The sequence below is a fragment of the Janthinobacterium aestuarii genome, from assembly GCF_046113285.1.
In the GTDB taxonomy this organism is placed as follows: Bacteria; Pseudomonadota; Gammaproteobacteria; order Burkholderiales; family Burkholderiaceae_D; genus Janthinobacterium.
In genome coordinates, this window is record NZ_CP142524.1 from 5382923 (window position 1) to 5439646 (window position 56724).

At 63.0% G+C, this 56724-nt stretch carries 52 protein-coding genes and 1 riboswitch (2 of these 53 only partly in view); of the genes, 17 read left to right on the forward strand and 35 right to left on the reverse strand.

The window, feature by feature from the left end:
* The 3 genes from OX462_RS24185 to OX462_RS24195 form a co-directional block, all read left to right on the forward strand.
* Positions 1 to 167 carry the end of a PilT/PilU family type 4a pilus ATPase gene (locus OX462_RS24185; RefSeq protein WP_409027241.1) on the forward strand. It extends 973 nt beyond the left edge of the window, so only the last 167 of its 1140 coding nucleotides appear in the window; its start codon lies beyond the left edge, outside the window; the stop codon is at positions 165 to 167.
* Between the two features lies 1 nt (position 168).
* The gene (locus tag OX462_RS24190) at positions 169 to 654 is read left to right on the forward strand and encodes a glutathione peroxidase (RefSeq protein ID WP_070222603.1); all 486 of its coding nucleotides are present in this window, start codon (positions 169 to 171) and stop codon (positions 652 to 654) included.
* Between the two features lie 184 nt (positions 655 to 838).
* On the forward strand, positions 839 to 2947 hold the full coding sequence (locus OX462_RS24195) for a putative bifunctional diguanylate cyclase/phosphodiesterase (protein ID WP_409027242.1): 2109 nt from the start codon (positions 839 to 841) through the stop codon (positions 2945 to 2947).
* On the opposite strand, the gene glcF is transcribed toward OX462_RS24195, so the two are convergent.
* The 3 genes from glcF to OX462_RS24210 are packed head-to-tail and all read right to left on the reverse strand — an operon-like array spanning position 2940 to position 6759.
* Positions 2940 to 4175, reverse strand: a complete 1236-nt coding sequence (glcF, locus tag OX462_RS24200; RefSeq protein WP_409027243.1) for a glycolate oxidase subunit GlcF — start codon at positions 4173 to 4175, stop codon at positions 2940 to 2942. The genes OX462_RS24195 and glcF overlap by 8 nt on opposite strands.
* A gap of 6 nt (positions 4176 to 4181) precedes the next feature.
* Positions 4182 to 5252, reverse strand: coding sequence for a glycolate oxidase subunit GlcE (gene glcE / locus OX462_RS24205; RefSeq protein WP_409027244.1), 1071 nt, complete (start codon positions 5250 to 5252; stop codon positions 4182 to 4184).
* A 16-nt stretch (positions 5253 to 5268) separates the two neighbouring features.
* Positions 5269 to 6759 (reverse strand): FAD-linked oxidase C-terminal domain-containing protein, encoded by a 1491-nt coding sequence (locus tag OX462_RS24210; RefSeq protein WP_409028779.1) that lies wholly within the window; start codon positions 6757 to 6759, stop codon positions 5269 to 5271.
* Between the two features lie 150 nt (positions 6760 to 6909).
* Here OX462_RS24210 and OX462_RS24215 point away from each other — a divergent pair, with 150 nt between their 5' ends.
* Positions 6910 to 7464: a cob(I)yrinic acid a,c-diamide adenosyltransferase gene (locus OX462_RS24215; protein WP_099409798.1), complete on the forward strand. Its 555-nt coding sequence runs from the start codon at positions 6910 to 6912 to the stop codon at positions 7462 to 7464.
* Between the two features lie 62 nt (positions 7465 to 7526).
* Here the strand turns inward: OX462_RS24215 and OX462_RS24220 are convergent, their stop codons facing one another.
* The 9 genes from OX462_RS24220 to OX462_RS24260 all read right to left on the reverse strand — a co-directional run bounded on the left by OX462_RS24220 (position 7527) and on the right by OX462_RS24260 (position 14516).
* Positions 7527 to 7715, reverse strand: coding sequence for a hypothetical protein (locus tag OX462_RS24220; RefSeq protein WP_070222614.1), 189 nt, complete (start codon positions 7713 to 7715; stop codon positions 7527 to 7529).
* 94 nt (positions 7716 to 7809) lie between these two features.
* Positions 7810 to 8010, reverse strand: a complete 201-nt coding sequence (locus OX462_RS24225; protein WP_070222616.1) for a hypothetical protein — start codon at positions 8008 to 8010, stop codon at positions 7810 to 7812.
* Positions 8011 to 8094: 84 nt separating this feature from the next.
* Complete coding sequence (locus OX462_RS24230) at positions 8095 to 8286, reverse strand: hypothetical protein (RefSeq protein WP_070290063.1); 192 nt, start codon at positions 8284 to 8286, stop codon at positions 8095 to 8097.
* Positions 8287 to 8317: 31 nt separating this feature from the next.
* The gene (locus OX462_RS24235; RefSeq protein ID WP_409027245.1) at positions 8318 to 8683 is read right to left on the reverse strand and encodes a glutaredoxin family protein; all 366 of its coding nucleotides are present in this window, start codon (positions 8681 to 8683) and stop codon (positions 8318 to 8320) included.
* Positions 8684 to 8773: 90 nt separating this feature from the next.
* Positions 8774 to 8959: a hypothetical protein gene (locus OX462_RS24240; RefSeq protein WP_070222622.1), complete on the reverse strand. Its 186-nt coding sequence runs from the start codon at positions 8957 to 8959 to the stop codon at positions 8774 to 8776.
* Positions 8960 to 9228: 269 nt separating this feature from the next.
* Positions 9229 to 11322, reverse strand: coding sequence for an FUSC family protein (locus OX462_RS24245; RefSeq protein ID WP_409027246.1), 2094 nt, complete (start codon positions 11320 to 11322; stop codon positions 9229 to 9231).
* Between the two features lie 165 nt (positions 11323 to 11487).
* Positions 11488 to 13356 carry a 1-deoxy-D-xylulose-5-phosphate synthase gene (dxs, locus tag OX462_RS24250; protein ID WP_099409795.1) on the reverse strand — a complete coding sequence of 623 codons (1869 nt, stop codon included), beginning with the start codon at positions 13354 to 13356 and terminating at the stop codon, positions 11488 to 11490.
* Positions 13357 to 14268 carry a polyprenyl synthetase family protein gene (locus OX462_RS24255; protein WP_227742098.1) on the reverse strand — a complete coding sequence of 304 codons (912 nt, stop codon included), beginning with the start codon at positions 14266 to 14268 and terminating at the stop codon, positions 13357 to 13359.
* Positions 14265 to 14516, reverse strand: coding sequence for an exodeoxyribonuclease VII small subunit (locus OX462_RS24260; RefSeq protein WP_046683420.1), 252 nt, complete (start codon positions 14514 to 14516; stop codon positions 14265 to 14267). Before OX462_RS24260 ends, OX462_RS24255 begins: the two co-directional genes overlap by 4 nt.
* A 405-nt stretch (positions 14517 to 14921) precedes the next feature.
* Here OX462_RS24260 and OX462_RS24265 point away from each other — a divergent pair, with 405 nt between their 5' ends.
* Genes OX462_RS24265 through OX462_RS24275 form a run of 3 tightly spaced genes read left to right on the forward strand, consistent with a single transcriptional unit; the run spans position 14922 to position 17866 of the window.
* Positions 14922 to 16022 (forward strand): putrescine 2-hydroxylase Put2H, encoded by a 1101-nt coding sequence (locus tag OX462_RS24265; protein ID WP_070222628.1) that lies wholly within the window; start codon positions 14922 to 14924, stop codon positions 16020 to 16022.
* Between the two features lie 55 nt (positions 16023 to 16077).
* A complete protein-coding gene (locus OX462_RS24270) occupies positions 16078 to 17001 on the forward strand; it encodes a DMT family transporter (RefSeq protein ID WP_070290053.1) in 924 nt (307 codons plus the stop codon).
* Positions 17002 to 17014: 13 nt separating this feature from the next.
* On the forward strand, positions 17015 to 17866 hold the full coding sequence (locus tag OX462_RS24275) for a sulfurtransferase (RefSeq protein ID WP_409027247.1): 852 nt from the start codon (positions 17015 to 17017) through the stop codon (positions 17864 to 17866).
* Between the two features lie 45 nt (positions 17867 to 17911).
* Here the strand turns inward: OX462_RS24275 and OX462_RS24280 are convergent, their stop codons facing one another.
* On the reverse strand, positions 17912 to 19654 hold the full coding sequence (locus OX462_RS24280; RefSeq protein ID WP_409027248.1) for an ABC-F family ATP-binding cassette domain-containing protein: 1743 nt from the start codon (positions 19652 to 19654) through the stop codon (positions 17912 to 17914).
* A 276-nt stretch (positions 19655 to 19930) separates the two neighbouring features.
* A complete protein-coding gene (locus OX462_RS24285; RefSeq protein WP_052140365.1) occupies positions 19931 to 20689 on the reverse strand; it encodes a ZIP family metal transporter in 759 nt (252 codons plus the stop codon).
* Between OX462_RS24285 and OX462_RS24290 the strand changes: the two genes are divergently transcribed.
* Positions 20577 to 20858 carry a hypothetical protein gene (locus tag OX462_RS24290; RefSeq protein ID WP_162995517.1) on the forward strand — a complete coding sequence of 94 codons (282 nt, stop codon included), beginning with the start codon at positions 20577 to 20579 and terminating at the stop codon, positions 20856 to 20858. The two genes, OX462_RS24285 and OX462_RS24290, sit on opposite strands and share 113 nt — an antisense overlap.
* Positions 20859 to 20956: 98 nt before the next feature.
* Here the strand turns inward: OX462_RS24290 and OX462_RS24295 are convergent, their stop codons facing one another.
* Together OX462_RS24295 and polA are read right to left on the reverse strand one after the other, a co-directional pair.
* On the reverse strand, positions 20957 to 21841 hold the full coding sequence (locus OX462_RS24295) for a dienelactone hydrolase family protein (protein ID WP_409027249.1): 885 nt from the start codon (positions 21839 to 21841) through the stop codon (positions 20957 to 20959).
* Positions 21842 to 22165: 324 nt separating this feature from the next.
* The gene (gene polA, locus OX462_RS24300; RefSeq protein ID WP_409027250.1) at positions 22166 to 24928 is read right to left on the reverse strand and encodes a DNA polymerase I; all 2763 of its coding nucleotides are present in this window, start codon (positions 24926 to 24928) and stop codon (positions 22166 to 22168) included.
* 291 nt (positions 24929 to 25219) lie between these two features.
* Here polA and OX462_RS24305 point away from each other — a divergent pair, with 291 nt between their 5' ends.
* The 3 genes from OX462_RS24305 (at position 25220) to OX462_RS24315 (ending at position 27450) form a co-directional block, all read left to right on the forward strand.
* Complete coding sequence (locus tag OX462_RS24305; protein ID WP_070222654.1) at positions 25220 to 25615, forward strand: hypothetical protein; 396 nt, start codon at positions 25220 to 25222, stop codon at positions 25613 to 25615.
* Between the two features lie 84 nt (positions 25616 to 25699).
* A complete protein-coding gene (locus tag OX462_RS24310) occupies positions 25700 to 26656 on the forward strand; it encodes a homoserine kinase (RefSeq protein WP_409027251.1) in 957 nt (318 codons plus the stop codon).
* A gap of 2 nt (positions 26657 to 26658) precedes the next feature.
* Entirely contained in the window at positions 26659 to 27450 is a 792-nt protein-coding gene (locus tag OX462_RS24315; RefSeq protein ID WP_070290041.1) for a BPSS1780 family membrane protein, read from the forward strand.
* Between the two features lie 318 nt (positions 27451 to 27768).
* On the opposite strand, the gene OX462_RS24320 is transcribed toward OX462_RS24315, so the two are convergent.
* The gene (locus tag OX462_RS24320) at positions 27769 to 30078 is read right to left on the reverse strand and encodes a UvrD-helicase domain-containing protein (RefSeq protein ID WP_070222661.1); all 2310 of its coding nucleotides are present in this window, start codon (positions 30076 to 30078) and stop codon (positions 27769 to 27771) included.
* A gap of 109 nt (positions 30079 to 30187) precedes the next feature.
* Between OX462_RS24320 and OX462_RS24325 the strand changes: the two genes are divergently transcribed.
* A complete protein-coding gene (locus OX462_RS24325; RefSeq protein WP_409027252.1) occupies positions 30188 to 30463 on the forward strand; it encodes a hypothetical protein in 276 nt (91 codons plus the stop codon).
* Here OX462_RS24325 and OX462_RS24330 read toward each other — a convergent pair.
* From OX462_RS24330 to OX462_RS24385, 12 genes are all read right to left on the reverse strand, one after another.
* Positions 30460 to 31314, reverse strand: a complete 855-nt coding sequence (locus tag OX462_RS24330; RefSeq protein ID WP_409027253.1) for a hypothetical protein — start codon at positions 31312 to 31314, stop codon at positions 30460 to 30462. The two genes, OX462_RS24325 and OX462_RS24330, sit on opposite strands and share 4 nt — an antisense overlap.
* A gap of 185 nt (positions 31315 to 31499) precedes the next feature.
* A complete protein-coding gene (locus tag OX462_RS24335; protein WP_035824628.1) occupies positions 31500 to 32606 on the reverse strand; it encodes an S-(hydroxymethyl)glutathione dehydrogenase/class III alcohol dehydrogenase in 1107 nt (368 codons plus the stop codon).
* A 90-nt stretch (positions 32607 to 32696) separates the two neighbouring features.
* Entirely contained in the window at positions 32697 to 33329 is a 633-nt protein-coding gene (locus OX462_RS24340) for an ANTAR domain-containing response regulator (RefSeq protein WP_409027254.1), read from the reverse strand.
* 78 nt (positions 33330 to 33407) lie between these two features.
* Positions 33408 to 34031: a thiamine phosphate synthase gene (gene thiE / locus OX462_RS24345; protein WP_409027255.1), complete on the reverse strand. Its 624-nt coding sequence runs from the start codon at positions 34029 to 34031 to the stop codon at positions 33408 to 33410.
* A 10-nt stretch (positions 34032 to 34041) separates the two neighbouring features.
* Entirely contained in the window at positions 34042 to 34806 is a 765-nt protein-coding gene (locus tag OX462_RS24350) for a bifunctional hydroxymethylpyrimidine kinase/phosphomethylpyrimidine kinase (RefSeq protein WP_409028780.1), read from the reverse strand.
* Complete coding sequence (locus tag OX462_RS24355; RefSeq protein WP_070222677.1) at positions 34806 to 35597, reverse strand: thiazole synthase; 792 nt, start codon at positions 35595 to 35597, stop codon at positions 34806 to 34808. The genes OX462_RS24350 and OX462_RS24355 overlap by 1 nt, the downstream gene beginning before the upstream one ends.
* A 15-nt stretch (positions 35598 to 35612) precedes the next feature.
* Positions 35613 to 35816: a sulfur carrier protein ThiS gene (thiS, locus tag OX462_RS24360; RefSeq protein ID WP_070222852.1), complete on the reverse strand. Its 204-nt coding sequence runs from the start codon at positions 35814 to 35816 to the stop codon at positions 35613 to 35615.
* Positions 35817 to 35836: 20 nt separating this feature from the next.
* The gene (gene thiC, locus OX462_RS24365; protein WP_070222679.1) at positions 35837 to 37750 is read right to left on the reverse strand and encodes a phosphomethylpyrimidine synthase ThiC; all 1914 of its coding nucleotides are present in this window, start codon (positions 37748 to 37750) and stop codon (positions 35837 to 35839) included.
* Positions 37751 to 37829: 79 nt separating this feature from the next.
* A riboswitch (TPP riboswitch) is annotated at positions 37830 to 37945 on the reverse strand.
* A 108-nt stretch (positions 37946 to 38053) separates the two neighbouring features.
* Positions 38054 to 38311 carry a hypothetical protein gene (locus OX462_RS24370; protein WP_070222681.1) on the reverse strand — a complete coding sequence of 86 codons (258 nt, stop codon included), beginning with the start codon at positions 38309 to 38311 and terminating at the stop codon, positions 38054 to 38056.
* Positions 38312 to 38350: 39 nt separating this feature from the next.
* Entirely contained in the window at positions 38351 to 39157 is an 807-nt protein-coding gene (locus tag OX462_RS24375) for a response regulator (RefSeq protein WP_070222683.1), read from the reverse strand.
* A 28-nt stretch (positions 39158 to 39185) separates the two neighbouring features.
* Positions 39186 to 41093: a hybrid sensor histidine kinase/response regulator gene (locus tag OX462_RS24380; RefSeq protein WP_409027256.1), complete on the reverse strand. Its 1908-nt coding sequence runs from the start codon at positions 41091 to 41093 to the stop codon at positions 39186 to 39188.
* Between the two features lie 46 nt (positions 41094 to 41139).
* On the reverse strand, positions 41140 to 41880 hold the full coding sequence (locus OX462_RS24385; RefSeq protein ID WP_409027257.1) for a Crp/Fnr family transcriptional regulator: 741 nt from the start codon (positions 41878 to 41880) through the stop codon (positions 41140 to 41142).
* Positions 41881 to 42118: 238 nt separating this feature from the next.
* Between OX462_RS24385 and OX462_RS24390 the strand changes: the two genes are divergently transcribed.
* Complete coding sequence (locus OX462_RS24390) at positions 42119 to 44215, forward strand: putative bifunctional diguanylate cyclase/phosphodiesterase (RefSeq protein WP_409027258.1); 2097 nt, start codon at positions 42119 to 42121, stop codon at positions 44213 to 44215.
* Positions 44216 to 44222: 7 nt separating this feature from the next.
* Here the strand turns inward: OX462_RS24390 and OX462_RS24395 are convergent, their stop codons facing one another.
* Positions 44223 to 45263 carry a porin gene (locus OX462_RS24395; protein ID WP_409027259.1) on the reverse strand — a complete coding sequence of 347 codons (1041 nt, stop codon included), beginning with the start codon at positions 45261 to 45263 and terminating at the stop codon, positions 44223 to 44225.
* A gap of 675 nt (positions 45264 to 45938) precedes the next feature.
* Between OX462_RS24395 and OX462_RS24400 the strand changes: the two genes are divergently transcribed.
* From OX462_RS24400 to OX462_RS24415, 4 genes are all read left to right on the forward strand, one after another.
* The gene (locus OX462_RS24400) at positions 45939 to 48746 is read left to right on the forward strand and encodes a valine--tRNA ligase (protein ID WP_409027260.1); all 2808 of its coding nucleotides are present in this window, start codon (positions 45939 to 45941) and stop codon (positions 48744 to 48746) included.
* A 115-nt stretch (positions 48747 to 48861) separates the two neighbouring features.
* Positions 48862 to 49329 (forward strand): DUF2147 domain-containing protein, encoded by a 468-nt coding sequence (locus OX462_RS24405; protein ID WP_070222691.1) that lies wholly within the window; start codon positions 48862 to 48864, stop codon positions 49327 to 49329.
* Positions 49330 to 49604: 275 nt separating this feature from the next.
* Positions 49605 to 51122, forward strand: coding sequence for an ice-binding family protein (locus OX462_RS24410; protein ID WP_409027261.1), 1518 nt, complete (start codon positions 49605 to 49607; stop codon positions 51120 to 51122).
* A 13-nt stretch (positions 51123 to 51135) separates the two neighbouring features.
* Positions 51136 to 52275: an OmpA family protein gene (locus OX462_RS24415; protein WP_070312432.1), complete on the forward strand. Its 1140-nt coding sequence runs from the start codon at positions 51136 to 51138 to the stop codon at positions 52273 to 52275.
* Between the two features lie 40 nt (positions 52276 to 52315).
* Here the strand turns inward: OX462_RS24415 and OX462_RS24420 are convergent, their stop codons facing one another.
* The 5 genes from OX462_RS24420 to purH form a co-directional block, all read right to left on the reverse strand.
* Positions 52316 to 52786 carry a YaiI/YqxD family protein gene (locus tag OX462_RS24420; protein WP_070312433.1) on the reverse strand — a complete coding sequence of 157 codons (471 nt, stop codon included), beginning with the start codon at positions 52784 to 52786 and terminating at the stop codon, positions 52316 to 52318.
* Positions 52787 to 52818: 32 nt separating this feature from the next.
* Entirely contained in the window at positions 52819 to 53874 is a 1056-nt protein-coding gene (ruvB, locus tag OX462_RS24425) for a Holliday junction branch migration DNA helicase RuvB (RefSeq protein WP_034749202.1), read from the reverse strand.
* A 6-nt stretch (positions 53875 to 53880) separates the two neighbouring features.
* A complete protein-coding gene (gene ruvA / locus OX462_RS24430) occupies positions 53881 to 54459 on the reverse strand; it encodes a Holliday junction branch migration protein RuvA (RefSeq protein WP_070222695.1) in 579 nt (192 codons plus the stop codon).
* A gap of 35 nt (positions 54460 to 54494) precedes the next feature.
* Positions 54495 to 55034: a crossover junction endodeoxyribonuclease RuvC gene (gene ruvC / locus OX462_RS24435; protein ID WP_058050917.1), complete on the reverse strand. Its 540-nt coding sequence runs from the start codon at positions 55032 to 55034 to the stop codon at positions 54495 to 54497.
* A 180-nt stretch (positions 55035 to 55214) separates the two neighbouring features.
* Positions 55215 to 56724 carry the 3' portion of a bifunctional phosphoribosylaminoimidazolecarboxamide formyltransferase/IMP cyclohydrolase gene (purH, locus tag OX462_RS24440; RefSeq protein WP_070290015.1) on the reverse strand. 77 nt of this gene lie beyond the right edge of the window, so the window shows 1510 of its 1587 coding nt (coding positions 78-1587); its start codon lies off the right edge, out of view; its stop codon occupies positions 55215 to 55217.

A 56724-nucleotide genomic window follows, 5' to 3' on the forward strand; every position in this document is an offset into this window, starting at 1 on the left:
TCGACCAGGCCCTGTTCGACCTGCACGAAGCGGGCGCCATCAGCTACGAAGACGCGCTGCGCAATGCGGACTCCGTCAACGACCTGCGCCTGGCGATCAAACTCAAGGGCGCCACGGCGCCGGAACCCGCCCCGCAAACGGGCGCCACCAAACTGGGACTCCTCTGACATGACCAGCATCCACGATTTCCAGGCCGAGGCGCTGGACGGCACGCCGATCGACCTGGCCCGCTACAAGGGCAAGGTACTGCTGATCGTCAACACGGCCAGCGCCTGCGGCTTCACGCCGCAATACCAGGGGCTCGAAGCGCTGTACCGCGAATTCCACGAGCAGGGCCTGGTCGTGCTGGGCTTTCCCTGCAATCAATTCCGCCAGCAGGAACCGGGCTCGAATGGGGAAATCAAAGCCTTTTGCGAAAAGAACTTCGGCGTCACCTTTCCCCTGTTTGCCAAGATCGATGTGAATGGCCCGCATACGCACCCTGTCTTTGCGCAATTAAAACAGGCGGCGCCCGGCATATTGGGCACGCAGTCGATCAAATGGAATTTCACCAAGTTTTTGGTGCGCAAGGATGGCAGCGTATTTCGCCGCTACGCGACGGCCAGCAAACCGGCCAGCCTGGCGGACGACATTCGGCAATTGCTACAGGAATAGCCATTCGACGGTTTGATTAAAAACAATAATTGCTCAAATCAATGAATCCGTGTTTATTTCATGCTTGATATCAATATTGTGTTTCCAATAGCAAATTTCAGTGATAATGTTTGCATAATTATTCGCAGATATCGATCAAAAAACGATGCCAGTCTTTGGGAAAATATTATCTTCATGGATGCGGATGGGAATTTATTCCCGCCTCTTTCTTCCTATTTTCTTCCTGATACTCGCCGTTTCCGCCGTTCGCTATCACGCCCTGCTCGGCACGGAAACGGCGCTGGCCAATGCGCGCTACCAGAGCGATGCGCGGCAACTCGACCTGTTCCTCGCCAATAGCGTGCTGCCGCTGGCCGTGCACGCGGACAGTCACGCGATGCACGACAGCGTGCGCCAGGTACTGCGCAGCGCCCTGCCGCTGAACCGCAGCCTCGTTTCTGCCCGCTGGGACACGGCTGGCGGGCATGTCGAGGTGCTGGCCGACAGCAAGCTTGCCGACACGCTGGCCACGGTGCCGGCGTGGTTCGCGCGCTTGGCCGGCATCACGGCCATCCGCAGCCGCCTGACGGTGGCGCTGCCGGACGGCGGCGACGGCATCCTCGACCTGCACTACACGCCCGGCCTGCCCCTGGCGCAAGTGTGGCAGCGGGTGCGCGAGCAGGCCATCCTCAGCAGTATCAATATCGTGCTCGTCTTCCTGCTGCTGGGCTTGATCCTGGCCACGCACCGCAAGCTGCTGGCGCGCTTCGTGCAGGCGACCGACCGCTTCCGCGAAGGCAACTTCGCCGTGCGCCTGGCGGCCGGCGCCACGCCCGAGGCGCAAGCCGTGTCGCAGTCGTTCAATGGCATGGCCGGCGATATCGAAGAACTGTTGACCTCACTCAAGACCAGCCAGCGCCAGCTGGGCGAACAGCTGAATGAAACCGTGCACATGCAACAGGCGCTGCAAAAGCTGTCCTGGCAAAACTACAATGATGTGCTGACGGGCCTGCCCAACCGTGCCGCGCTGGCCGCCCGCTTCGAACAGGAACTGTTCCTCGCGCGCGAACGCCAGCGCCTGCTGGCCGTCTGCCTGTTCGACCTCGATCACTTTCAGGCCATCAACGACCGCTACGGCGCCGAGGCGGGCGATGAAATCCTCAAGCAGGTAGCGGGCCGCCTGCACGGCTTTACGGGCCAGGTCCACTATGCGGCGCGCCTGGGCGGCGATGAATTCGTCATGCTGCTGTGCGGCCAGGCCAGCATCGCCAGCATCGAACAGAACGTCACGCAACTGATGACTGAGCTGAGCCGTCCCTACCAGTGCGACCAGCAGGCGCTGCACATGACGGCCAGCGCCGGCATCGCCGTCTACGCGGGCAAGGACCTGAATACGGAAAGCCTGCTGCGCCACGCCGACCACGCCGTCTACCAGGCGAAATTGACGGGGCGCAACCAGTACCACTTCTTCGACACCAACCTCGACGAGGAAGTACGCACCCACCACAACCAGCGCACGGAAGTGCGCCACGCCCTGATCAACGGCGAACTGCGGCTGTACTACCAGCCCAAGGTGAATATGCGCGCCGGCACGGTGGTGGGCATGGAAGCGCTGCTGCGCTGGCAGCATCCACGCCGCGGCGTGCTGGCGCCAGCGCAATTCCTGCCACTGGTGGAACAGACGGATTTGATCATCGATATCGGCGAATGGGTGCTGCGCCAGGCCCTGTGGCAGATGCAGCGCTGGAGCGCAACCGGCAAGCACTGGGTGGTCAGCGTGAACATCGCGGCGCGCCACTTCCAGCAACCGGACTTCGTCTCGCGCCTGGAAACCATCCTCGGCGAATTTCCCGGCGTGCGCGCCAGCATGCTGGAACTGGAAATCCTCGAATCGTCGGCCCTGCACGACATCGAGGACGTGCGCCGCATCATCCGCGCCTGCCAGGCGCTGGGCATCACGTTCGCGCTCGACGATTTCGGCACCGGCTATTCGTCGATGTCCTACCTGAAACGCCTGCCGGCCAATATCGTCAAGATCGACCAGAGCTTCGTGCGCAATATGCTCAACGACCGCGACGACCTGCACCTGGTGCGCGCCGTCATCGGCCTGGCCCGTTCCTTCAGCTTGACGGTGATCGCCGAAGGCGTGGAAAGCGTCGAGCATGGCGCGCGCCTGATCCAGCTCGGCTGCGACCTGGCGCAAGGCTACGGCATCGCCCGCCCCATGCCGGCCGACGCCGTGCTGGAGTGGGCGAACACGTTCATCCCCGCCCCGCAATGGCGCATCGCGCAGTACAGCGAAATACCTATTTAGGCGTCAAGGCCGAGTCGATCAGCTCGATCCAGTGCCGCACGGGCGTCTGCGTGCCGGACTGCAAATGGCTCAGGCAGCCGATATTGGCCGACACGATCATCTCCGGCTCGCACGCTTCCAGGTTCGCCACCTTGTTGTCGCGCAGCTGCTGCGACAGTTCCGGCTGCAGGATCGAATACGTGCCGGCCGAGCCGCAGCATAAATGGCTGTCCGCGCACAGGTGCACGTCAACGCCGACGGTGCGCAGCACCTGTTCCACCTTGCCGCGGATCTGCTGGCCGTGCTGCAGGGTACACGGCGGGTGGTACGCCACCTTTTTCACTATGCGCCCCTTCAGCAGCACCGCCAGTTCGTTCTCAAAGGCCGGCATGATCTCGGACAGATCGCGCGTCAGTTCAGCGATGCGCCGCGCCTTCTGCGCATACTGCGCATCGTGCGCCAGCAGATGGCCGTATTCCTTCACCGTGGCGCCGCAGCCGGACGCCGTCATGACGATGGCTTCGGCGCTGTCCATGCCGTTGACATAGGGCCACCAGGCGTCGATATTGCGGCGCATGTCGTCCAGCGCCGCGTCCTGGTCGTTCAGGTGATGGCGCAGCGCGCCGCAGCAGCCCGCCTTCGGCGCGACGATCAATTGCACGCCCAGCGCGTCGAGCACGCGCGCCGTGGCCGCATTGATGTTCGGCGACATGGCCGGCTGCACGCAGCCGTCGAGCAGCAACATGGTGCGCGCGTGCCGGCGCACCGGCCATGCACCGGCTGCGGCGCCTGGCCGCAATTTGTCCTGCAAGCTTTTCGAGAGCAGCGGGCGCAGCGCCTGCCCCGCCTTGTACACGGGCGTAAACAGCCAGCGGCGCGGCAAGGCTTCCTTCAGGGCGAAGCGCAGCGCGCGTTCGCGCAAGGGCCGCTGCACGCGCTGCTCGACGACGTTGCGGCCGATGTCGACCAGGCGCCCGTACTGCACGCCCGACGGACAGGTCGACTCGCAGTTGCGGCAGGTCAGGCAGCGGTCCAGGTGCGTCTGCGTCTTGGCCGTGACGGGCGCGCCTTCCAAGACCTGCTTGATCAGGTAGATGCGCCCGCGCGGGCCATCGAGTTCGTCGCCCAGCAGCTGGTAGGTGGGACAGGTGGCCGTGCAAAAGCCGCAATGCACGCAGGCGCGCAGGATGGCTTCGGCTTCGTCGCCTGCCGGCGTGTTCTTGATGAAATCGGCGAGATTGGTTTGCATGCGCGCTCAATACATTCTGTGCGGGTTGAAGATGCCAGCCGGGTCGAAAGCCTGCCGCAGGCGCTGGTGGATTTTTTCAACGGCCGGCGCCAGCGGATGGAATACGCCCACGGCCTTGTCGCCGCCGCGGAACAGGGTGGCGTGGCCGCCAAGCGCGGCCACTGCCCGGCGGATGTCTAGCGCCCCGGCCGCATCGGCGTCGGCGTCGAGCTTGAGCCAGCGCTGCGCCCCGCCCCACTCGATCAGCTGGCGCCCCTTGACGATCACGGCGCTGGCGTGCGGCGGCAGCGACAGCCGCCACAAGCTGCCCGCGCCCGCAAAGAAGGCGTGCGTCTGCTCGCGCACGGACAGCCAGAAGGCGGCCGCGTCATCGGGCGCCAGCACCTCGCCGCCCAGCGCGTGCAACGCCGCCGAGACGGCCGCCTCGGCGCCGGACAGGCGTACGCTCAAGACGCCATCGTGCCAGCAGCTGGCCGATATCGGCAGCGGTTGACCGGCCCATTCATTGAGCATGCGCAAGGCGGCAATTTCCGCACACGCCACGCGCAAGGTCGCTTCGCGCAGCGGCAGGGGCAGCACCTTCAGCGACACTTCCAGGATCAGGCCCAGCGTGCCCATGGACCCCGCCAGCAGGCGCGAGACATCGTAGCCGGCCACGTTTTTCATGACCTGCCCGCCAAAGGCCAGGCGTTCGCCATGGCCATCCATCAGCACGGCGCCCAGCACGAAGTCACGCAAGGCGCCCGCGCTGGCCCGGCGCGGCCCGGACAAGGCGCTGGCGACGACGCCACCCAGCGTGGCGCCAGCGCCGAAATGGGGCGGCTCGAAAGCCAGCATCTGGTTGCGCGCGGCCAGCGCCGCCTCGATCTCGGCGAGCGGCGTGCCGCAGCGGGCCGTGATCACCAGCTCCGTCGGTTCATAATCGATGATGCCCGCATACGCGCGCGTGTCGAGCACCTCGCCATCGAGCTGCTGGCCATACCAGTCTTTCGTGCCGCCGCCGCGCAGGCGCAAGGGCTTGCCCGCCGCGCTGGACGCCAGAATCTGCTGCCTGAATTGTTCCGCTATCGCTTGCAATGGGGTCTCCGGAAAATTAAAAACGGGGCAGGTTGGCGAACGGCAGGCGTCCCGCCGTCACATGCATCTTGCCGAATTCGGCGCAGCGGTTCAAGGTGGGAATCGCCTTGTCCGGGTTCAGCAAGGCATGGGGATCGAAGGCGCGCTTGACGGCAAAGAAGGCATCGAGTTCGGCGCGCGTAAATTGCACGCACATGGAATTGATCTTTTCCATGCCCACGCCATGTTCGCCCGTGATGGTGCCGCCCACGGCCACGCACAGGGCCAGGATGTCCGCGCCAAACGCCTCGGCGCGCTCGAATTCGCCGGGCTGGTTGGCGTCGAACAGGATCAGCGGGTGCAGATTGCCGTCGCCCGCGTGGAACACGTTGGCGCAGCGCAAGCCATGCGTCGTTTCCATGGCGGCGATGCCCGTCAGCACTTCCGCCAGGCGCTTGCGCGGGATGGTGCCGTCCATGCAGTAGTAGTCGGGCGAGATGCGTCCCGCGGCGGGAAACGCGTTCTTGCGGCCGGACCAGAATTTCATGCGCTCCGCTTCCGACTGCGAGACGGCAATGGCGCTGGCGCCCGCCCCTTCCAGCACGGCCGTCATGCGGGCGATTTCCTCTTCCACTTCCTCGTGCGTGCCGTCCGCTTCGCACAGCAGAATGGCGGCTGCATCGATGTCGTAACCGGCCTTGACGAACGGTTCGACCATGCGCGACGAAGTCTGGTCCATCATTTCCAGGCCCGCCGGGATGATGCCGGCGGCAATCACGTTGGCCACGGCGTTGCCGCCCGTGACGACGTCGCCGAACGACGCCATGATGACACGCGCCGTGGCCGGTTTCGGTATCAGTTTCACGGTCACTTCCGTGACGATGCCCAGCATGCCTTCGGAGCCGATGAAGACGGCCAGCAGGTCCAGGCCGGGCGAGTCCAGGCATTCGCCGCCCAGTTCCAGCACGTCGCCGTCGATGGTGACGACGCGCACGCGCAGCACATTGTGCACGGTCAGGCCGTATTTGAGGCAATGCACGCCGCCCGAGTTTTCCGCCACGTTGCCGCCGATGCTGCAGGCGATCTGCGACGACGGGTCGGGCGCGTAATACAGCGCGTGGGGAGCCGCCGCTTCGGAAATGGCCAGGTTGCGCACGCCCGGCTGCACCACGGCCGTGCGCGCATAAGCGTCGAGGCGCACGATGCGGTTCAGGCGCGCCGTCGACAGCACCACGCCGTCGGCGATGGGCAGGGCGCCGCCCGACAGCCCTGTGCCCGCGCCGCGCGGCACGATCGGCACGCCAAGTTCGCGGCAGACGCCGAGGATGGCGATGACCTGTTCTTCCGTGTCGGGCAAGGTGACCACCATCGGCAGCTGGCGGTAGGCGGCCAGGCCGTCGCATTCGTACGGACGCGTGTCTTCCGCGTCGGACAGCACGCAGCGGGCCGGCAGCACGGCCAGCAGGGCCGCGACGACGGCTTGCTGGCGCGCGGCGGTCAATCCGGATTCAGGGGCGACATTGAGCATAAGATGGATGGCAAGAGGCATGGGCGTGCAACGATTGTAAGCACAAAAGTGGCGCGCACCGCATTTTTTGTCCGATTTGCCTGCAAATCCGGCGCCGGGCGGCGCACAGTGTCGTATGCTGCCCCCATTCTTCTTTACAGGATCAGCATCATGGGCAACCGACTTTCGAAAATCGCCACGCGCACGGGCGACAATGGCAGCACCGGCCTGGGCGACGGCAGCCGCACCAGCAAGGACAGCGCCCGCATCCACGCCATGGGCGACGTGGACGAACTCAATTCCAACATCGGCTTGCTGCTGTGCGAAGCCATGCCCGACGCCTTGCGCGAGGAGCTGGTGGCCATCCAGCACGACCTGTTCGACCTGGGCGGAGAAATTTGCATCCCCGGCTACCAGCTGATCAAGGAAGAGCACGTGCTGCGCCTCGACGACCTGCTGGCGAAATACAATGCGGACTTGCCGGCCCTCTCCGAATTCATCCTGCCGGCCGGCTCGCGCGCCGCCTCGCTCGCGCATGTGTGCCGCACCGTCTGCCGCCGCGCCGAGCGCAGCATCGTCGCCCTGGCCAATGCGGAAGCCCTGCACGAACATCCGCGCCAGTACGTGAACCGATTGTCGGACCTGCTGTTCGTGCTGTCGCGCGTGCTCAACCGCTTTGCCGGCGGCAGCGACGTGCTGTGGCGGCATGACCGCACGCGGGGCTAAATAAAAAACGGCGATGCAGTTTGACAAGCATCGCCGTGTTGCATCAAGCTGACAGGCGCTTGCTAGCCGCAGGCCTGCAGACACGCCTTATTGACACGCACGCATGAAGGCACACTGAACTCCATGACACAGGCGTCGAGCGCCATATAACACTCGGATTGGCATTCCGAAATGTCGGCGGTACTGCTGGCCATCGCATACGAGGCGCTGACGCCCATGGCAAACAAAAAGAAACCCAGTTTTTTGAACATAAGTACTCCTTTGTGGAAATGAGGGACGGCAGGATGGATGAAGTGACGCAGCCGGCCTACCCAGCGTACTGACTGGTTAGCCGGCAATCATGATCTATGGCAAGATCGGATCGCAGCTTTTCATGCACATCCGGTGAATCTTGGTGCACGCGCCTGGCGCCGTCGGATGGTCGGTCATGCACTGCACCAGATCATCGTCACACTGCGCATAGCATTCCGGCTCGCCGCCGCCGGCGATCGCATACGATGCGCTGACGCCCATGGCAAACAAAAAGAAACCCAGTTTTTTGAACATAAGTACTCCTGTTGAATTGTGAGACGATGAGCAACATCCATGGCGCGCCGTCCCTTACGCGTCATCCATAAGTGCTTCCGCGCGTCAGTTATGCGGCGGGCGCAGGCATTCCTTCTGACAAGCCTGATAATTTTCCATGCAGGCCGGCTGGCCGAATTCCACGCAATCGAGCAAGTTGCGCTCGCAGACAAAGGTGCAGTCAGGGCCGCCAGCCTGGACACTGAAAGACAGGGCGGCGCCGGCGGCAAACAGGAAAGCGGCAATCTTTTTGAACATGGTCAGCCTTTCAAGTTAACAAGTGGGAACGTCAGATTTTCTTCAGCGCCGCTTCCAGCGCGCCCGCATTAAAACCCTGGATCTTGCGGTTGCCGATCAGCACAACAGGCACGCCGCCGCCGCCGAGCGCTTCGTGGGCTTTTTTCGCGTCCGGGGATTTCTCGATATCGAGATCGACGAATTCGATCTTGTTTTCCTTGAAGTACGCGCGCGTCTTGGCGCAGTAGCCGCACCAGTCCGTGCCGTACAAGACCACTTTCGCCTGGGCGTTCGGGAAATACGCCGCGTAATTGCCCTCGGTGTAATTCGACTTGAACAAGCCCGGCAACAAGGACAGGCCATAACCGCTGCCCAGGCCGGCAGCGAGGATCAGGCCATACATGGCGATGGTTTTCATTTTTTTCTGCATCATAGGTATCAGAGACGTAGATGATCGAGGGCGGCCGGCGCAGCATGCGCTTGCCCGCCGCCTGGCAATGCACGGAGATCAGGAGCCGATGTCGCAGACCCTCAGGCAGGCTTTGTAACTGCCGATGCAAAACGGGGATCTGTCGCCATTTTGCATCGTGCATTCCCGCAGCTCCTCCTCGCAGGTAGAGCAGCCGATATCGGAAGCCATGGCATAGGAAGCGCTCAATCCCAGGGTGAAAATAAATGCTGCAATCTTTTTCATTTACTACTCTCCATGTGAGCGATTGCCTCAGGCAATCGCGGCAGACCAGTCGTAAGAAATGTCATCTTTGCTTGCTACGAAAACGAATATAGACCGCACTTATTTTAGAGTCAACGTTTCATTTCGATAAATTTCCAGTTTGGAAAATATACGGGCAAAGCGCATGGAATGTGGAATTTGGAGAGATTGGGAGGCGTCAAACGTCTATACAATATTGGCGCCGCAAGCAGGAGAGGCCGGTTGCGGGCGCAGCCGGCCGGCGGCTATATTCAGGCCGGCACAGGCAGGCTCACGGGCTGCGCCTGCACATGTTCGCGCAATAATCCCCGCAGCAGCTGCACCTGGGCCACCGCGTCGGCTTGCAGGGCCGTCAAGCCCTCGGCAACGCAGGGGCCAGGCGCGCCGGCATCTGCGTCACCGCGCAGCAGCGCATCGATTTCCCCGCTGACCTCGGCGATCCAGCGTTGCAATTCGGGCGGCGCAGGCTCGGCCTGCGGGCTCAGACTGATGCGCGCCGTGCTGCCCGCCACGCGGCGCAGCAGCGGCAAGGTGCGCAGCGCCGCCAGGCCCACGCCGCTGCTGCGGTCGAGGCGGCGCTCGATGCGCAGGCGCTGCAAGACCTGTTCCGCGTTATTGCTGGCCAACCCCGCCTCGCGGCGCAGGCGTGCGATGGCGCTATCCCATTTGCCACCGGCCGCCAGCACGGCCAGCAGGTATTTCAGGTTGGCCGACACGGCTTTCGCCAGGCGCTGGTCCAGGTCGTCCGCCTCGCGGTCCGGCCACAGGAAGAACGTGGCCAGCAGGGCCAGCACGCAGCCGAGCACGTTGTTGCCCAGGCGGCTCATCGCATACACCATCTCGCTGGCCGGCGCCGCATAGTCGGCCACCAGCACGAAGGCGGGCGTCATGAACAGCACGTGCAGGCTGTAGCTGACGCGGCGCAAGGCCATCGTGGCGACAATCAGGGGAAACACCACCAGCGAGATGCCCAGCGGCGTGTAGATGACGAGGCCGATCAGCACGGCCAGCACGGCGCCCAGCACGCTGCCCGCCACGCGCTCGATGCCGCGCGGCCAGGTGGTGGACACGGACGGCTGCAATATCAATAAGGTGGCCATGGTGGCCCAGTAGCCGAACGGAATATGCAGCGCCTCGACCAGCAGGAAGCCGGCCGTCGTCGCCAGCGACACGCGCGCCGCGTGGCGCCAGCTCAGCGACTGCGGCGTGGCGTTGACTTTCGCCGTTTGCCACGCCTGCCCCAGCGCCAGGAAGGCCGCCTCGCGCCACGGCAGCTGCGTCGCGCGCGGCAAGCCCAGCTCCATGAATTCCACGTTCAGGCGCAAGGGTAGCAAGGCGCCCAGCGCCGCTTCCAGGCGCCGTCCGCAGCCGGCCAGGCGGCGCTGCAATTCCAGGGGCGGCGTTTCCGGCTGGCGCTGCACGGCTTGCCCCAGGCGGCGCAGCAGCACGGCCATCACTTCCAGGCTGCGCCGCGCGCGCGGGTCCTGGCGCAGCCGGTGCTGCTCGCGCTCGCACGTATGCGTGACGGCGATCAGATAGGCGAAGATGCGCTCGGCGTCGCTGAGCGCCAGCAGCAGATTGTCGTACAGGGCGCTGCGGCCCGCGCGCGCGGGCGGCACGGCGGCCAGCGCCACCCGCGCCGCTTCCAGCGCGGCGCGCGCCTGCGAACGGTAGCTGGCGCCATGCGCGGCGGCGTCCGGCAATGCGGGGCCCTGTTCCAGGAAGCGCGCATTGTCGCGCGCGATGCCGGCCAGGCGCGAATACGCGGCGCGGATGGCGCGCCGGCTCGGGCCGAACGGGTGGATGCGCCACACCGTAAAACTGAGCACGGTGGCGAACAGGCAGCCGAACATGTACAGCCCCAGGAAAGGCGCCGTCTGCGTCATCGATTGCAATGGATGCGTGACCATCACCACGCAGGCCGTGGCCGCCAGGATGGCCACCTGCGCCGTGGCCGCGCCCCAGATGCGCGCCAGCGCGCCGGCCCAGGAAAACAGCAGCACGGCGATGGCCGCCGTTACCACGCCATGGCCGGCCGCCAGCGCCGTCAGGCCGCCGGCCACGGTCGACAGCAGGCCGAAACCCACCATCGAGACGAAACGCATGCGCCGCGTGCCGGCCGCGTCGGCCAGGCAGGTCCAAAAGGCGCCGATGGCTGCCCAGGAAAAATCGGGATGGTCGAACAGCAAGCCCAAGAGCAGCATGGCGCTGGAAGCGCAGGCGGCCCGCAAGCCTTCGGACAGGTTCGTTTCGTCGATGGCCAGGCTGACCATCCACAGGGGACGGCGCTGCGCCAGCTTGTCGGTGTAGGCGTGCATGCCCGTCAGCCAGCGGCTTGCCAGCATGCGGGAACGGCGGTGGAGTTTCCTGAAATGCAAGATCGGCTTTGAAAGGGGTATCAAAGCGTCATCGTAGCATTCCCGCACGAAAAATGTTGCAGTGCAGCGTAAAAACCCCGCAGGCGCAAAAAAAGCGGCACCGCAGTGCCGCTTTTCAGTCTGCAAGCCAACTTAGCTGACGACAGCCAGGCGCGGCTGGGAGCCGCCAAAACGCTGCTCGATCGACGCGGCGATGCCGGCAGCGTCCAGGCCCACGCTTTTCAGCAGTTGCACGGGGTCGCCATGGTCGATGAAGGTGTCGGGCAAGCCCAGCATCAAAATCGGCTTGACGATGCCCTCCGCCGCCAGCGCTTCGGCCACGGCCGAACCGGCGCCGCCCATGATGCAGCCCTCTTCCACCGTCACCAGATAATCATGCTCGGCAGCAAGCTGCTTCACCAGTGCCACGTCGAGCGGCTTGACGAAGCGCATGTTGGCCACCGTCGCGTCGAGCTTGTCACCGGCCGCCACGCTCGGCGCCACCATCGAACCGAAGGCCAGGATGGCGATGCGCTTGCCGTGACGCTTGATCTCGCCCTTGCCGATCTCGATGCTGGTCAGTTCCGGCACGATGGCCACGCCGGCACCGGCGCCGCGCGGATAGCGGATGGCGGCCGGGCCCGGATAGTGGTAGCCCGTCGTCAGCATCTGGCGGCATTCGTTTTCATCCGACGCAGCCATGACGACCATGTTCGGGATGCAGCGCAGGAACGCCATGTCGTAATTGCCCGCGTGCGTGGCGCCATCGGCGCCCACCAGGCCGGCGCGGTCCAGCGCGAACGTCACGTCCAGGTTTTGCAGGGCCACGTCGTGGATCAGCTGGTCGTAGGCGCGCTGCAAAAAGGTCGAGTAAATGGCCACGACGGGTTTCAAGCCTTCGCAGGCCAGGCCGGCGCCAAACGTCACGGAATGCTGCTCGGCGATACCGACGTCGAAATAGCGGTTCGGGAATTGCTGTTCGAACTTGACCATGCCCGAGCCTTCGCGCATGGCCGGCGTGATGCCTACCAGGCGCTTGTCGTGCGCCGCCATGTCGCACAGCCAGTTGCCGAACACTTCCGTGTACGTCATCTTGCCGGGCGCCGTGGCCGGCTTGATGCCTTCCAAGGGATTGAACTTCGGCGTGCCGTGGTACAGGATCGGTTCCGCCTCGGCCAGCTTGTAGCCCTGCCCCTTCTTGGTCACCACGTGCAGGAATTGCGGGCCCTTCAGTTGCTTGATATTTTGCAAGGTCGGGATCAGCGAATCGAGGTCGTGGCCGTCGATGGGGCCGATGTAATTGAAACCGAATTCCTCGAACATGGTGGCGGGCACGACCATGCCCTTGGCGTGCTCTTCAAAGCGCTTCGCCAATTCCAGCACGGGGCCGGGCAGCACGGATTTGCCGACATTTTTCGCCGCCGCATAGAACTGGCCCGACATCAATCGCGCCAGGTGGCGGTTCAGCGCGCCCACAGGCGGCGAGATCGACATGTCGTTGTCGTTCAAAATCACCAGCAGGTTGACGTCTTCCTGCACGCCCGCATTGTTCATCGCCTCGAAGGCCATGCCGGCCGTCATCGAGCCGTCGCCGATCACGGCGATCGCATGCAGCGGGTCGCCCTTGATCTTGGCGGCCTGGGCCATGCCCAGCGCGGCCGAGATCGACGTCGACGAATGGGCCGTGCCGAAGGTGTCGTATTCGCTCTCGTCGCGCTTCGGGAAGCCGGAAATGCCGTCTTTCTGGCGCAAGGTGTGCATGCGCTCGCGGCGGCCCGTCAGGATCTTGTGCGAATAGGTCTGGTGGCCCACGTCCCAGACGATGCGGTCGTGCGGCGTGTTGAAGACGTAGTGCAGCGCGACGGTCAGCTCGACCGTGCCCAGATTGGACGACAGATGGCCGCCCGTCTTGGAAACGGAATCGAGCAGGAAGCTGCGCAATTCCTGCGCCAGCGGCACCAGTTGCGAGCGGGCCAGCTTGCGCACTTGCGCTGGTTCATTGATGGTTTCTAACAGTTTCATTTATGCCTTCCGCTGCACGACCAGGTCCGCCAGCTCGCGCAAACGGCGTGCCTTGTCCCCGAATGGCGCCAGCGCCGCATGGGCGTCGCACCGCAATTGTTCTGCCAGGGCCCGCGATGGTTCCAGCCCCAGTATCGATACGTAGGTAGGCTTGTTGGCGGCCGCATCCTTGCCCGCCGTCTTGCCCAGGGTGGCCGAATCGGCCGTCGCGTCGAGCACGTCGTCGACCACCTGGAACGCCAGACCGACGGCGCGCGCATAGGCGTTCAGCGCCGTCATCTCGTCCGCCGTCAAATCCTTGCCCGCCAGCGCACCCAGGATCACGGCTGCGCGCAGCAAGGCGCCCGTTTTCAGTTGATGCATCTGTTCCAGCTGCGGCAAGGTCAAGGCCAGGCCGACGCTGTCGAGGTCGATCGCCTGGCCGCCGCACATGCCTGCGGAACCGGACGCGTGCGCCAGCAGCCGGATCATCGCCATCTGCCGCGCGGGAGGAATCGCCGCGCCGTCGGCCAGCAGCATGAACGCCTGCGATTGCAGCGCGTCGCCGACAAGCAGGGCCGTCGCTTCATCGTAGGCGATGTGCACGGTGGGCTTGCCACGGCGCAAGGCATCGTCATCCATGCACGGCATGTCGTCATGCACGAGCGAATACACGTGAATCATTTCCAGCGCGCAAGCTGCGCGCGCGAGCGTGTCTTGATCGGCGTCAAACAGTTCGCCGGCCGCCATCACCAGCAGCGGACGCACGCGCTTGCCGCCGCCCAGCAGCGCATAGCGCATGGCAGCGTGCAGCTTGTGCGGCACGACGTCTGCCGCCGGCAGGAATTGGTCGAGCCGGCCTTCCACGCCGGACTGCGTCGCTTGCATCCAGTCGCCGAAGGTCACGCCGTCTTGTTGCACATTGGCCATCATTGGGCGGCCTCGCCGGCATCCACGAACGGTTTCAACATGTCGCCTTCCAATACTTTCACCTGCGCTTCGACACTGTCGAGCTGGGTAGCGCAATACTTGACCAGTTCCGAGCCGCGCTGGTACGCCGCGACCGATGCTTCCAGCGGCAACTGGCCCGCTTCCATTTGCGTTACCAGCTGCGCCAGTTCCGCCATCGCCTCTTCAAACGAGGCCGGCGCTGCGGCAGCGGCAGTTAATTTCTTCGACATAGACTCAGATCTCTTCGTGGCACGAGGGGCTTGTAGGGAGACGCCGGGGACTCCCGGCCAGCATAGAAGCGTTATTTTAGAACAAACCACACTATTAAGTGAAAACTTAAGCGCAATCGGCGCGCTCAAAGTCAATAGCGTTGCCAGCTTGTCAGTGGATTTTAGCCGAATCGCCCCTTGCTACCGGAAATTGCACGCCAAATGACAATGTTTCTCATTAAAAGCTTATTTACCGGGCGGGTTTGATAATGCCGAGGCCGATACGCGCTATAATCGCCGGTTCTGTCCGAAATACCGTTTCAACAAATTTGAATTCAGGTCTTTGCGGATTCTTTCTCTCTGTAGCGGTTGCCCAGGGAATGGCCTGGGGCACTGCTGACCGTTGTACATTTATGGGGGGTTGGGATGTCCGATCTGGCTACTCACGCCAAGCTGGCGCGTTCAAACGCGCAACTTCCGGTCCACGTCTATTTTGACGAAACGCTGTTGCAGCGTGAAATGCAGCAATTGTTCCAAGCCGGCCCGCGCTATGTCGGGCACGAGCTGATGGTGCCGGAAACCGGCGATTTTGCGACCCTGGCGTCTGAGAACGAAGGGCGCATGCTCGTGCGCAACGCCAATGGCATCGAAGTGCTGTCCAACGTGTGCCGCCACCGGCAGGCGCTGATGTTCAATGGCCGCGGCAACGCAAATAACATCGTCTGCCCGCTGCACCGCTGGACCTACGACCTCAAGGGTGAATTGATCGGCGCGCCGCACTTCCCCGAGACGCCGTGCCTGAACCTGTCGAAAACGCCGCTGCAAAGCTGGAATGGCTTGCTGTTCGAGCAAAACGGCTACAACGTGATGGAAAAATTGAAAGATTTGTCCGTCTCGAAAGACCTCGATTTTTCCGGCTACATGTTCGACCACGTGGAAATCCACGAGTGCGACTACAACTGGAAGACCTTCATCGAAGTCTACCTCGAGGATTATCACGTCGAACCGTTCCACCCGGGCCTGGGCAGCTTCGTCAGCTGCGACGACCTGCGCTGGGAATTCGGCAAGGATTACAGCGTGCAGACGGTGGGCGTGCACCGCGGCCTGCAGCAGGCCGGCTCGCCTGCCTACAAGAAATGGCAGGAGCAGGTGCTGCAATTCCGCGGCGGCGAAGCGCCGCCGTATGGCGCCATCTGGCTGACCCTGTATCCGAACATCATGGTCGAATGGTATCCGCACGTGCTGGTCGTCTCGACCCTGTGGCCCGACGGCCCGCAAAAAACGCGCAACGTGGTAGAGTTCTATTACCCCGAAGAAATCGTACTGTTCGAGCGCGACTTCGTCGAAGCGGAACGGGCTGCCTACATGGAAACCTGTGTCGAGGACGATGAAATCGCCCAGCGCATGGATGCGGGCCGCAAGGTCCTGATTGCGCGCGGCGTGAACGAAGTGGGCCCTTACCAATCGCCCATGGAAGACGGCATGCAGCACTTCCACGAGTGGTACCGCAGCAATATCGAACTGTAGTTCCTCAAGGGGCCGCATTGCGCGGCCTTTTTCATTTTCATCGTCAGGATTACTCATGCAGTCACTTTGGATGCTGTTTGCCAGCTTTATGTTCGCCATCATGGGCGTGTGCGTGAAACTGGCGTCGGATCTGTATTCGACGTCCGAAATCGTCATGTACCGCGGCATCATCGGCATGATCGTCATGAGCTGCACGATTCTGTACCAGGGCGGCAGCTTTAAAACCACGATGCCGGGCCAGCATCTGTGGCGCGGCGTGGTGGGCGTGATCGCCCTGTGGCTGTGGTTTTATGCCATCGCCATCCTGCCGCTGGCCACGGCCATGACCCTCAATTACATGGCGCCCATCTGGATCGCCGTGATTTTACTCGCCGGCGGCTGGTGGAAAGGCATGCAACAGGTCGAGTGGCCGCTGGTGGCGGCTATTGCCATGAGCTTTGTCGGCGTGACGTTGCTGCTGCAACCTGTGTTCGAGACGGACCAGCTGGCCGGCGCCATCACGGCCTTGATTTCCGGCATGCTGTCGGCCCTCGCCTACTTGCAGGTGCGCAAACTGGGCTTGCTGGGCGAACCCGAATACCGGGTCGTGTTTTATTTCTCGGTCGTCAATTTCCTGGCCGGCGTGATCGGCCACGTGGCCAGCGCCGGGGGTGGCCCCGTCGTCTGGCACATGCACACGAGCGCCTACGGCATCGGCTTGCTGGCCGCCATCGGCTTGTGCGCCACCATGGCGCAGATGGCCATGACGCGCTCCTATCGCCTGGGCAAGACCCTCGTGGTTGCCAATTTGCAATACACAGGCATCGTCTTTTCCAGCTTCTGGGGCGTGGTGATCTTTGGCGACCTGTTCGACTGGCACGGCTGGACGGGCATCGGCATCATTCTCGCCTCGGGCATCGCCGCCACCTATTACAATACCCGCAACACGGCCCGTGGCGCGGCCATTGCGCGCACGGATCCCATCGCCAGCGAAGTGTAAAGGAGCATTCCTGATGTACACCACCTTGATCCAGGCCAGCGAACTGGCCAGCCACCTGAATGACAGCGACTGGGTCATCCTCGATTGCCGCCACGACTTGCTCAACCCCACGGCGGGCAGCGACGCGTTTGCCGTCGGCCACATCCAGAATGCGCAATTCGCCGATATCGACACGGCCTTGTCCGGCCCCAAGACGGCCCGTGGCCCCCAATTTACGGGACGGCATCCCTTGCCCGACCGCAACGCCCTGCTGGCCACCCTGCGCGGCTGGGGCATCGATGACGACACGCAAATGGTGGCGTACGATGGCCAGGGCGGCATGTTCGCCGCCCGTTTGTGGTGGCTGCTGCGCTGGCTCGGCCACCCGAATGTGGCCGTGCTCGACGGCGGCCTGGCCGCCTGGCAGGCACAAGGCTTGCCGCTGGTCACGCCCGTGGCACCGCGCCCTGTCGGCAAGCTGACGGAAAAGGCCAGCCTGACGCGCACGGTCAGCGTGCAGGACGTCGTCGCCAACCTGGAAACCCAGGCCTTGACGGTGATCGACGCGCGCGCCCCCGACCGCTACCGGGGCGAAAACGAAACCATCGATCCCGTGGGCGGCCACATCCCGGGCGCGAAAAACCGTTTCTTCAAGGATAACCTGCAAGCGGACGGCCGCTTTAAAAGCGCGGAAGCACTGCGGCGCGATTTCAGCGCCCTGTTTGACGCACCGCAAGCGGCCGTCATGCAGTGCGGCTCCGGCGTGACGGCATGCCACAACCTGCTGGCCCTGGAAGTGGCCGGCTTGCCCGGCGCGTCCCTGTATCCGGGCTCGTGGAGCGAATGGTGCGCCGATCCGGCGCGGCCTGTGGCGACGGGTAATTAAAAAATGGCGGACCAGATGGTCCGCCATTTTTTTACCCGTGGATAACTATGAACTTATCCCCAGCGATTGATTCAACTGCGCCAGTTCCGCCTGCCACGCCTGCTGGCTGGCCGGCTTCTGGTGGCGCGGTTTTCTCGCCAGGTCTTCCGCCAGCAATTGCTCCAGTTCGCACAAGCGTTCCAGTTGAACATCAACGTCGGTTTGCGCTGGCGCAAGCGCAGCCGTTTCCACGCGCGGCACCGGCAACGGCGCCTGTCCATCCTCGGCACTCAGGCGTGCATACGCGCTGGCCGCATCCGGCCACTCTTCCAGCCGGCCATCGGCCACTACCCAAAAGCGGTTGCAGGCCGTTTCGATCAGGTCGCGGTCGTGCGACACCAGCAGGCAGCCGCCTGCAAAGCCGCGCAAGGCTTGCCCCAGTTCCGCCTTGCCCTGCATGTCCAGGTGGTTGCTGGGTTCATCGAGCAACAATAAATGATAGCTGGCCAGCGACAGCCCCAGGAACAGCAGCCGCGCCCGCTCGCCGCCGCTCAGGGTCGCCACCGTCTGGCCATGGCGCGCATACGGGAAACCGGCCGAGATCAACGCTTGCTTGCGCGCCACCTGGCTGCGCGTAGCTTCGTTCTGCACGGCAAACGGGTACAGCGCGTCGGACAAATCGGCCGTATCGGCCAGTTGCCTGAGCGACTGGTCGTAGTAACCGATGCTGGCGGCGTGGTGGTAGCGCAAGTCGCTGCGCTCCTCCTGCGCCTGGATCGCTTGCCAGCACAGGCGCAGCAAGGACGACTTGCCGCTGCCGTTGGCACCCAGCAAGGCGACCCGGTCGCCCGGTTTCAGCCACAGCTGGCCGGTGTGGAACAGCAGCGGGGAAGCGGGCACGGCGCGCACATCCAGGGCGTCCAGCGCCAGCAACTGGTCGGCCGCCAGCGGCTTGCCGCGCAAACTCAAACGCCACGGTGCGCCATCGCTGACGAACGATTGCGCATCCTTCAATTTGTCGATGCGCCGCTGCATGGTCTTGGCCTTGCGCGCCAGGTCTTCATTGTCGTAGGTGCGGCCCCACAGGGCCAGGCGGGCGCTGCTGGCGGACAGGCGGTCGATTTCCTTCTGTTCGGCCGCATGGCGGGCGGCAGCGGCAAGATCGGCTTCGGCCAGCGCCGCCAGCGCGGGACCGCACGGCAAGTCGAAGTCGTACAGGCGGCTATCGCGCAAGATCCAGCTGCGCGTGGCCACGTTGTCGAGCAGGCGCTGGTCATGCGAGACGAGGATGAAGGCGCCGCGCCAGCGCAGCAGGAATTGCTCCAGCCACAGCAGCGACGGCAAGTCCAGATGATTGCTCGGCTCGTCCAACAGCAGCACGTTCGGCTCCTGCAGCAGGGCGCGCCCCAGCAGCAGGCGCGTGTGCTGGCCGCCGGACAGGGAATGCACGGGCACTTGCGCCGTCTCGTGCTCGAAGCCTAACTCGGCCAGCAGGCTGTCGACACGCCAATGCAGCTCGGGCTGCTCCAGCACGGGCGCCAGCAAGGCGTCGTACAGGCTCAGGCTGGCAAGTTCGGCCGGCAAATGCTGCTCCACGTGCTGCAGGCGGCAGGCACGGGCATAGTGGATGGTGCCGGCAGTGGCTTCCCGCGTGCCGCTGAGCAAGCCCAGCAAGGTGGATTTGCCGCAGCCATTGTGGCCGATCAGGCCGATGCGGTCGCCCTGGCGCAAGGTAAAGGCGAGTTCGTTGAAGAGGAAACCGTCGTGGGTATCCAGTTGTAAAGCTTGGGTAGAAATCAGGGTAGTCATGGCTCTTGTCTTTGTTCGGGATGCAAGCATCCGCGTTAACAGGAGCGCTAACGACAACGGAGTACCAGGAAAGGACTCGTAGAGGAGGGTGACTTTGCTCTGGCCAGGTTATCGCAGCGCGATAGAACGTGGGCAAGAGCTGGCAAATGCGCTTAAAGAGCGTGCGCGCCACAAGGCGAGCAACAAGTTTTCTTCCATGATATTTTCCTCCTTTCTGTGCAAGTTAGTCAGAAAGGCAATATAGCATAAGTGGTACTGCGGCACCGAATCAGTGCATCAACCGCCGTGGCGCTTGTGCGTCAGGAACAGCACGATACACACGCCCAGCGCGATCAGCAGCACTTGCGGGATGGTTTCGCGCAAGGTGGCGCGGCGCTGCATCTGCGGCATCAGGTCGGACAAGGCAATATAGATGAAGCCGGACGAGGCGAACACGAGCACGTACGGGATCAGGTTGCTGGCGCGGTCCAGGGTGAAATAGCCGAGCAAGCCGCCCGCCACCGCCATCAGACTGCACAGCAGATTGAAGATGTAGGCGCGCAGGCGCGAGAAACCGGCGTTGAGCAGTACAATAAAATCGCCGATTTCCTGCGGGATTTCATGCGCGATGATGGCCAGGCCCGTGACCAGGCCCAGCTTCGGGTCGGCCAGGAAGGCGGCCGCGATCAAGATGCCGTCCGTAAAGTTGTGCATGCCGTCGCCGACCAGGATCATCCAGCCGGCCTTGCCCGCCTCGTGCTTGTCGTGGCCGTGCGCATGGTGGTGGCCGTCGCCTTCGTGGTGGTGCGAATGGCGCAGGATGGCGAATTTTTCCAGCATGAAAAAGGCCAGCAAGCCCGCCAGCAGGGTGGCGAACAGGCTGCGCGGGTCCGCCTGCGATTCGAACGCTTCGGGCAAGGCATGCAGCAAGGACGTCGACAGCATGATGCCGACGGACAAGCTGACCATGCGCTCGACCACTTTGGACAGGAATGCAAACGAAAAGATCGCCGCCGCAGTAATGCTGAAGACGCCCGCGATCGTTGTCGCGAGCAAAATGGATATAAGGACGGGATCGATGATTTTCTTACCTCAAAATGGCGCCGGCCTACGGGCGCCCGCAATGCTGGCGTCTGGCTTGATCTGTATAGTGTTGCTTATTATTCAATCTTGTGCGCGCTTGGCGGCAGCGTGGCGCAGTGAAGATGCAATTGTACTGCATTGACGCGAACCGGGCATTTTACAGCCCGGTGCGCCTTTCGCGGCAACTTCTGGAAAAAAATGTGGCAATCAGGCACTTTTAGCGCCGTTCAGCTTGCAACCTCAGGCAACGCCATGCTTTTTGAACCAGGCCAGGCAGCGCGCATAGCCGTCTTTCGCATCGGCCGCCACATAGCTGGGGCGGTAATCGGCATTGAAGGCGTGGCCCGCATCGGGATACACGACGAATTCCGACTGGTTGCCGCCCTTGGCCAGCGCCTCCTTCATCTTCGCGATCGATTCCTGCGTGATGCCCGTATCCTTGCCGCCATACAAGCCCAGCACGGGCACTTTCAAGGTGGCGGCGATGTCGATGGGGTTGCTCGGCTGCAAGGCAGTCGCTTCGCCCACGAGGCGGCCATACCAGGCCACGCCCGCCTTGACGGCCGGATTGTGCGCCGCGTACAGCCACGTGATGCGGCCGCCCCAGCAAAAGCCCGTGATGCCCAGGCGGCTCGTGTCGCCGCCATTCTGTTTCGCCCACGCAACAACCGCATCGAGGTCCGCCATCACTTGCGCATCCGGCGTCTTGGCGATGATGCCTTTCATCAATTCCGGGATGCTGGCCACCTTGGTGGGATCGCCCTGGCGCACGAACAGGTCGGGCGCCAGCGCCAGGTAACCCTGCTTGGCGAAGCGGCGCGCCATGTCGGCGATATGTTCATGCACGCCAAAGATTTCCGAAATAACCAATACCACGGGCAAACCCGTCTTGCCTTCCGGCTGGGCCGCATACACGGGCACGGCCTGGCCATCGACCATCACCGACATGGTGCCCGTGACGAGTCCGGCGGAATCCGTCTTGATGACGTTTTGCGCCGCCACGGGCAGCACGGCCACGGCAAAGCCCGCGCCCAGCGCCACCTTCAGGAAACCGCGCCGGCCGTTCGGCCAGGACACGCTGCTCTGGCCCAGCAAACTTTCACAATCGGTGATCATGTCGCTCATGCGTTACTCCTGAAGGGTGTGTTGACAAACAATGTCGGCTTACGCTGCGCTAAGCCGGCCTACGGTCATTGCTCAAGTAAACATGTGTTCGGCCTACGGTCATTGCTGAATTAAACATGTAGGTCGGCTTAGCGGGGCATGCCCCGCGTAAGCCGACACAGCATCAATGCGCTTCGTCCCAGTTGACAAACAATGTCGGCTTACGCTGCGCTAAGCCGACCTACGGTCATTGCTCAAGTAAACATGTGTTCGGCTTACGGTCATTGCTGAATTAAACATGTAGGTCGGCTTAGCGGGGCATGCCCCGCGTAAGCCGACGCAGCATCAATGCGCTTCGTCCCAGTTCCTGCCTACGCCTACATCGGCCGTCAGCGGCACTTTCAGCGCGGCCACGCCCGCCATCAGTTCCGGCAGCTTGCGCTTGACCAGTTCCAGTTCCGCGTCCGGCACTTCCAGCACCAGTTCATCGTGCACCTGCATGATCATCTTCGTCTGCAAGCCGTCCGTTTCCAGCCAGCCTTGCACGGCGATCATGGCCAGCTTGATGAGGTCGGCGGCGGTGCCCTGCATCGGCGCGTTGATCGCGGCCCGTTCCGCGCCCTGGCGGCGCGGGCCGTTCGGCGAATTAATTTCCGGTAACCACAAACGGCGGCCAAACACGGTTTCCACGTAGCCGCGCGCCTTGGCTTGCTGGCGCGTGTCTTCCATGTACTGTTTCACTCCGGAAAAACGGGCAAAGTAACGGTCGATATAGCTTTGTGCGGCCGTGCGGTCCACGCCCAGGTTACCGGCCAGGCCGAAAGCGCTCATGCCGTAGATCAAACCGAAGTTGATGACCTTGGCGTAGCGGCGCTGCTCGCTCTGCACTTCCGCGGCCGGCACGCCAAAGATCTCGGCGGCCGTAGCGCGGTGAATGTCGATGCCGTCGGCAAACGCGCGCAACATCGCTTCATCGCCCGAGATATGCGCCATGATGCGCAATTCGATCTGCGAATAGTCGGCCGACACGATGTGGCTGCCCGGCGGCGCAATGAACGCTTCGCGGATGCGGCGGCCTTCCGCGCTGCGGATGGGGATATTCTGCAAGTTCGGGTCGTTCGACGCCAGCCGCCCCGTCACGGCCACGGCTTGCGCATAGTTCGTGTGCACGCGGCCCGTGGTGACGTTGATCATCTTCGGCAATTTGTCCGTGTAGGTCGACTTCAGCTTGGCCATGCCCCTGTATTCGAGCAGCACTTTGGGCAGCGGATAATCCTCGGCCAGCTTTTGCAAGACTTCTTCATCCGTCGAGGGCGCGCCCGTCGGGGTCTTCTTGACCACCGGCAGCTTCAATTTCTCGAAGAAGATTTCGCCGATCTGCTTGGGCGAACCCAGGTTGAACGGCTGCTCGGCCAGTTCATACGCCTTCTTTTCCAGCTCGAGGATCTTCACGGCCAGCTCGGCCGACTGGATGTTGAGCAATTCGTCGTCGATCAGCACGCCGTTGCGCTCGATCTTTTGCAAGACCACGGCCGTCGGCATCTCGATCTTTTCATAGATGAAGGTGAGTTTTTCATCGTTCGCCACATTGCCCCACATGGCATTGTGCAAGCGCAAGGTGACGTCGGCATCTTCGGCCGCGTACTTGGCCGCCTGCTGCACCTCGACCTGGTTGAAGGTGATCTGCTTGGCGCCCTTGCCGCACACGTCCTCGAACGGGATGGTCGTGTAGTTCAGGTGGCGCAGGGCCAGGCTGTCCATGTCGTGTTTCTTGTGCGATTCGAACACATACGATTCGAGCAAGGTGTCGTGGGCGATGCCGCGCAACGTCACGCCATGGTTGGCGAAGATGTGGCTGTCGTATTTCAGGTTCTGGCCCAGCTTGGGCTTGTTCGCATCTTCCAGCCACGGGCGCAATTTCGCCAGCACGTGTTCGCGCGTCAACTGCTCGGGCGCGCCCGCGTAGTCGTGCGCCAGCGGGATGTAGCAGGCGGCGTGCTCGGCCACGGAGAGGGAAATGCCGACCATTTGCGCCGTCATCGGTTCCAGCGAGGTGGTTTCCGTGTCGACAGCCGTCAGGGCAGCGGCATCGATCAGGGCGATCCATTTGTCGAGCTGTTCATCCGTCAGCACGGTTTCATACTCGGCTTCGACCGCTGGCGCCGCGTCGGCAAACATGTCGCCCGTCGTGTTGACGGCGGAGGCGCCGGCGGCAGGCGGTGCGCCGACGGGCGACATCGGCGGCGGCGCCGCGCCCAGTTCGCGCAGCAGGGCCTTGAAGCCGTAGCGGTTGAAGAAGGCCAGCAGCGCTTCCTTGTCTTCGTGTTTCGCCACCAGCGAGTCGGCGATCGTCGTCATATGGCCGGACAGATCGCAATCGGTCTTGACGGTGATCAAGGCGCGCGCCTGCGGCAGCCATGGCAGGGCCGTGCGCAGGTTTTCACCGACGGCGCCGCCCACCTTGGCCGCGTTTTCCATCACGCCTTCCAGGCTGTCGTACAAGGTCAGCCATTTGACGGCCGTTTTCGGGCCGCATTTCGACACGCCCGGCACGTTGTCGACCGTATCGCCGATCAGCGACAGATAATCGATGATGCGGTTGGGCGGCACGCCGAACTTGGCCAGCACGGCCGCTTCGTCGAGCTTTTCATTGCTCATGGTATTGATCAGCATCACCTGGCTGTTGACCAGCTGTGCCAGATCCTTGTCGCCCGTGGACACCACCACGTTCATGCCGGCGGCGGCCGCCTGCACGGCCAGGGTGCCGATCACATCGTCCGCTTCGACGCCGTCGACCATCAGGATCGGCCAGCCCATGGCGCGCACGGCTTCATGGATCGGTTCGATCTGCAAACGCAGGTCGTCCGGCATCGAGGCGCGCGTGGCCTTGTACTCGGGATACATGTCATCGCGGAAAGTTTTACCCTTGGCATCGAACACGCAGGCGATGTAGGCGGCCGGGTAATCGGCGCGCAGGCGGCGCAGCATGTTGACCATGCCGTGCATGGCGCCCGTGGGGTAACCGTCCGGGCTGCGCAGGTCGGGCAGCGCATGGAAGGCACGATAGAGGTAACTGGAACCGTCGACTAACAGCAGGGTGTTTTGCATAATGCCAATAAAATAAGGTGAGCGCGCCCGCCCAGGAAGTACAGCGGCGGGCGGGTGGAATATCGTCCAATTATCGCAGAGTTTAGGGCCGCGCCACCGGCCGCAATGCGTGCCGCTCCTGGCGTTTTTGCCACCCTGGCGGCCCCGAACTGGCATGCGTGCCGCCGCTGCCAGCCATTTCCGTTCATTTAAACAGCATTGCCTATCAGTTTGTTACAATGCCTTATAGATAAATTGACGGCATTACACCACTGCACGCGCTGCAGTCCCACACATGGAAGCGAACCCATCATGATGCGTACATCGACACTCTGGACATTCCTCGCCCTGCCCCTGCTGGCATGTTCAGCCATTGCCAGCGCCCAGACGCCGGCCAAACCGAGCGACGCGCCGCCACAACTGGAACGTATCGAGGAAATGGGCGAAGCCCCCATCACCGTGGCGCCGGCCGCCGCCAAGCAGCAGATTACCGAAAAACGCGAAGCGGGCGTCACCAGCGAAGTGAAAGTCACCAGCGGCGGCAGCACCTATTACATGAAGCCGGCCGCCGGCGCCGACCAGGCCAACGGCAACGCCCTGCGCGGCCCGCAATGGAAAGTACTGGAATTTGATCTGGGCAAGAAGAAACAGAAACAACGCGACGAAGAGGCAGCGGACGCGCCAGCACCGCCCGCACCAGCGAAGTAAGCAGCCACTCTCTTCTGCCCTGCCCCGGCCATGCGCGGGGGCAGCCGGCTTTTTTTGACCTTTTAGACCATTCCTCTCTTTCCCATGGCAGTTTTTACCGCGCTACACCTGGACGATATCGGCCAGTGGATCACGCAGTTTCCAGTCGGCAAACCTCTGGCGCTCAAGGGCATCGCGTCCGGCATCGAAAACAGCAATTTCTTCCTGAGCACGGAGCGCGGCGAGTATGTGCTGACGATCTTTGAAAACCTCAGCTTCGCGCAATTGCCGTTCTACCTGCAACTGATGCGCCATTTGGCGGACCGGGGCGTGCTGGTGCCCGCACCGATCGCCAATGCGGACGGCGAACTGGTGACGGCCCTGCAAGGCAAGCCGGCGGCCATCGTCAGCAAACTCGACGGCAGCTCGCAGATGGCGCCGCAAGCCGTGCATTGCGCCGCCGTCGGCGCCATGCTGGCGAAGATGCACCTGGCGGCGCAGGACTTCCCCCTGCAGCAGCCGAATTTGCGGGGACTGGACTGGTGGAACGCCACCACGCCGCTGGTCTTGCACCATCTCGACGATGCCAGGGCGCACCTGCTGCGCGCGGAAATCCACTTCCAGGACGCCTTTGCCGCCTGCGATACGTATAAAGCCATCCCGCGCGGTCCCGTGCATGCCGACTTGTTCCGCAACAACGTCATGTTTGACGGCGAGCGCCTGACGGGCTTTTTCGACTTTTACTTTGCCGGCTGCGACACCTGGCTGTTCGACGTGGCCGTCACCGTCAACGACTGGTGCGTGGACCTGGCCACGGGCGTGCTCGACAAGGTGCGCGTGCGCGCCCTGCTCGACGCCTACCAGGCCGTGCGCCCGTTTACGCACGAAGAACAAACGGCATGGCAACCGATGCTGCGCGCCGCCGCGCTGCGTTTCTGGCTGTCGCGCCTGTACGATTATTACCAGCCGCGCGAAGCGGAAATGCTGACACCGCACGATCCCACGCATTTCGAACGCATTCTGCGCGAACGTATCGCCACACCTGCTCCGGAACTGTTTTAAACATGGAAAAATTACCTGCAAGTACAGGTTGGCAATGGGTGAAACAGGGATTCGCCCTGTTTCGCAAGCAACCTGGCGGCATGTCGATGCTGTTTCTCGGCTATATGTTCTGCATGCTGGCCGTCAGCATCGTGCCCGTGCTCGGCCAATTGCTGCCCGTCATCCTGGTGCCCGTGTTTTCCGTGGCCTTCGTGCAAGGTTGCCTGAATATCGACCAGGGCAAGCGCGTCCTGCCCAGCCTCTTGATTTCGGGCTTCCGCAAACCCGCGTTTCCTTCCCTGTTCGGCCTGGGCGTGCTGTACATCCTGATGGCCATCGTTGCCATCGGCGCCTCGACCCTGGTGGACGACGGCTTGCTGTGGAAACTGGTCACGGGGCAACTGACGGAAGAAGCGGCACGCGCCGCCATCCCCGACTCGCGCCTGGGCCTGGGCATCCTGCTGGCCATCGTGCTGTATGTGCCGGCCGCCATGGCCTTCTGCTTTGCCGCGCCGCTGATCTACTGGCGCCAAACCGGCCTGGGCAAGGCGCTGTTCTTCAGCTTTTTCGCCGTCTGGCGTTCGCTGTCGGCCTTCATCGTCTTCGCCGCCACCTGGTTCGCCATCAGCGTCGTCACCAGCCAGTTACTGGCCGTCATCTTTGGCCGCACGCCGCTGATGATGCAGCTGATGATGCCCCTGTCGATGATACTCACCATCATCATGCATTGCTCGTTCTACGCCGCCTACCGGCAAATCTTCGGCCTGCCCGTCGATGAGAGCAAGACGGTGTCGTTGGACAAGACCGGAGAGTGATCACCGGCCAGATATAAAAAGGGGCAGCCTGCGCAGGCTGCCCCTTTTTTATATATCGAATGCCTTGCAACGCCAACAATGATGTCGGATTACGCTGCGCTAATCCGACCTACGCGCTCTCGAATGCCTTGCAATGCCACAGCGTAGGTCGGATTAGCGGCGGCACGCCGCGTAATCCGACGCTGCGAGGCCAACAATGATGTCGGATGACGCTACGCTAATCCGATCTACGCGCCAGACCAGATCACCGTTCCTGGCGTAGGTCGGATTAGCCGAAGGCGTAATCCGACGCCATCGTCAGCCATCCCGCGTACCACATCACCGTCCCAGACGTTCCAGCTTCGCAATCCCCAGGTCCAGCACCTTCATGCCGTGCTGTCCGAAGTTGATCTGCGCGCGCGCATTGCCGCCGCCGCCTTCGATATTGACGATCACGCCTTCACCGAACTTGGCGTGCGCCACCGATTCGCCGATGCGCCAGCCGCCGCCCGTGGCTTTTTGCGCGATCTTTTGTGCAATCGCATTGTCCGAACCCAGGCTGGCCACCTTGGGCGCCTCGTCCCAGGCCGACTTGCGGTTGCCGAACCAGTTGGCCTGCACCTTCGGCGACAGCCATTTCAAGGACTCTTCCGGCAACTCATCGAAGAAGCGCGACTTCATGTTGTAGCGCGTCTGGCCGTGCAGCATGCGCGTCTGCGAAAAACTCATGTACAACCGCTTGCGCGCGCGCGTGATGGCCACGTACATCAGCCGGCGTTCCTCTTCCACGCCGTTGTCTTCCTTCGAACTGCTTTCGTGCGGGAACAGGCCCTCTTCCAGGCCCGTAATGAACACATTGTCGAATTCCAGGCCCTTGGCCGAATGTACCGTCATCATCTGCAGCGCATCCTGGCCCGCCTGCGCCTGGTTGTCGCCCGCTTCCAGCGACGCGTGCGAGAGGAAGGCGGAGAGCGGCGACATCACGGCCGGCAGCGGCGCGTCGGCATCTAAAATTTCGATGCCATCCTGGTTGGCGACGGGTGCGCCCGACTGCGCCTGGGCGGCAGGCCCCAGGTGGGCCGGTGCGCCCTGTCCAAAACCTTCCTCGGAAATGAACTGGCTGGCCGCGCTGACCATCTGCTCCAGATTCTCGATGCGGTCGGCGCCTTCCTTTTCATTCTGATAGTGTTGCAGCAAGGTACTCGCTTCCAGCACGACTCTGACCATTTCCGGCAGAGATAATTGCTGCGTTTCGAAGCGCACGCCTTCGATCAGCTTGACGAAACCGGCCAGCACGCTGCCCGCCTTGCCCGCCACATACGGCACGGACGCGTACAGCGAAATGCCGTACTGTTCCGACGCGGCCTGCAATTGCTCGATCGAGCGCATGCCGATGCCGCGCGTGGGGAAATTGACCACGCGCAAGAAAGCGGAGTCATTGTGCGGATTGTCCATCAACTGCAAATAGGCAATTGCGTGCTTGACCTCGGCGCGCTGGAAGTAGCGCTGGCCGCCATACACGTGGTACGGAATCGCGGCCGAGAACAGCGCATGTTCGATCACGCGCGACTGCGCATTCGAACGGTACAGAATCGCGATTTCGCTGCGCGAGGCGCCATCGGCGATCAGGCTTTTCGCCTCTTCGATGATCCACTGCGCTTCCTGCAAGTCGGAACTGGCTTCATACACGCGCACCTGCTCGCCATGGCCCGCGTCCGTGCGCAAATTCTTGCCCAGGCGCTTGCTATTGTTCGCGATCAACACGTTGGCGCTGTCGAGGATGTGGCCGTGCGAGCGGTAGTTCTGCTCCAGCTTGATCAAGTTCTTCACCTGGAACTCGTGCTCGAAGGCGCTCATGTTGCCCACGTTGGCGCCGCGGAACGCATAGATGCTCTGGTCATCGTCGCCGACGGCAAACAGGGCGCCGCCATCGCGGCTGCCGTGGCCGGCCAGCAATTTCAACCAGTTGTATTGCAGGTTGTTCGTATCCTGGAACTCGTCCACCAAAATGTGGCGGAAACGGGCCTGGTAATGCTCGCGCAACGGTTGGTTGCGGCTCAGCAACTCATACGTGCGCAGCAACAGTTCCGCAAAATCGACGACGCCTTCGCGCTGGCACTGGTCGTCGTACAACTGGTAAAGCTCGACCATCTTGCGCTCGTGCGCGTCATACGCTTCCACGTCCGTGGCGCGCAAACCCTGGTCCTTGGCGTTGTTGATGAAATACATCACCGTCTTCGGCGGGAATTTCTCATCATCAATGTTGTTCGCCTTCAACAAGCGCTTGATCACGGATAGCTGATCCTGCGAATCGAGGATCTGGAACGTCTGCGGCAAGGCCGCATCGCGGTAGTGCGTGCGCAGCAAGCGGTTGCACAGGCCGTGGAAGGTGCCGATCCACATGCCGCGCGTGTTGATCGGCAGCATGGCTGACAGGCGCGTGAGCATTTCCTTGGCGGCTTTATTCGTAAAGGTCACGGCCAGGATGCCGGGCGGCGATACCTGCTGGGTCTGGATCAGCCACGCAATGCGGGTGGTCAGCACGCGGGTCTTGCCCGAACCGGCGCCGGCCAGGATCAGCGCATGCTGGGCCGGCAGGGTGACGGCAGCCAATTGTTCGGGATTGAGGTTGTGAAGAAGATTTTGCATCCCGTGATTATACCGGCATGGCTAAAAATACTGTGCATTTGTCCAGCGGTCGCGCCATTTTACCCACGCGCGCTACAATCGGCATCCCGACACAACGGCCTCTATCCCCATGACACCACCCACCGACCTCGACGGCGCCCGCGTACTGGCCTGGGCCTGGTCCGACCTGCCCTTCGGCCACGTCGCCAGTGAAGACGGCGCCGGCCCCGTCGCCATCCACGGCCTGGCCGTGTGCCAGTATGCGGGCGAGGCGCGCGTCTACCGTTTCAGCTGCGACGCTCGCTGGGAAACGCTGCAGGATGAGGTGTATGCGAGCGAAGACGAGGCCAGGGCGCAGCTGCCGGCGCAATACCGGGCCGTAGCCGCCAGCTGGAACCAAGTCTAGCGCACCGGCTTGGCCTTGCCTTCGCTGAGCGCCTGGGCAATCACCTGGCGCGTGGCCTTGTCGGCTGCCTTGGTGGCTTTTTCCTGCTGGCGTCCCAGCGCTTCCATCTGCTTGCCCAGGGTTTCCATCGGCTTGTCGCGCTGATCCATCTGGCGCGACAGCACATCCACCTTGTCCGCCTCGCGTTCTTGCGCGGTGGCAATGCGGTCGTTGACCTCTTCCATGGCGTCCTGCGCATCTTCCATCTGCTGCTGCAGGCGTTCCACCTCGCGTCCGGCCGCGCGGCGCGCCGTCTCCGTGGTGGCCTGCGCCTGGCGGCGTGCCGCCTCGCCCATCTTGCGGCCCAGTTCCTGCTGCTGGCGGCCCAGCGCCTGCAGTTGCGCCACATCGCGCGCGCCGACGTTCGCCTGCGCCGCGCCATGGGCGCCCATCTTGCTGCCCAGTTCGCCCATCGCCTTGCCATGTTCGCTCATCTGCTTGCCCAGGCCGCTCATCTGAAAGCCCATATCTTGCGACGGCTTCCAGGCGTCGCGCACGCGGGCCAGCAGCGTGGCATCCTGCGTCACATAGCCCTTGCCCTGGTCGCGGAACCACAGGAACTGTCCCTTGAGCGAACGCTGCAGCTGCTTGATCTGCTGGCCGTCGACATCGGTGCCGGCCATGGTGACGCTATCCTCGCTGCTGTCGACGAGCGCATAGCCATCGCCGCTGCCCATGGAAATATTGATTTTCTTGCTCGGCGCGGCCGGTGCGGCCGGCGGCGCGGGCGGCTGCGACGGCTGCACGGCCAGCGCGCTGCCGCTGATCAGGATACCGGCCAGGCTGAGGATCAAACGGTGGGAAGTGGACATGGCTGCCTCGTCGCAAAAGTAGTGGAGCATTGACTGTAGCGATGGATGGCGCACGGCTCCAGCGCGGTGCGACAGGCTGCAAAAAGACCTGCCTGGATGGCAGACATGGACGATGGATGGCACGCGGGGCAAAAAAAACGGAGGCCGCAGCCTCCGCAAAAACGCCGTGGTACGGCGTATTTCAATTAATACAGCACGACGGAGCGGATCGATTCGCCGCTTTTCATCAAGTCGAAACCTTGGTTGATGTCGTCGAGCTTCAGACGGTGCGTGATCAAATCGTCGATATTGAGCTTGCCTTCCATGTACCAGTCGACGATCTTCGGCACATCCGTGCGGCCGCGCGCGCCGCCGAAGGCGGAACCTTTCCACACGCGCCCCGTCACCAGCTGGAATGGACGGGTGGAAATTTCCTGGCCGGCCGCCGCCACGCCGATGATGATGGACTGGCCCCAGCCCTTGTGGCAGCACTCGAGCGACTGGCGCATGGTGGTGGTGTTGCCGATGCATTCAAAACTGTAGTCGGCGCCGCCGTCCGTCAGTTGCACGATGGTGTCGACGACGTTTTCCACTTCGTTGGCGTTGACAAAATGCGTCATGCCGAACTTGCGGGCGATGTCCTGGCGCGCCGGGTTGATGTCCACGCCGATGATTTTATCGGCGCCGACCATCTTGGCCGCCTGGATCACGTTCAGGCCGATGCCGCCCAGGCCGAACACGACGACATTCGCGCCCGCCTCGACCTTGGCCGTAAACAGCACGGCGCCCACGCCGGTGGTGACGCCGCAGCCGATGTAGCAGACCTTGTCGAACGGTGCGTCTTCGCGGATTTTTGCGAGCGCGATTTCCGGCACGACGATGTAGTTCGAAAAGGTGGAGGTGCCCATGTAGTGGAAGATGGGCTTGCCGTCGATGGAGAAGCGCGAGGTGGCGTCCGGCATCAGGCCGCGGCCCTGGGTCGAGCGGATCGACTGGCACAGGTTGGTCTTTTGCGACAGGCAGAATTTGCACTGGCGGCATTCCGGCGTGTACAGCGGGATGACGTGGTCATCCTTCTTCAGGCTTTTCACGCCCGGGCCCACGTCGACGACGATGCCGGCGCCTTCATGGCCCAGGATGGACGGGAAGATGCCTTCCGGGTCGGCGCCCGACAGGGTGTAGTAATCGGTGTGGCAAATGCCCGTGGCCTTGATCTCGACCAAGACCTCGCCCTCGCGCGGGCCAGCCAGGTCGACTTCTTCGATGGTCAAAGGCGCGCCCGCCTTCCATGCAATCGCTGCTTTGGTTTTCATGTATGTCCTGTCTATGGTTGAACCAGGCGCGCCAGCGCGCCGTATCGCCACATCATAGCAAGGCAGGCATGCGGGCGCGAGAGGATACGCTTACTTGGTCTTTGCCCGGTTCAAAAATGCGCCGTGCAAGCCGTTCAGGGTTTCCTCGGCCAGCAACAGCTGGCTGGCGATTTCATTGATCTTGCGGCGGCTGGAACGGGCATGGTCGCGCAGCACTTCGAACGCCGTGTTGCGGTCCGTCTGGAACTTGCCCATCAGCAAACCCACGGCCAAGCTCGTTTCGCGGCCGGCGGCCAGGGCCGCGTTCAGGTTCAGCTCGGTGCGACGCAACTGGCGGATTTCATCGGCACGGGCCAGGCCCGCTTCGAACGCCGGCATCAAGCGGCCTTCGTCGACGGGTTTGACCACGTAGCCGACGGCGCCATAGGCGGCTGCCTGCTTGCCCGATTCGCTGTCGCCGCTGCCGGACAGGAACATGAACGGCACGCCCGTCTCGCCATGCAGGCGCTTGGCCAGTTCCAGGCCGGACATGCCCGGCATGTGGATGTCGAGCAAAGCCAGGTCCGGCTCGCGCTGGGCGACCAGCTGCAGCGCCACTTCGGCCGAATTGGCCAGGGCCGTCTCGTAGCCGGCATGGCGCAGGACTTCGCCGAGGAATTCCAACAGGAGCTGGTCATCGTCAACGATCAGGATAAAGCGTTTCGCGGCGGCTGGCTGACTCATGGGTGGGGAACCTCGGTAATGAATGATGTTCTTATTATATGCCGATTATTGCCCCAAATCAGCCCCGTATGTCCATGCTCATGCCGCGAATAATTGATTGAATTGCTGCACCGCAATATTCACATCGTCCGCCTCGTATGCATTGTTAAAGACGCTGCTGATGGCCGCCACCATGTCGGCGCCGCGCGCCACCAGCGGCGCCGCGTTCTCCGGCGTCATGCCGCCGATCACCACGCAAGGCAAGGCGATCTCGCGTTTCGCCTCCAGTACGATGTCCAGGGGCGTGGTCACCGGATACTTTTTCACCAGCGAAGGATAAAAGCCGCCGAAGGCCACATAGCTGGCGCCGCCGGCCTCGGCCGTCCTGGCCAGGGCCATGTCGCCATAGCAGGAAGCGCCGACGATCTTGTCCTTGCCCAGGCGGGCGCGCACCTGCGCCACGGACGCGTCCAGGCCGCCCACGTGCACGCCATCGGCGTCGAGTTCTTCGCACAGCGCGATAAAGTCATTGATGATGAAGGGCACGCCATACTTGCGGGCCAGGGCCAGCAAGGCGCCCGCCTGCTCGCGCCGCTGCTGCACCTCGGCGCTCTTGTGACGGTATTGCAGCAGGGCCACGCCGCCGTGCAAGGCCTGTTCCGTGATGTCGAGCAGGCGGTCGGTGTCGTCCCAATTCGGGGTAACCAGATACAGTCCACGCATGATGTTTTCCTTATTGAATGAATCGTTGCGGCATAAGCTGACCTGGCGCAATCGCATACGCGCCGGCCAGGGCCGCATGGCAATAGCTTTGCGCCAGATCAAGCGCTTCAGGCAATGCCTGTCCCAGCGCCAGGCGCGCCGCGATGGCCGAGGCCAGGGTGCAGCCGCTGCCGTGAAATTCTCCGGGCAGGCGCGGCCAGCACCATTCGCGCTCCCCGCCAGCGGCGTCAAACCAGCGGTTGATGATCGTCTGGCCCTCGCCGTGGCCGCCCGTCACCAGCACGTGGCCACAGCCTTGCGCGCGCAACGCTGCTTCGCCGCCAAGAGCCAGCGCTTCGGGCCCGTTCGGTACGATCACGGTCGTCACCGGCAGCAAGGGCGCCAGCGCCAGCACGGCATCGTCCCGGCTGAGCACGTCGCCATGGCCGCTGGCCAGCACGGGATCGAGCACCACGGGCAAGTCCGGCCGGCTTTGGCGCAATTGCGCGATCAGTTGCGCGATGACGGCCGCATTCGCGGCGCTGCCCGGGATGCCGATTTTCACGGCGCTGATTACCATCTTGTCGATCAGCGCCAGCGCCTGCCGGCGCAGCCATTCCGGCGCCACCGGCTGCACGCCGAAGACCCTGTCGTTGTCCTGCACCGTCAGCGCCGTGATCACGGGCAAGGCATGCGCGCCCTGCGCGGCAATCGCGACAATATCGGCGGCGATGCCGGCGCCGCCCGACGGGTCGACGCCGGCAAACACCAGCACCGTCGGCAACGTTGGCACCATCACGTCAGGCGGCCCGCCATCGGCGACGATGGCGACGCGGCAAATTTGCGGGGCATGCGTCCCGCCAGAAACGCTTCGCGCCCGGCCCGCACGGCCAGCTTCATCGCACGCGCCATGCGCACGGGATCGCGCGCGCCGGCAATGGCCGTATTCATCAGCACGCCATCGCAACCGAGTTCCATGGCGATGGCCGCATCCGACGCCGTGCCCACGCCCGCATCGACGAGCACGGGCACTTTCGCCTGGTCGATGATCAAGGACAAGTTCCACGGATTCAGGATGCCCATGCCCGAGCCGATCAAGGAGGCCAGCGGCATGACGGCCACGCAGCCGATGTCTTCCAGAATCTTCGCCTGGATGGGGTCATCGCTGCAGTAGACCATCACGTCAAAGCCATCCTTGACCAGCGCCTCGGCGGCAATCAACGTTTCCGGCATGTGCGGGAACAGGGTCTTTTCATCGCCCAGCACCTCGAGCTTGACCAGATTGCGCCCGCCCAGCAGTTCGCGCGCCAGCTGCAAGGTGTAGACGGCGTCTTTCGCGTTGTAGCAGCCGGCCGTGTTCGGCAGTATCGTGTACTGGTCCGGCGGCACGAAGTCGAGCAGGCTGGGCGCGTTAGGGTCCTGGCCAATGTTGACCCTGCGGATCGCCACCGTGATGATCTGCGCCTCGGCCGCATCCGTCGCCTCGCGCGTCTGCGGCAAGTCCTTGTACTTGCCGCTGCCCACCAGCAAGCGCGATTGATACTGTTTTCCTGCAATGGTCAGCAGGTCGTTGTTATTACTGTTCATTGCTTTTTCCTTAGTTCAGCCGCCACCGATGGCGCGGACTATTTCCACCTGGTCTTGCGTTTGCAAGACCTGTCCTGGCCACGCCTTGCGCGGCACGACGTTGCGGTTGACGGCCAGCGCCAGCGCCTGGTTTTCCAGCGACAGCGCGGCGATCAATTGATCGAGGGTTTGCCCGGGCGGCACCTGATGCGGCGCGCCGTTGAGCGTGATGGATATCAATGCAGGCATCACGCTCTCCTTCAGACCTTGCGGTACAGCTCGGCGCCGTTCTTGATGAACTCGATGGCCTTGATTTCCATGCCCTGCTGGAGCGCCTTGTCTTCCGCGATACCCATGCCGGCCGCGTATTCGCGCACTTCCTGCGTGATCTTCATCGAACAGAAGTGGGGGCCGCACATGGAGCAGAAATGCGCCACCTTGGCCGAATCCTTGGGCAAGGTTTCATCGTGGAATTCGCGCGCCTTGTCCGGGTCCAGGCCGATGTTGAACTGGTCGTCCCAGCGGAATTCGAAGCGGGCTTTCGACAGGGCATTGTCGCGGATCTGTGCGCCCGGATGGCCTTTCGCCAGGTCGGCCGCATGCGCCGCAATCTTGTAGGTGATGATGCCATCCTTGACGTCAGCCTTGTTGGGCAAGCCCAGGTGTTCCTTCGGCGTCACGTAGCACAGCATGGCCGTGCCGTACCAGCCGATCATGGCCGCGCCGATGCCGGACGTGATGTGGTCGTAACCGGGCGCGATATCCGTCGTCAACGGTCCCAGGGTGTAGAACGGCGCTTCGCCGCACTGCTCCAGCTGCAAGTCCATGTTTTCTTTAATGAGTTGCATGGGCACATGACCCGGGCCCTCGATCATCACTTGCACGTCGTGCTTCCAGGCAACCTGCGTCAGCTCGCCCAGAGTTTTCAGTTCGCCCAGCTGCGCCTCGTCGTTGGCGTCGTAGATGGAACCGGGGCGCAAGCCGTCGCCCAGCGAGAACGACACGTCGTAGGCCTTCATGATTTCGCAGATTTCCTCGAAATGCGTGTACAGGAACGATTCCTGGTGGTGCGCCAGACACCATTTGGCCATGATGGAGCCGCCGCGCGAGACGATGCCCGTCAGCCGCTTGGCCGTCATCGGCACGTAGCGCAGCAGCACGCCGGCGTGGATGGTGAAATAGTCGACGCCCTGCTCGGCCTGCTCGATCAAAGTGTCGCGGAAGATTTCCCACGTCAGATCCTCGGCCTTGCCATTGACCTTTTCCAGCGCCTGGTAAATGGGCACGGTGCCGATGGGCACGGGGCTGTTGCGCACGATCCATTCGCGCGTTTCGTGGATATGCTTGCCGGTAGACAAGTCCATCACGTTATCGCCGCCCCAGCGGATGGCCCAGGTCATCTTTTCCACTTCCTCGCCGATCGACGAGGTGACGGCGGAATTGCCGATATTCGCGTTGATTTTCACGAGGAAATTGCGGCCGATGATCATCGGCTCGACTTCCGGGTGGTTGATGTTGGCGGGAATGATGGCGCGGCCGCGGGCGATTTCCTCGCGCACGAATTCCGGCGTGATTTCCGCCGGGATGCTGGCGCCGAACGACTGGCCCGGGTGCTGGCGGCCCATCAGGTCGGCCAGGCGCTCGCCCATGGGGCCGGAAGCTTTCAGTTCGCGCAAATACTCCTGGCGGCGCATGTTTTCGCGGATGGCGACGAATTCCATTTCCGGCGTGATGATGCCCTGGCGCGCGTAATGCATTTGCGTAACGTTCTTGCCGGCAATGGCGCGGCGCGGCTTGCGGTGCAAGTTGAAACGCAACTCGGCCAGCTTCGGGTCCGCCAGGCGGGCGATGCCGTAGTCGGAGGTGGGGCCGGGCAATTCTTCCGTGTCGGCCCGCTCCATGATCCACGGCAGGCGCGGCGTATCGAGGCCCGAGCGGATGTCGATCCGCACGTCCGGGTCCGTGTAAGGGCCGGAGGTATCGTAGACGTAGATCGGCGGATTCTTTTCGCCGCCGAACGATGCTTCCGTGTCGGACTGGCTGATCTCGCGCATGGGTACGCGGATGTCGGGGCGGCTGCCCTGCACGTAGATCTTGCGCGAATTGGGCAGCGGCGCGATGGCGGCTTCGTCGACCGTGGCGGTGGCGGAGAGGAATTTCGGGTTGGCGTTCATTTTGGCTCCTTGGCTAGACTATTTTTAAGCCTGGAGCCAGCTAAGGAGGTTCGGAATTACGCACGCGGAAAAGCGGGGTGCGTTCATCCTAAAGCTTCCCTTCGCTGGCATTATCCAGATCAGGTTCGGAGGGTATTTCTCACCCGCGCTTGCACTGTGTTTCCACAGCGAAAGGCAGGACCCCTAGCGTTTGCCGCCTTGCGGCAGCGAGCCAATTATACGCGGTTCGCGCCGCGTGGCCAGATGATTTCTTGCAGGTGTCGTCTTTGCGCACCTGCTGCAATGCAGCAGATGCCGGCACGCTTATTTCTTCTTGCCCCAGCGCCAGGCGGTCGGTTCGCCCTTCAGCTGGCAGATGAAAATGAGCACGGCGACGATGGCCGCTTCATACACGATGTAGCCAACCAGCATGGTTTGCGGCGGGAACAGGAAGGCGCCGCAGGCGAACAGCGCCAGCGCGGCCAGGAACACCAGCCAGCCCTGCCAGGTGATGGGCAAGCCCCAGCCCCAGCCATAGGTCTTGGCGGGAAACCAGTATTGCGGTGGTGATTTGTCAGCCATGATGCTTTCCTTGTCGATGTGGATAGCACCAAGTATAAATCACGCCCCTCGCAAGCGCTCCGTGACATCGAGGCCGATGCCGCGGTAGCCGATGAAGCGGCTGCCATTGTCGAACATCGGTTCGCCGCTGACCTGCAGATACTGCGTGCTGCCGTCGAGGTTGGCGCGGCTGTAGATGAAATCGAGGAACGGTTCGCGCGCGGCAATTTTTGCGTCGAGCAAGGCGCGCTCGGCGGCATTCCAGCGCTGCGGCTCTTCCTCGCTGCCGATGCCCAGCATCTCGGCCACGGGGCCGGAAAAGCGCGTCAAATTGCCCTGTGCATCCTGTTCCCAGTACCAGTCGGAAGACAGTTCCGTGAAGCGCTGGAAGCGCGCTTCGCTTTCGCGCAGCTCCGCCGTGCGATCTTCCACCATCTGTTCCAGCGACTTGTTGTATTCGGCCAGCTTCTGGTACAGCAAGCGCACTTCCAGCATGTTGTGGATGCGCGTCTTGACTTCCACCAGGTCGAAGGGCTTGCTGACGAAATCCTTGGCGCCCGCTTGCAGCGCGCGCAGCTTGTGGCCGGGCTGGGCCGTGATCACCAGCACGGGCAGATAGCTGCCCGCCTCGAGATCGCGCAAGCCTTCCATGACTTCGAAGCCATCCATTTCCGGCATCTGCAAGTCGAGCAGGATCAGGTCGTAGCGGTGCTGCTGATGCAGCGCGCGCACGGCTTGCGGGTCCATGGTGGACGTGATGCGCGTGTAGCCGGCATTGCGCAGCACCTGTTCGAGCAGCATGACGTTGGCCTCCTGGTCATCGACGATGAGGATGCTGGCGTTCAGGATCTCGGTGGCTTGAAGCATGGCGGTATTCCTAAAATTGATTGCTGAATTAGCGTATTGCGTGAGTGTCGTCGGCCAGGCCGTGCGCGGCCGCATGGTGCAGGGCTACATCGAGCGCATCCATGAACTCGACCACCTTGATCGGCTTGGTGAGATAGCGGAAGAAGCCCGCTTGCAAGCCTTTTTCGATGTCGCGCGGCACGGCATTGGCCGACAAGGCCATGACGGGGATGTGGCTGGTGAGGGGATCATCATGCAGGATATGCAGCGCGCCGTAGCCGCTGATGCCGGGCAGGTTGATATCCATCAAGATCACGTCGGGCTGGTAGGTGCGCGCCAGGTCGATGCCCAGATGCGCATCGATGGCCGTCAGCAGTTTCAAGTCGCTGCGGCGGGCGATCAATTGCTCGACCAGCGCCAGGTTGGCGGGATTGTCTTCCACGTACAGCAAGGTGCGCAGGCTTTCCTGCGGTTCCTGCACCTGCGGCAACGCATCGCCGTCGCCCAGCACCAGTGCCGGCGCGCTGCTGGCGGCCAGCTCGAACCAGAACGTGGTGCCCACGCCGACGGCGCTGTCGACGCCGATGGTGCCGCCCATCAATTCGACCAGTTGCTTGGTGACGACCAGGCCGATGCCCGTGCCCTCTTCCGTGCTGTTTTCCTGTCCCAGGCGGTTGAAAGGCTGGAACAGCTGCGCCACCTGGGCCGCGTCGAGGCCGGCGCCGCTGTCGCGCACGCTCACGCGCACGCGCTCGCCATGCCCGCTGCATTCGACGGTGACGGCGCCGCCGCCCTGGTTGTACTTGATGGCGTTCGACAGCAGGTTGATCATCACCTGCTTCACGCGCGTGCGGTCCGCATGCACATAAAAGGCCTTGCCGCAGCGGGGGAAATGCATGCGGATGCCGCGCTTTTCCGCCTGCGGCGCAATCATGGCCTGGCAATCCTGCAGCACGTCGAGCAGCGACATCGCTTCCTGGGACAGGGTGACCTTGCCCGATTCGATCATGGCCAGGTCGAGAATTTCATTAATCAAGCGCAACAGGTACCAGCCGCCCTTGAGGATTTGCTCGATCGAACGCTGCTGCGGCGGGCTGGGCGGCGGCACGTCGGACGCCATGAGCTGGGCAAAGCCCAGCACGGCATTCAAGGGCGTGCGCAATTCATGGCTCATGCTCGACAGGAATTCGGACTTGGCGCGGTTGGCCTTTTCCGCCACCAGTCGCGCCTTTTTCAACTCGGCATTATTGGTCTCGACCAGCGAGCGCGTATACGCCTGCTGTTCGCGCAGGCGCTGATCCAGCAGCGCCTGTTCCGCCTCGACCTGCTTGCGCACCGTGTTATCGGTGCCGATCAGCAGATAGCCGATGACCTTGCTCTGCGCGTCGCGCAAGGCCGTCACGGAGACGATGGCGGGGAAGCGGCTGCCATCCTTGCGGATGTGGGTAAGCTCATAGATGTCTTCGATGCCGCGCGTGGCCTTGAACACGAGCGCTTCCACGCCCGGCGTGATGACGGTGTCGAGCTCGGCGCTGAGGGCGGCGGCGCGGGTGACGATTTCTTGCGCGTCGGAAATACCGGCCGGCGTCAGTTTGTCGACCACGTCGCTGGCTGCGTAGCCGAGCATGCGTTCGGCGCCCACGTTGAAGATCTGGATCACGCCCTGCGCATCGGTGGCGATGCACGAGAAATTGGCGCTGTTGAAAATCGCATCCTGCAAGGCGCCCGCCTTGAGCAGCTGGCGCGGCAGGCTGGCCGACACCGTGCGCCGGTACAGCGCCACCAGCATCAGCAACAGCAGGCATACCAGGGCCTCGATCAGGATCGCCGCATCAAAAGGCGGCGCGCGCCAGGCCAGCACGCCGATGACCACCAATACGATGGCGCTGAACGCGAACGCCAATGCCATGGGCCAGCGCGACGGGGCGCGGTTAGGGTTATTTTCAACTGAGTGCATGGGTAGCCTGGGCTATGACAACAATAAAGAGAGGGAAATGCGGCGCCTAGCGGCCTTGGCGCTGGCGCACGTCCGACAGCAGGCGCGTGAATTCCTTCTTCACGACGCCATAGCATTCGCACACCTGGCCTTCGAGGCCGGCGCGGTCCTGCACCGTGATATGGCCGCGCCGGTAGCTGATGAGGCCGCGCGCTTGCAATCGCCCCGCCGCTTCCGTCACGCCTTCGCGGCGCACGCCCAGCATGTTGGCGATCAGTTCCTGCGTCATGGTCAGCTCGCGGTTCGGCAGGCGGTCCATGGTCAGTAGCAGCCAGCGGCACAGCTGCTGCTCCACCGTATGGTGGCGGTTGCACACGGCCGTCTGCGACATTTGCGTGATCAGGGCTTGCGTATAACGCAGCAGCAAACGCATGACGGGGCCGGCGCGGTCGAACTCTTCCATCAGCAGGTGGGCCTTGAGCCGGTAGCCGACGCCGCCCGTCTGCACGACGGCGCGGCTCGGTGTCGAGTTGCCGCCCATGAACAGCGACACGCCCACGATGCCCTCGTTGCCGACGCCGGCGATCTCGGACGAGCCGCCGTTTTCCAGCAGGTAATGGATGGAAACGATGGCCGTGGTGGGGAAGTACACATACTGCAGCTTGTCGCCCGAGTCGTAGATCACGTCGCCCAGCAGCATGGAGACTTGCTCCAGATGGGGAGCCAGGCGCGCGAAATCGGCGTCGAGCATGGCGGCGAGCAAATGGTTCTGATTCGGGTTGTGCAGCTGGGCATGCGGACTCGACATGGGCAGTTTTCCTGGTTTCCAGTCGTCAGCTAGGGAGAGAAGTGAAAGACGTCCGAACGAGGGGCGCCATATGCAGCAGCGTAACACAGCGCCTGCACAGTGGCCCGACTATATTTCTTGCAGGCATGCTTGTCCGTTCGGTAGCGAACGGACCCCGCGGCGCCTGCCGCCCTACAGTCAATCACTGCCAGAGCTGCCGGATCATGGATCGGCGCCGGCGCTGCTACCGGACGCCATCATGCAATCATTCTTCAAACGCATCTCCATTTCCGTCTCCATCTCGGCCCTGATCACCCTGGCGGTCGGGCTGTGCCTGACGGCCCTGTGCTACGCATCGGCACGCCAGATCGAGTCGGAAAGCACCAGGCTGCTACTGCAGTACCACGCCAGCGGTCACACGCTGCGCGCCGCCATGCTGCCGGCCAACGGCATGACCTTGGATGCAAACCACCGCGGCTCGCTGTATGTGCTGCTGGGCGGAATGTTGTCGAGCCTGCTGGCCACGGCCTATGTGTACCAGCTGGTGTCGCGCAATTCCGTGATTGCCCGCATCACGGGCGAACGCACGGCGGCGCTGCAGTTTGCCAATTTGCGCCTGTCCGAGGATATCGCTGCGCGCATGCGCAATGAAAAGTCGCTGCGCTTGCGCGAACGCATCATCGAAGTCTCGGCCAACGCCATCATCCTGTGCAGCGCCGACGCGCCCGGCTACCTGATCGAATACGTCAATCCCGCCTTCGAGCGCATCACCGGCTATGCGGCCGGCGAAGTCATCGGCCAGCGCCTGGAAGACTTGCAGGGGCCGGAGCATGCGCGCCAGGACATGCATGCCATCAGCGCGGCCTTGAGCGAACAGCGCGAAGGCAAGGCCATCGTGCGCAATTTCCGCAAGGACGGCAGCACTTATTGGAGCGAGCTGTTCGTCGCACCCGTGCGCGACGATGGCGATGGCCCCGTCAGCCACTTTGTCGTGGCGCAATACGACATCAGCACCGTCATGCGCTTCGAGCAGGAACTGGAATTCCAGTCGCGCCACGATATCCTCACGGGCCTGGCCAACCGTTTATTGCTGCGCGAACGGCTGGAACAGGCGATGGCCGTGGCGCGCCGCAGCACCCTGCCCCTGTGGGTGGTCTTCATCGACCTCGACCGTTTCAAGTTCGTCAACGACACCCTGGGCCACGATGCGGGCGACATCCTGCTGAAACTGATCGCCGACCGCCTGCGCGCCGCCACGCGCGAAGTCGACACGGTGGCGCGCCTCGGTGGCGACGAATTCGTCTTGCTGCTGCCGCAACACGCCAACAGCGACCCGGGCCAGCTCATCCTGCAGCGCGTGCTGGACGCCGTGGCCCAGCCGCTGCTGGTGGGCGGCCATGAATTCTTTCTCACGTGCAGCATGGGCGTGGCCACCTATCCGCTGGACGGCGACAGCGCGGAAACCCTGATCAAGCATGCCGACATCGCCATGTACCGCGCCAAGGAACAGGGGCGCAACCACTGGCAAAGCTACGCGCCGGCCATGAATGCCAGCATGCTGGCCCGGCTGAACCTGGAAAGCGAGTTGCGCCATGCGCTCGAGCGTGGCCAGTTCCACCTCGTGTACCAGCCGCAGGTGGAGCTCGACAGCGGCAAGGTGGTGGGCATGGAAGCGCTGCTGCGCTGGCGCCACCCCACCCTGGGCGCCATCGCGCCCGGCGAATTCATCCACCTGGCCGAGGAAATGGGCTTGATCGTGCCCATCGGCGCGTGGGTACTGCAGACGGCGTGCGCGCAAGCGCGGGCGTGGCAACGCGAGGGACTGGGCGGTTTGCGCCTGGCCGTCAATTTGTCTGCGCGGCAATTCCGGCAAAGCGGCTTGCTGCAATCGGTGCGGGAAATACTCGCCGTGACGGGCCTGGAAGCGCGTTTCCTCGAGCTGGAATTGACGGAAAGCATGATGATACAGGATGTGGAACAGGCGATCGCCACCATGGGCAAGCTCAAGGCACTGGGCTTGCAGCTGTCGATCGACGACTTCGGCACCGGTTATTCCAGCCTGGCGTACCTGCGCCGCTTCCCCATCGACGTGTTAAAAATCGACAAGTCCTTCGTCAGCGACCTCACGCACAGCGACGACGACGCGGCCATCGTGCAAGCCATCATCGCGCTGGCGCACAGCCTGCGCCTGGACGTCATCGCCGAAGGCGTGGAAACGGCGCAGCAGCTGGCCTTCCTGCGCCAGCACGGCTGCGACCAGATGCAGGGCTATCTGTTCAGCCGCCCCCTGGCCGCGCCCGCCTTCGAAGCATTATTACGCCAAGGCAGCATGTTGCCTGCCCTGGCGATGGGTTGACCAGGCGTTAAAACGCGTGGCGCAAGCCGACGTTGAAGGCGCGGTTGCCCGTGCCCACTTCCGTGGCATTGCCCACCATGTAGGCGGCGTCGTTGCGGTTGCGGATATGCGCGTAGGCAAGATACACCTTGCTGCGCTTGGACAAGGCGTACGTGGCGCCGATGGCCAGCTGCTGCGCATCGCGGTTGGCGCTGTCGCGGTCATCCTTGCGCACATACGAGGCCAGCAAAGTCGTCGCGCCCAGCGGCACGGAGACGCCAACGATGGCGTCGCGGCTGTCGTTCGACGCGGTGGGCGCCTGCGCCGCGCCATATGGGTTTTCCGCGAAGAACATGGTGCTGCCCTCGCCCGTGTTGCGGCCATAGCCGGCAAACGCCGTGGCCACGCCGAAGTTGTAGTTACCGGCCAGAATCGTGTTGTTCGCGTCGGCCTTACCCGGCTCGCCCGCACGGCTCTGGCGCGCCAGGCGCAAGGTCAACGGACCGTTGACATAGCCGAGGGCCAGACCCAGCGAGCGCTGGTCCGCCGCCACACCCGTGTGTTCGCCGGCGCCATACATGACGGTGCCCGTCACGCCGCGCCATTCCGGCGAGGTGTAGCGCACGGTATTGTCGATGCGCGTGGCCGAATAGCCGGCCAGGTTGGTCGCCGCGCCGGCATAACCGCCTTCGAACGGGTCGGCCACGTCGGTCAAGGCCTGGCTTTGCAGGTTGTACTGGCGGCCCACGGTCAGCATGCCCAGCGGGCTGTTGAGGCCGACAAACGCCTGGCGGCCGAACAATTGCCCCGCCTGGTCCGAGCGGCCCGTATCGCCCTGCACGCCCGCTTCCAGGGTGAACACAGCTTGCCAGCCATTGCCCAGCGCCTCCGTGCCGCGCAGGCCCAGGCGCGAGCCGGCCGATATGCCACTGGTGAGCTTGCTGATGCCGCCTTCCTGTACCAGGCCCGCGTCCATCAGACCATAGACATCAACGGACGACTGGGCTTGGGCGGCAGGCAAGGCGCCCAGAGTGGTGGCAAGACCGGCAACGATGGCGATTTTTTTCATGATGATTTCCTTGTAAAAGCGCAACCAGGAAAGCGGCGGCCACGGCAAGGCCGCAGGCGGCAAGGCGCCAAGCGGGGTATGCCGTATCAAAAGACGACGCGCCGGACAACAGATCCTGGCTAAGCTGTGGCGGCAGCGGCGTGCAATGGACGTGCCGCTTTGATTCCGCCGTGAATGGTGCACCGCTGGCGGTGCGCGTGGCTCAGGCGCCCGGCCCGAAGGGGACGCGCTGAAGGTGGCTGGCATCGCAGATGCGCTGGCCGTGAGACGCGGACGAGTGCTGGATATGAAACGTTATACAACCGCGTCTGCTGGCGCCGTCCGCAAGGATGGGGCAGGAGGCGCCGAGGCCGGCATTATAGCATCGGCGCCCCTGTCGCCCCCGTTTTATTGCGCCCTCTGTTGTTAAGTAACCCCCAATAAATTATTGTAATTTCTGACTTCCATAACCGGCGCTCTGCGGCGTTGCCCGCTGCTAGCAGTGCTCGCACTGCGTCGCGGCTGGCGCCTTGCATAGCATCCGGTTCTGTTCGTCATAATTTCACAATAATTTCCTGAGGATTACTTAGTTCGCGGCCCGCCAGGCCGCCAAAACACTGAAAAAGGCCGCTTGCCACGCTGCAGGCATTGCCGCGTCATCTATAATGGTTCCTTTTGCCAATCACACGCCAAATCATGGAATTAGCCAAGTCTTTCGAGCCCGCCGACATTGAACAATTCTGGCGCACCGAGTGGGAACAGCGCGGTTACTTTACCGCCACCCTCGATGCCGGAAAACCTTCCTTCAGCATCCAGTTGCCGCCGCCGAACGTCACCGGCACCTTGCACATGGGCCATGCGTTCAACCAGACCATCATGGATGGCCTGACCCGCTACCACCGCATGCTGGGCCACAACACGGCCTGGATTCCCGGCACCGACCACGCGGGCATCGCCACGCAAATCGTCGTGCAACGCCAGCTGGACGCGCAAAAGATTTCGCGCCATGACCTGGGCCGCGAGAAATTCGTGGAAAAAGTGTGGGAATGGAAAGAAAAATCGGGTTCCATCATCACCGGGCAGATGCGCCGCCTGGGCGCCTCGGCCGACTGGCAGCGCGAATACTTCACGATGGATGAACCGCGCTCGAAAGTCGTCACCGACGTCTTCGTGCGCCTGTTCGAGCAAGGCCTGATCTACCGCGGCAAGCGCCTCGTCAACTGGGACCCCGTGCTGGGCACGGCCGTCTCCGACCTGGAAGTGGTGTCGGAAGAAGAAGACGGCTCCATGTGGTACATCAAATACCCGCTGGCCGACGGCAGCGGTTTCCTGACGGTGGCCACCACGCGTCCTGAAACCATGCTGGGCGACGTGGCCGTGGCCGTCGATCCGACGGACGAGCGCTACACGGCGCTGGTGGGCAAGATGCTCAAACTGCCGCTGACGGACCGCGAAATCCCCATCATTGCCGACGAATACGTCGACAAGGAATTCGGCACCGGCTGCGTGAAGATCACCCCCGCGCACGACATGAACGATTACGCCGTCGGCCAGCGCCACAAACTGGCGCAGATCGTCATCCTGACCCTGGACGCGAAGATCACCGACGACGCGCCGGCCGCCTACCGCGGCATGGACCGTTTCGCCGCGCGCAAGCAGATCGTCGCCGACCTCGACGCGCAAGGCTTGCTGGAACAGGTCAAGCCGCATAAATTGATGGTGCCGCGCGGCGACCGCACGGGCGTCGTCATCGAGCCGATGCTGACGGATCAGTGGTTCGTCGCCATGAGCAAACCGGCCCCGGAAGGCACTTTCTTCCCGGGCAAGTCGATCGCCGAGACGGCGCTGGACAAGGTCGCCAACGGCGAAATCAAGTTCGTGCCGGAAAACTGGAGCACCACCTACAACCAGTGGCTCAACAACATCCAGGACTGGTGCATCTCGCGCCAGCTGTGGTGGGGCCATCAAATCCCGGCCTGGTACGACGACAAGGGCAATATCTTCGTTGCCAAGACAGAAGCGGAAGCCATCGCCAAGGCGCAGGCCGCCGGCAGCACGGGCCCCTTGAAGCGCGACGACGACGTGCTCGACACGTGGTTCTCGTCGGCTCTCGTGCCGTTCTCGACCATGGGTTGGCCAGAAGAAACACCGGACATGAAGGCCTTCCTGCCCTCGTCCGTGCTGGTCACGGGTTTCGACATCATCTTCTTCTGGGTCGCGCGCATGGTCATGATGACGGCGCACTTCACGGGCAAGGTGCCGTTTGAAACCGTCTACGTGCACGGCCTGGTGCGCGACTCGACGGGACAGAAAATGTCCAAGTCGAAGGGCAACACCCTGGACCCGATCGACTTGATCGACGGCATCGACCTGGAAGGCTTGATCGTCAAGCGCACCACGGGCCTGATGAACCCGCGCGACGCGGAAAAGATCACCAAGGCGACGCGCAAGGAATTCCCGGAAGGCATTTCGGCCTACGGCACGGACGCCGTGCGCTTCACCATGGCCAGCTATGCCTCGCTGGGCCGCAACATCAACTTCGACCTGGGCCGCTGCGAAGGCTACCGCAACTTCTGCAACAAGATGTGGAACGCCACCCGTTTCGTCATGATGAATACGGAAGGCAAGGATTGCACCCCGAACGATGTTGATCTGTCGCAAGCGGACAAGTGGATTATTTCCCTGCTGCAAAAGGCGGAACTGGACGTGGCCAAGGGCTTTGAAGACTTCCGTTTCGACAATATCGCCGCCACCATCTACAAATTCGTCTGGGACGAGTATTGCGACTGGTACCTGGAAGTAGCCAAGGTGCAAGTGCAGCAGGGCACGGAAGGCCAGCAGCGCGCCACCCGCCACACCCTGCTGCGCGTGCTGGAAGTGGTGCTGCGCCTGGCCCATCCGATCATCCCGTTTGTCACGGAAGCCCTGTGGCAGACGGTGGCGCCGCTGGCCGGCAAGACCCTGAAAGCTGAGGGTGATTCGATCATGATGCAACCGTATCCGATCGCTGACACCGACAAGATCGACGAGTCGGCCGAAGCGTGGATGCAGCAGCTGAAGGCCTTGACGGACGCGACGCGCAACCTGCGCGGCGAAATGCAGATCTCGCCTTCCGTGCGCGTGCCGCTGATCGTCGAAGCGGGCAATGCGGAGGAAAAGGCCGCGCTGGCGTCGTACGCACCGTACATCCAGTCGCTGGGCAAGCTGGCTGAAGTGCAGATCGTCGATGCGCTGCCGGACTCGCCAGCGGCCGTTGCCATCGTCGGCACCACCAAGCTGATGCTGAAAGTGGAAATCGACGTGGCGGCCGAACGCGAACGCCTGGGCAAGGAAATCGCCCGCATCGAAGCGGAAATTGCCAAAGTAAACAGCAAATTAGGCAATGAAAGCTTCGTCGCGCGCGCCCCGGCCGCCATCGTTGCGCAAGAAAACGAGCGTTTGCTCAGTTTTTCGGCGACAATTGAAAAACTGCGCGAACAGTTTGCTAAACTAGCCAGCGCATAAGGCAGGTTTGGAAGGATTGCGCGGCGTTATCCGTGACGCCGCGCAGCACCGCTGGTCTTGCCTTGGTATATAAACTGTTCGTGACCCGATCAAAAAAAACCATTGGAGACTAGCGATGCATAAAGTATTCACAGCAAGCATTCAAGCAAGCGTACTGGTGGCCGCCCTGGCCATCGCCGGCAGCGCCATCGCGCGCGATGACAACCACACCCCTGTCGGCACCTGGAAAACCATCGACGATGCCAGCGGCAAGCCGAAATCCCTCGTCGTCATCACGGAAAGCAACGGCGTCTTGCAAGGCAAGATCGACAAGCTGTTCCGCGCCCCGAATGAAGAGCAAAATCCGAAGTGCGACAAGTGCACGGGCGCCAACAAGGACCAGCCCATCGTCGGCCTGGTGATCCTGTCCGGCCTGAAATATGACGGCAAGGAATGGACGGGCGGCGAAATCATGGACCCGGCCAATGGCAAGACCTACAAGAGCAAGGCCGAACTGATTGAAGGCGGCACCAAGCTGCAAGTGCGCGGCTATGTCGGCGTGCCGATGTTTGGCCGCTCGCAGACGTGGGTACGCGAAGACTAAGCAGCACACGTATGCCCTGTCGAAGCCGGTCGCTGCGCCGGCTTTTTTGTGTCTGTATTCCGCACACGGCCGTTGTTTTCCAGGCCGAATCGCTCGCGTTTGCGCCATTTTCCTACCAAAGGCAGGCTATGCGCGCCACCGAACATACTTGAAGTTTCCTAAATGAAATAGTGCATGCCTGTGACGCCATCGCCTGTAGCGAAAAGCGGCATGGCTCTGCCGGATGACCTCATCCGCGGATGCCCGGCAATGATTGCCATGCACAAAGGAACTATATGAACCTCTTCAAGCGATATCTGAATCCGCTGCTCGTCTCGGCAGGTTTGCTGGCCATGGCCGCCCTTGCCGGTTGCGGCGGCGGCGACCAGGGACGCGATCCCATCCTCGGCTTGCCGGGCGCCACCTTGTCCAGCCTGGCCGTCACGCCAGCCACGGCCACGGTCACCATCGGTGCGGGCCAGCAATTCACGGCCATCGCCACGTATAGCGACGGCTCGTCGCAAGACGTCAGCGCCAAGGCGGCCTGGGCGTCGGCCACACCGGCCAGCGCGACAGTCAATGCCGCCACAGGCTTGAGCACCGGCATCGCTGCCGGCAACAGCAACATCAGTGCCGCGTTTGGCGGCAAGAGCGCAGCGGCCCAGTTGACCGTCACGCCAGCGACCTTGCTGGCTATCGCCGTCACGCCGCAAAGCCCCATCGTGCCCGTCGCCGCGACGCGCCAGCTGGCCGTCATTGCCACCTACTCGGACAACAGCACGGCTGACGTCACGGCCAGCAGCAGCTTCCTTGCCGTCACGCCCGCTTTCGCCACCGTCGCCAGCGGCGGCCTCGTCACCGGCGTTGCCTTTGGCACCAGCGTCATGAACGCCAGCTTCAACGGCAAGACGGCCAGCACCACCATCACTGTGCCTTCCGCCAGCATCGTCAGCATTACCGTCACGCCGGCCACCGCCAGCATCGCTGTCGGCGCCACGCAGCAATTCATTGCCACCGCCACTTATTCCGACAGCTCGAACGCCATTGTCACCAACAGCGCCGCCTGGACCTCGGGCACCGTTGCCAATGCCACGGTACTGAACACGGGCATCGCCACCGGTGTTGCCACCGGCACCAGCAGCATCACCGCCACGGCCGGCGGCCAGTCGGGCAGCGCGCTGCTGACCGTCACGGCAGTGGCCATCCCGCCCGTCCTGAACCCGATCTTCCTGGGCCGCGCGGCACCTTTCGGCGTGCTGGCAGGTACCTCGATCACGAACAATTCGGGCGGCACCACGCTGATCACGGGCGACGTCGGCTCACCTTCGCAAACGGTCGATCCGACCCAGGCGGCTGGCTTTACCAACTACAAGTCGGGCGCCATCCTGGCCGGCGCCATGACGGATTTGCAAGCGGCAATCACGGACGGCAACAGCCGCAGCTGCGACGTCAGCTTTGCCGGCGGCATCGACCTGGGCGGCCAAACCTTCGGTCCCGGCGTGTACTGCTATGCGGGCGCCATCAGCATCACGGGCACCCTGACCCTGAACGGTCCCGGCGTGTACATCTTCCGCACGGCGCTGACCCTGAACTCGACCGTCAACTCGGTGGTTGCCCTGAATAATGGCGCCACGGCCGACAACGTCAGCTGGCTGCCCGTCGGCCCCACCACCCTGGCCGCCAACAGCGTCTTCAAGGGCAATATCCTGGGCCAGTCGGCCGCCATCACGGTGGGCGACAACACGACCCTGCTCAATGGCCGCGTGCTGACGGCTGCCGCCGTTACCCTGCGCAACAATCAGATCACCAAATAATCGGGACATGACCATGACTATCGCACACACACTGGGCGCCCTGAGCGTAATGGCCGGCGCCTTGCTGGCGGCCCAATCGGCGCAGGCGCAGGACAACACCTTCATCAACCCGGACTGGGCCAACAGCGCCTGGTACATCGGCGCGGGCGCGGGCCAGTCGCGCGCCACCATCGACGAGCCGCGCCTGCGCGCCAGCCTGGCCGCCAACGGCGAAACCGTCACCGGTTTCAGCAAGGACCAGCGCGACACCGGCTATAAACTGTTTGTCGGCCGCCAACTGAACCAGTATGTCGCCGTGGAAGCCGGTTACTTTGACCTGGGCAAGTTCGATTTCAAGTCGACCACCAGCGGCAACGGCGTACTGAACGGACAAGCGGCCTTTCGCGGCGTAAACCTGGACTTGTTGGGCCAGCTGCCGCTGTCGCAGCGCCTGTCGTTGCTGGGCCGTGTCGGCATGCACTACACCAAGACCAACACGGAATTCAGCGGCAACCGCCTGCTGGGTTCGAGCAATACCCATGCCAGCGAACGCAAGCTCAACGCCAAGCTGGGCCTGGGCCTCGAATACAAGTTCAGCGAAGCGCTGGCCCTGCGTGGCGAAGTCGAGCGTTATCGCCTGAACGACGCCGTCGGCAACCGCGGCGATGCGGACCTGTATTCCGTCAGCCTCGTGTATAAACTGGGCCGTCCGGCCAGCGCCACGCCCGCCTACCAGCCGGCGCCCGAAGTCGCCCCCGTCGTCGCCATGCCGGCACCGGTGATCGAGGCCAAGCCGGCGCCAGCCCCCGTGTCGGAAAAAGTGTCGTTTGCTTCCGAAGCGCTGTTTGATTTCGATCAATCGACGCTCAAGCCGCAAGGCAAGGCGGCACTGGACCAGCTGCTCGGTCAACTGACGGGCATGGACCTGGAAGTCATCGTCACAGTCGGCCATACGGATGCCGTCGGTCCGGATGCCTACAACCAGAAGCTCTCCTTGCGCCGCGCCGAAGCCGTCAAGGCTTATCTGGTGGCGCAGGGTGTCGAGACGAGCCGCGTCTACACGGAAGGCAAGGGAGAAACGCAGCCCGTGGCCGACAACACGAGTGCCGCCGGCCGCGCCAAGAACCGCCGCGTGACGGTGGAAGTCGTGGGCACGCGCAAAGTCATGCGTTAAGTTTGACGCGCACAAAAAAACCGGCGCAAGCCGGTTTTTTTTACGTCTGCGGCGCTGCCGGCTTGCGGTGATGCTTGCTCAGATGCCGGTCCAGGCTGTTGGCAAACTGTTGCCGGTCAGACTGGCTGAAGGCGGCCGGGCCGCCCGTGTCGACGCCGCCGCTGCGCAATTCTTCCATGAAGGCGCGCATCGTCAGTTGCTGGGCGATATTATCTTTCGTATAAAACTCGCCGCGCGGGTTCAGCGCGAAACCGCCCTTGGCCAGCACGTCGGCCGCCAGCGGGATGTCGCCCGTGATGACGAGGTCGCCGGGATTGAGCAGCCGCACGATTTCCTGGTCGGCCACGTCGGCGCCGGACGGCACTTGCACGGTGCGGATGAAACGCGAGGGCGGCACCCGCAAACCCTGGTTGGCGACCAGGGTGAGCGGCAACTCCAGGCGGTCGGCGACTCTGTACAAAATTTCCTTGATGACGACGGGACAGGCATCGGCGTCGATCCAGATCTGCATGCCCACGCTCGCTTGCTCACCCGCTTCCGCCATCACAGTTCCCACGCTTCGCCGCCCGGGCCCATGCGCGGCGCGCTGACGCCGAAGTGCAGGTAAGCGGCCGGCGTGGCGACACGGCCACGGGGCGTGCGCTGCAAGAAACCTTGCTGTATCAGGTACGGTTCCAGCACATCTTCGATGGTATCGGCCGCTTCGCCGATGGCGGCGGCCAGATTGCCGATGCCGACGGGGCCGCCGCCGAACTTGAACAGCACGGCTTCGAGCAATTTACGGTCCATCACGTCGAAACCGGCGGAATCGACGTCCAGCATGGCCAGCGCGCGGTCGGCCACCACCTTGGTGATCTCGCCATTGCTTTTGACTTCGGCGAAATCGCGCACGCGGCGCAGCAGGCGGTTGGCGATGCGGGGCGTGCCGCGCGCGCGCTGGGCAATCTCATGCGCGCCTTCCGGGTCGATCGGCGCCTTCAGCAGGGCCGCGCTGCGCGTGACGATCTTCGTCAATTCGCCCGTGTTGTAGAACTCCAGCCGGGCGACGATGCCGAAGCGGTCGCGCAGCGGATTGGTCAGCATGCCGGCGCGCGTGGTGGCGCCGACTAATGTAAACGGTTGCAGATCGAGCTTGACGGAGCGGGCGGCCGGGCCTTCGCCGATCATGATGTCGATCTGATAATCTTCAAGCGCCGGATACAAAATCTCTTCGACGACGGGGGACAGGCGGTGGATTTCATCGATGAACAGGACGTCGTTCGCTTCCAGGTTCGTCAGGATTGCCGCCAGGTCGCCCGGGCGCTCGAGCACGGGGCCGGAGGTCTGGCGCAGATTGACGCCCATTTCGCGCGCGATGATGTGCGCCAGGGTCGTCTTGCCCAAGCCAGGCGGGCCGAACAGCAAGGTATGGTCGAGCGCTTCCTTGCGCTGGCGCGCGGCCGTGATGAAGATTTCCAGCTGGTCGCGGATCTTTTCCTGTCCCACGTACTCGTCAAGCTGCTTCGGGCGCAAGGCCCGTTCGATCGCCTCTTCGTTGTGCGAGATGGGCGCCGCGTCGATGATGCGCTGTTCCGTGAAGCTGTCGGTCTGGATGCTCATGCCCTATCAGCCTTTCGACAGCGCTTTCAGCGCCAGTTTGATGCCGTCCGACACGCCGCTTCCGGCCGGCACGTTTTTCACGGCGGCCAGCGCTTCCTTGTCGGAATAGCCGAGCGCGACCAGCGCGTTCAAGATGTCCGATTGCGCATCGGGCGCCGCATGCGCGCCGCCGGCGCCGATATCGGCCCCCAGCTTGCCCTTCAATTCCAGCAGCAGCCGTTCGGCCGTCTTCTTGCCGATGCCAGGCACTTTCACGAGGCGGCCGGAATCCTGCAGGGTGATCGCTTGCGCCAGGTCGGCAATCGTCATGCCCGAGAGAATCGACAAGGCCATGCGCGCGCCCACGCCCGTGATCTTGATCAACTGGCGGAACACGGCCCGCTCGGCCGCATTGCCGAAGCCAAACAGCAAATGCGCATCTTCGCGGATGGCCTGGTGCGTGAACAGCACGACTTTTTCGCCCACGTGGGGCAGGTTGTAAAAGGTGCTCATCGGCACGTCGACTTCATAGCCGACGCCCTGGCAATCGACCAGCAATTGTGGCGGATTTTTTTCAAGCAAAATACCGGAGAGACGGCCTATCATCGCGTGTTCCTAATGTTAAATTTCAGATTGATGCTTTATCCAACGAGGCGGCCGCGCTTCATGCGCAAGCCCTGCAGTTGCGGCGCCAGCGCGCCGAGCATGGCCAGCGCATCGATGCTGTTGGCATGGCAAATGGCCACGCCCAGCGCATCGGCCGCATCCGTGCCGGGCAAGCCGGGCAAGGACAGCAGCCGGGAAACCATCTCCTGCACCTGCTCCTTGGCCGCCTTGCCGTGGCCCGTGACGGCCTGTTTCACTTGCAGGGCCGTGTATTCGGCCACCGACAGGTCGGCGTGGACCAGCGCGCAAATGGCCGCGCCCCGTGCCTGGCCCAGCAGCAAGGTCGATTGGGGGTTGACGTTGACAAACACTTTTTCGATGGCCGCGCAATCGGGCTGGTAGGTGCCGACGATTTCGCTCACGCCCCGCAGGATGACCTTCAGGCGCGGCGGCAATTCCCCTTCGGAACCCGTCTTGACGGTGCCCGACGCGATATAGCGCAGCTTGTTGCCGTGTTTTTCAATGACCCCAAAGCCGGTCGTGCGCAGGCCAGGATCGATGCCAAGAATAATCATCGCCAGATTCTATAATGAATACGGCAGGCACCGGTGAATAACCGGTGCCTGCCGCTGAGTACCTTATCGAGAGCTGTAGGTCGGATTAGCGGTACGCGTAATCCGACATGCGTCGCCAACTGCGCTTGTCGGATTACGCGCGGCCTTCGGCCCCGCTAATCCGACCTACTCTCTTCACTATCAATGACGGAAGTGACGCGTTCCGGTATACAACATCACGACGCCGCGCTCGTCCGCCGCATCGATCACTTCCTGGTCGCGCATGGAGCCGCCCGGGTGGATCACGCAAGTCGCGCCCGCGTCGACGACGACGTCGAGGCCGTCGCGGAACGGGAAGAAGGCGTCCGACGCCACCACGGAACCGGTCAGCGACAAGCCCGCGTTTTGCGCCTTGATGGAAGCGATGCGGGCCGAGTCGATACGGCTCATCTGGCCTGCGCCCACGCCCAGGGTCATGTTATTGCCGCAGAAAACGATGGCGTTCGACTTGACGAATTTCGCCACTTTCCAGGCGAACATCAGGTCGGCCAGTTGCTGCGGCGTAGGCTGCAGCTTGCTCACCACGCGCAAGTCGCCGATGCCGACGTTTTTCGCGTCCGGCGATTGCACCAGCAAGCCGCCGCCGACGCGCTTGAAGTCCATGGCGTGTACGCCGCTGCCCAGCGGGATTTCCAGCATGCGCACGTTTTGCTTGCTCGACAGAATTTGTTTCGCTTCGGCGGAGAACGATGGAGCGATCAGCACTTCGACGAACAGCTTGGCGATTTCGCCGGCGGTGGCGCCGTCCAGTTCGGTATTAAACGCGATGATGCCGCCGAATGCCGAGGTCGGGTCCGTCTGCAGGGCGCGCGCGTACGCTTCCGCTGCGTTCTTGCCCAGGGCCACGCCGCACGGGTTCGCATGCTTGACGATGACGCAGGCGGCGCTTTGCTCGAAGCCGCCCATGCTCTTCACGCATTCCCAGGCAGCATCGGCATCGGCGATGTTGTTGTACGACAATTCCTTGCCCTGCAGCTGGCGGTAGTTGGCCAGCGCGCCATCGGTGGCGACGAGGTCACGGTAGAAGGCGGCGCTCTGGTGCGGGTTCTCGCCGTAGCGCATGTCTTGCACTTTTTCAAAGGCAACGTTCAGGATTTGCGGATAGGCGCCGCGCTCGGCGTGCACCTTCGTCGGGCCCAGGCTGGTCAGGTAGTTGGTGATGGCGCCGTCGTATTGCGCCGTGTGCGCAAAGACTTTTTTCGCCAGCATGAATTTGGTGTCATAGCTGACGTCGCCGGCCTGGCCATCGGCCGAGCGCATTTCCGCCAGCACCGCGTCGTAGTCGGTCGGGTCGCAGATGACGACCACATCCTTGTGGTTCTTGGCCGCCGAACGCAGCATGGTCGGGCCGCCGATATCGATGTTTTCAATCGCGTCTTCCAGCGTGCAATCGGCCTTGGCGACCGTGCCCTGGAACGGGTACAGGTTGACCACCACCATGTCGATGGTCGGCATGTCGTGCTCGACCAGTTTCGACATGTGCTCAGGGAAATCGCGGCGCGCCAGGATACCGCCGTGCACTTTCGGGTGCAGGGTCTTCACACGGCCATCGAGCATCTCCGGGAAACCCGTGTAATCGGCAACTTCCGTGACAGGAACACCGTTGTCTGCCAGCAATTTGGCGGTGCCGCCGGTGGACAGGAGGTTGACG

What these genes read in the sequence shown, in the direction of transcription:
- OX462_RS24410 (WP_409027261.1), top strand. Translation starts at nt 49,605, where the DNA reads ATGAACCTCTTCAAGCGATATCTGAATCCGCTGCTCGTCTCGGCAGGT.
- OX462_RS24195 (WP_409027242.1), top strand. Translation starts at nt 839, where the DNA reads ATGGGAATTTATTCCCGCCTCTTTCTTCCTATTTTCTTCCTGATACTC.
- thiC (WP_070222679.1), bottom strand. Translation starts at nt 37,750, where the DNA reads ATGAACGCCAACCCGAAATTCCTCTCCGCCACCGCCACGGTCGACGAA.
- OX462_RS24385 (WP_409027257.1), bottom strand. Translation starts at nt 41,880, where the DNA reads ATGTCGAGTCCGCATGCCCAGCTGCACAACCCGAATCAGAACCATTTG.
- OX462_RS24210 (WP_409028779.1), bottom strand. Translation starts at nt 6,759, where the DNA reads ATGCTCAATGTCGCCCCTGAATCCGGATTGACCGCCGCGCGCCAGCAA.
- OX462_RS24335 (WP_035824628.1), bottom strand. Translation starts at nt 32,606, where the DNA reads ATGAAAACCAAAGCAGCGATTGCATGGAAGGCGGGCGCGCCTTTGACC.
- OX462_RS24220 (WP_070222614.1), bottom strand. Translation starts at nt 7,715, where the DNA reads ATGTTCAAAAAACTGGGTTTCTTTTTGTTTGCCATGGGCGTCAGCGCC.
- OX462_RS24260 (WP_046683420.1), bottom strand. Translation starts at nt 14,516, where the DNA reads ATGTCGAAGAAATTAACTGCCGCTGCCGCAGCGCCGGCCTCGTTTGAA.
- OX462_RS24370 (WP_070222681.1), bottom strand. Translation starts at nt 38,311, where the DNA reads ATGGCTGACAAATCACCACCGCAATACTGGTTTCCCGCCAAGACCTAT.
- OX462_RS24315 (WP_070290041.1), top strand. Translation starts at nt 26,659, where the DNA reads ATGGAAAAATTACCTGCAAGTACAGGTTGGCAATGGGTGAAACAGGGA.
- OX462_RS24330 (WP_409027253.1), bottom strand. Translation starts at nt 31,314, where the DNA reads ATGTCCACTTCCCACCGTTTGATCCTCAGCCTGGCCGGTATCCTGATC.
- OX462_RS24380 (WP_409027256.1), bottom strand. Translation starts at nt 41,093, where the DNA reads ATGCACTCAGTTGAAAATAACCCTAACCGCGCCCCGTCGCGCTGGCCC.
- OX462_RS24265 (WP_070222628.1), top strand. Translation starts at nt 14,922, where the DNA reads ATGTCCGATCTGGCTACTCACGCCAAGCTGGCGCGTTCAAACGCGCAA.
- OX462_RS24395 (WP_409027259.1), bottom strand. Translation starts at nt 45,263, where the DNA reads ATGAAAAAAATCGCCATCGTTGCCGGTCTTGCCACCACTCTGGGCGCC.
- OX462_RS24190 (WP_070222603.1), top strand. Translation starts at nt 169, where the DNA reads ATGACCAGCATCCACGATTTCCAGGCCGAGGCGCTGGACGGCACGCCG.
- OX462_RS24275 (WP_409027247.1), top strand. Translation starts at nt 17,015, where the DNA reads ATGTACACCACCTTGATCCAGGCCAGCGAACTGGCCAGCCACCTGAAT.
- OX462_RS24415 (WP_070312432.1), top strand. Translation starts at nt 51,136, where the DNA reads ATGACTATCGCACACACACTGGGCGCCCTGAGCGTAATGGCCGGCGCC.
- OX462_RS24350 (WP_409028780.1), bottom strand. Translation starts at nt 34,806, where the DNA reads ATGGTGCCAACGTTGCCGACGGTGCTGGTGTTTGCCGGCGTCGACCCG.
- OX462_RS24305 (WP_070222654.1), top strand. Translation starts at nt 25,220, where the DNA reads ATGATGCGTACATCGACACTCTGGACATTCCTCGCCCTGCCCCTGCTG.
- OX462_RS24245 (WP_409027246.1), bottom strand. Translation starts at nt 11,322, where the DNA reads ATGCTGGCAAGCCGCTGGCTGACGGGCATGCACGCCTACACCGACAAG.
- ruvB (WP_034749202.1), bottom strand. Translation starts at nt 53,874, where the DNA reads ATGAGCATCCAGACCGACAGCTTCACGGAACAGCGCATCATCGACGCG.
- OX462_RS24235 (WP_409027245.1), bottom strand. Translation starts at nt 8,683, where the DNA reads ATGAAAACCATCGCCATGTATGGCCTGATCCTCGCTGCCGGCCTGGGC.
- OX462_RS24400 (WP_409027260.1), top strand. Translation starts at nt 45,939, where the DNA reads ATGGAATTAGCCAAGTCTTTCGAGCCCGCCGACATTGAACAATTCTGG.
- OX462_RS24240 (WP_070222622.1), bottom strand. Translation starts at nt 8,959, where the DNA reads ATGAAAAAGATTGCAGCATTTATTTTCACCCTGGGATTGAGCGCTTCC.
- OX462_RS24420 (WP_070312433.1), bottom strand. Translation starts at nt 52,786, where the DNA reads ATGCAGATCTGGATCGACGCCGATGCCTGTCCCGTCGTCATCAAGGAA.
- OX462_RS24355 (WP_070222677.1), bottom strand. Translation starts at nt 35,597, where the DNA reads ATGAACAGTAATAACAACGACCTGCTGACCATTGCAGGAAAACAGTAT.
- OX462_RS24320 (WP_070222661.1), bottom strand. Translation starts at nt 30,078, where the DNA reads ATGCAAAATCTTCTTCACAACCTCAATCCCGAACAATTGGCTGCCGTC.
- OX462_RS24230 (WP_070290063.1), bottom strand. Translation starts at nt 8,286, where the DNA reads ATGTTCAAAAAGATTGCCGCTTTCCTGTTTGCCGCCGGCGCCGCCCTG.
- OX462_RS24225 (WP_070222616.1), bottom strand. Translation starts at nt 8,010, where the DNA reads ATGTTCAAAAAACTGGGTTTCTTTTTGTTTGCCATGGGCGTCAGCGCA.
- OX462_RS24325 (WP_409027252.1), top strand. Translation starts at nt 30,188, where the DNA reads ATGACACCACCCACCGACCTCGACGGCGCCCGCGTACTGGCCTGGGCC.
- OX462_RS24295 (WP_409027249.1), bottom strand. Translation starts at nt 21,841, where the DNA reads ATGAGCGACATGATCACCGATTGTGAAAGTTTGCTGGGCCAGAGCAGC.
- OX462_RS24290 (WP_162995517.1), top strand. Translation starts at nt 20,577, where the DNA reads ATGATGCCGACGGACAAGCTGACCATGCGCTCGACCACTTTGGACAGG.
- OX462_RS24270 (WP_070290053.1), top strand. Translation starts at nt 16,078, where the DNA reads ATGCAGTCACTTTGGATGCTGTTTGCCAGCTTTATGTTCGCCATCATG.
- glcF (WP_409027243.1), bottom strand. Translation starts at nt 4,175, where the DNA reads ATGCAAACCAATCTCGCCGATTTCATCAAGAACACGCCGGCAGGCGAC.
- dxs (WP_099409795.1), bottom strand. Translation starts at nt 13,356, where the DNA reads ATGAAACTGTTAGAAACCATCAATGAACCAGCGCAAGTGCGCAAGCTG.
- OX462_RS24390 (WP_409027258.1), top strand. Translation starts at nt 42,119, where the DNA reads ATGCAATCATTCTTCAAACGCATCTCCATTTCCGTCTCCATCTCGGCC.
- thiE (WP_409027255.1), bottom strand. Translation starts at nt 34,031, where the DNA reads ATGCGTGGACTGTATCTGGTTACCCCGAATTGGGACGACACCGACCGC.
- OX462_RS24340 (WP_409027254.1), bottom strand. Translation starts at nt 33,329, where the DNA reads ATGAGTCAGCCAGCCGCCGCGAAACGCTTTATCCTGATCGTTGACGAT.
- OX462_RS24405 (WP_070222691.1), top strand. Translation starts at nt 48,862, where the DNA reads ATGCATAAAGTATTCACAGCAAGCATTCAAGCAAGCGTACTGGTGGCC.
- OX462_RS24280 (WP_409027248.1), bottom strand. Translation starts at nt 19,654, where the DNA reads ATGACTACCCTGATTTCTACCCAAGCTTTACAACTGGATACCCACGAC.
- OX462_RS24375 (WP_070222683.1), bottom strand. Translation starts at nt 39,157, where the DNA reads ATGCTTCAAGCCACCGAGATCCTGAACGCCAGCATCCTCATCGTCGAT.
- OX462_RS24310 (WP_409027251.1), top strand. Translation starts at nt 25,700, where the DNA reads ATGGCAGTTTTTACCGCGCTACACCTGGACGATATCGGCCAGTGGATC.
- ruvC (WP_058050917.1), bottom strand. Translation starts at nt 55,034, where the DNA reads ATGATTATTCTTGGCATCGATCCTGGCCTGCGCACGACCGGCTTTGGG.
- polA (WP_409027250.1), bottom strand. Translation starts at nt 24,928, where the DNA reads ATGCAAAACACCCTGCTGTTAGTCGACGGTTCCAGTTACCTCTATCGT.
- OX462_RS24255 (WP_227742098.1), bottom strand. Translation starts at nt 14,268, where the DNA reads ATGATGGCCAATGTGCAACAAGACGGCGTGACCTTCGGCGACTGGATG.
- ruvA (WP_070222695.1), bottom strand. Translation starts at nt 54,459, where the DNA reads ATGATAGGCCGTCTCTCCGGTATTTTGCTTGAAAAAAATCCGCCACAA.
- OX462_RS24215 (WP_099409798.1), top strand. Translation starts at nt 6,910, where the DNA reads ATGGGCAACCGACTTTCGAAAATCGCCACGCGCACGGGCGACAATGGC.